Origin of the sequence: Desulforhopalus sp., from assembly GCA_030247675.1 — a bacterium.
In the GTDB taxonomy this organism is placed as follows: Bacteria; Desulfobacterota; Desulfobulbia; order Desulfobulbales; family Desulfocapsaceae; genus Desulforhopalus_A.
Genome location: JAOTRX010000008.1, coordinates 230,687 through 284,485, shown reverse-complemented (window position 1 = coordinate 284,485; position 53,799 = coordinate 230,687). Strand labels below are relative to the sequence as shown.

Below are 53,799 nucleotides of genomic sequence, written 5' to 3'. Positions count from 1 at the left end.
ATTCGTTCGTTACCATGTAGCATGAGGGTTACCTCCATTTGTTTTGATGTTTGGTTCGCACCTTTATCAAAACTGGTAACCCTCATCTTTTCAAGTGAGGTGTCAGATCAAGTCGAAACTATTTCAGGTCATTGCCTGCTGGCGTTGCCGGAACAGCGAGGAAATTTACCTCATAAGGTCCCCCCCGCTCTCCACTTTGTCGGGCCAATAGCGCCGGCTACCATTCTCAGCTTCGTCCGCAAAATAAAAAAACAATTTCCGCCAAAAAGCCTGCAAGTCTCTCGATTCATCCGACGGACCAAGGGAAGATGTTAGAAAGATAGGTTGGGGAAGGTTGGCAGGTGGGAATTGTCCTTCACCCAAAAAGCTTTCTTGCCGAGTTAAATCAAAGCAGGCCGTTTTTGCTACTTCCATCTTCTGGTGCTTACAACAGAAATGGTGGTCAGTGTAATTTGGATAGAAAAAAATGTAATACATTCTTTTCGCGACCGGTGGCAGGGTATATAAATTCTAGCTATTTTCTCTCGTTTTGGTTGCCAGGTGGAGCGTAATCAATTGATGGAGGTTGCCGGGCCAGGTCTTGGTAATGAGGATGTGTATCCCAATAATATTAGGGGCTCCGAATAAATGAATAACGAATGTGCAAAGGAGCTATTATTGTCTTGAGAAATGTATTCTTATGGGATAAACAAAATTGATATACGGTCTATCCAGTTTCCAAATAGAACCTGTAATTACAAGAATGCACGTTAAGTGTAGTAAGAAGACTTACGCCGTCCGTTCAATCAAATTAACAAAGGAGGTGCCGCAGGAAGAAAGTGAACAATGAATGGCAATACTTGATGATCCTTTGAGTTACCCACTGCAAAATAATTTCTTGTAAAGTTCGTCCTATGGGCAGGTGTAAGGGTGGGTGACTAACGTCATTATCATTATTCAAAAAAGGAGAAGCAGATGGCTCAACCGAATCAAACAGTTCCGGCTCAGGCTTGGGTTACAGTCTTTGCTGGTACAGCTATTAATCTCTGTCTCGGTATTCTGTATGCCTGGAGTATTTGGAAGACTGCTCTGGTCAATGTAGACAAAGCCGGGCAGGTGATGACCGGAATCAACGCCGGATGGGTGTATTTGAACAATGCCCAGGCGGCGACTCCATTTTCTCTTTGTGTAATAATATTTGCATTCCTGATGATCCCTGGGGGACGTATCCAGGATAAAATTAGCCCACGTTTTGGTGCTACTCTTGGAGGTTTGACCTTGGCTGCGGGCTGTCTCCTTGCCGGTTACATGAAGAGTTATACTGGAATCATGATTGGTTTTGGTATCCTTGGTGGTATCGGCATGGGTATCGGCTACGCTGCACCGACTCCGGCAGCTCTGAAATGGTTTGGCCCTCATAAGCGTGGTTTGATCGCCGGTATTGTTGTCGGTGGTTATGGCGGCGCCGCTTTGTATATTGGTTTTCTTGGTCAATATCTCATTGATAAGTTTGGGATAACTGGAAGCTTTTATGGGCTAGGAACCATTTTTGCGGTAGTTGTAATTGTCGCAGGGCAATTGCTGAAAACGCCACCTGCCGGATACAAACCGCCAATGCTCTCAGGTGGCAATGTTGCAACTGCCAATTCAACGATCACCAACTGGGAGCCGGGCGATGTTGTAAAGACCTGGCAATTTTATGCCCTCGTCTTTATGTTTATTATTACTACCCAATCCGGTCTTTTAATCATTGCCAATGCTAATGGTTTGATGATGAAAGCAGCCAAGGACATGCCGTTCTTTGCGGCAAATGCTTGGTTGTTGGTTTCCTACGGTGGTTTTGTCAATGCTGCTGGACGTGTCGGTACTGGTTTCTATTCAGATAAAATCGGCCGGTTGAATGCCTACTGTTTGAACTGCGCTGTCTCTGCTTTGTGCCTTTTTTCTTTGCCCTACGTCATGTCGAGTGGCAGCATTCTCCTGCTCTTCCTGGCTGTCGGTGTAGCTTATTGGCAGTACGGTGGCGGCCTTTCCTTGATGCCTTCTTTTGCGGCAGATTTTTATGGGCCTAAAAATCTAGGAATGAACTACGGATTGATTTTCTTCGGTTGGGGTCTCGGTTTCTTCATGGCCAGACTCGGTGGAACTATTGAAGATCTTACCGGTAGTTTGAACTATGCCTTTTACATCTCCGGAGCTCTGTTGGTGATCGGTGTCATTGTTGCTAAAATGACAACTCGGCCAATGCATTCGGATGAAACTCAAGGCAGTAAGGTTACTGCCTAATCCCAGAATACCGGGCAAGACTTTTCTGAGGAATTCTCTGCATTGTTCTGTAGAGAATTTCTCGGAAAGGCTGCACGTGCCATAATTCTCCTCAGTCAGGTGGGCAAAGGTTCAGTAGGTATATTTGGGTCTTTGTTGAGTGATAATCAATAAGCCATTTACAAGGAGTGAAATTCATGAGTGAGAAACAAAATATTGTCGAAACTTCGGAAGCTGAGATTGCCGTTCATTGGCAGGAAGAAAAATATTATCATCCAAACCCAGGTTTCGTCGGTCAGGCGAACCTTACCGATGCATCCATTTTCGATCGTATGAAATTGGAAAATTTCCCCGATTATTATACTGAGTTTGCTGAGCTGTTGACGTGGTATAAATATTGGGATGAGGTTCTCGACACGAGTGATGCACCCTGCTGGAAATGGTTTAGAGGCGGCAAGATCAATGCCAGTTATAATTGTATAGACAGGCATTTAGCAAAGAATAAAAATAAAACCGCCATTCATTTTGTCTCGGAATTGGAAGAAGAGGCGGTTGTTCATGTTACCTATCAGGAGCTTTACGTACGTGTCAATGAGTTTGCTGCTTTACTGAGAGATACTGCGGGACTGAAGAGAGGCGATAGGGTAACGATTCACATGCCGATGTCAGCAGAGTTGCCCATTGCAATGTTGGCGTGTGCTCGCTTGGGGGTTATTCATTCCGTGGTCTTCGGCGGCTTTTCCTCAAGTGCCTGTGCCGACAGGATTGTCGATTCAAACAGCCGGGTACTCATCACGATGGATGCGTACTACCGAGCAGGGAAGCTATTGAATCATAAGGCGGTTGATGATGAGGCCTGCCAGCTGGCAGCAAAAGACGGACAAACTGTCGATAAATTACTGGTTTGGCAACGTTATCCCGGAAAAATGTCTTCCGATTCTCCACTTGTTCCTGGGCGGGATATTGTCGTAAATACCGAGTTGAAGGAATATTACGGCGCGAGAGTCGAACCTGAGCAAATGCTGTCTGAAGATCCACTCTTCTTGATGTATACCAGTGGTACAACTGGCAAACCGAAAGGAGCCCAACACGGAACCGGCGGCTATCTTGCATACGTGACGGCGATGTCCAAGTACATTCAAGATATTCATCCAGAGGATGTTTACTGGTGTATGGCTGATATCGGCTGGATTACCGGTCATTCATTTATTGTCTACGGTCCATTGGCACTGTGTGCATCTTCAGTAATTTATGAAGGTGTGCCGACCTATCCGGACGCCGGACGTTCCTGGCGGATAGCGCAGGATCTTGGTGTTAATATCTTCCATACCGCACCAACCACAATTCGGGCCTTGCGAAAGATCGGACCGGATGAGCCCGCTAAGTACAATTATAATTTCAAGCATATGACCACCGTTGGTGAGCCGATTGAGCCGGCAGTTTGGAAGTGGTATGAAGAGAAGGTTGGCAAAGGAAAAGCAGTTATTGTTGATACCTACTGGCAGACTGAGACCGGTGGTTTCCTCTGCTCAACCGTGCCTGGTCTCCAACCTATGAAACCGGGTAGCGCCGGTCCCGGAGTTCCTGGTATTCATCCTATTATCTTTGATGTGGATGGCAAGGAAATACCAGCTGGTGCTGGAAAGGCTGGCAATATCTGTATACAGAATCCGTGGCCGGGGTGCTTCCAGACGATTTGGGGAAATCGGCAGCGATTTGTTGATACGTACTTCGGAATGTACAACAAGGATCCAAATAGCAAAGATTGGCGTGATTGGCCATATCTGACCGGTGACGCCGCGCTGATGGCCGAAGATGGATACATTCGTATCCTTGGCCGTATTGATGACGTTATCAACGTTTCCGGTCATCGTCTTGGAACTAAGGAAATTGAGTCGGCTTGTTTGAATGTCGCGGAGGTCGCAGAAGCCGCTGTTGTTCCGGTAAATCATGAGATCAAAGGCAAGGAACCCGAGGTGTATATCGCCCTCAAGCCTGGAATCGCACCATCACCGGAAATTGTCCAGAAGGTTGCAGATGCTATAACCTTCTCAATCGGCAAGATAGCCAAGTGTAGAAACATCTGGATAGTGCCTGATATGCCGAAAACGCGTTCCGGAAAGATCATGCGCAGGGTACTTGGTGCCATCTCCAATAGGGGTGATGTCGGGAACGTTATGACCCTTGCTAATCCGGAGATCGTTGAGCAGATTCAGAAAATGGTTAACGATAAGCTGAAATAACAACAGTTAATACGGGTGAAAAATGGTGAGATTCCGGACGGGATCTCACCATTTTTTTTGGCATAAGTTGCTGTTTTCAGGTAAAGCTAAGGCAACAATTCTAAAATACATTTCAAGGGGGCTGTTGCTTTGGATTTCTATTTTCCGTATCTCATCGATTATTCTCACCTTGCGGTGGAAACTGTTGCAGTTTTCTGCGTAGCGGCTCTTGCTGGAATTATGGTGAGTGCCGAGGGACAGGCTTTTGTCGCAACGCTGTTAGGCGATTCGCGGGTTGGTGCAAAAGACCGTTTTCACTATAACGTCTTCCTGCACATGAGTGTTCTTGGCAGTTTGAATTTTCTGGTTGCGGGATTTGGTTGGGCAAAGGAGATGGATATAGATGTAAGCAAATTCAAAAAACATCCTCGGCTATTTCTGATAATTGCGCGATTAGCCGGTCCCATGGCAAACCTGCTCTTGGCTAACATTGCTGCAAGCTTGAACTGGCTCATTGGTAGCTTTGGTTTGGTAGATAACGTATTTTCAATGGTTGCGGCTGTTAACGTTACCATGGCAGTTTACGGCCTGATTATGATACCACCACTCCCAGGTTCGGTTTTGCTCCTGGCTTTTTTCCCAGACACCCCTCTTTTTAACAGGGCAAAAAAGAATTTGAATATTATCGGCCCAATTACTTTGATCAGCATCTTTGCTGCAGTGCGATTGAGCGATTGGGATGGGATCAGTTCTGTGTTTACCCCTGTTGTATCTGTGATCACCAGAACCATTCTTGGATTATAGATGTAGGGGAGAGGGACTTTAGTCCCTCTCCTGTGCTCAGGTTATGATTCCATCTCGTTAAAGCGGCAACTGAGAATGAGGTCGCCATCTTCGTACTGCGTTTTCACCTTGTATGGTAATGTTTTGAAAAGATTGATCATTGCCTTGTTGCTCGGGAAGGTGTAGGCCATCAGTCCGCCAATACCGTTTTCCCTTGCTACAGCTGCCAGTTTTTTAATAAAAAACGTCCCGAGCCCTTTTCCTTGATATTCTTCACTGACCGAAAATGCCACCTCGGCCATGTTTTTATCTGGTAGTTTCATGCTTTCCGCAACGGCTACGACACGGCCAAAGCCAAATTCTCCGACAACTGCCACAAACGTCAGGTCATTGACATAATCGACGTGTGAACGGCTTTCCATTTCGGCCCGGGCGAAAATGGTTTTTTGGCAGAAAAATCTTGAAAGAATGTCTTCTTTCGGGAGGCTGTAGTAGTGCTCCTGGATGCGCCGCTCATCGACCGGTTTAGCCGGACGGACGGTGATGTTGACGCCGTTGATGGTGAGCGTCTCTTCCAATTGAACAGGGTATACTGCACGTGCTGCCTCACCCAAGGTTCTTTCGGCACCAATGAATCCACGTTTTTTAGCTGCCTCAAAGAGTTCTTCTCTGAATTGCGGGTGGGCAATGCTGATCATTGCAATAACCCGCTCCTGGATGCTTTTACCGAAGAGATTGACGGAACCATATTCTGAGACCACATAGTGTACATCCCCCCGTGGCACGACGACAACATTGTCTCGAATATAAGGAACAATGTTTGATTCCAGACCATTTTCCGTTTCAGTGGTGGAAAAGATCATGAGAATAGATTTGCCTGCTGGTGAACGTCGTGCTCCGCGAACAAAATCCGGAATGCCAGACACTCCGGCAAATCGTGTAGTGGCAGATGCTTCGGCTGAGACCTGGCCGGTAAGATCGATAGTCTTTGCAACGTTCATGGAGACCATTCGATTATGTTGTGAAATTACGAAGGGATCGTTCACATAGTCGGACGGATGAAACTCAATGGCGGGATTGTCATTAAGGAATTCATAGAGATTGCTCGTGCCGACGGCCATCGAGGCGACCATTTTGCCTTCGTTTATGCCCTTCTTTTTGTTGTTGATGTTGCCGGTTGCATATAGGTGCATGATGTCGTCGGTTAGAAACTGTGAATGCACTCCCAGATCATTTTTCTTGGAGAGTCCTTGCACCGTTGCTTGAGATGCTGAATCAAGACCAATCTGGAGCGTTGAGCCGTCTTCTATCAGGTTAGCGATGTGCCTGCCTATACTTATAGCTGCTTCGGAGGTGATTCTGGAATCTGGGATAGACAGAAGTTCTTCTTCGTATTCGACGAGGAGGTCCACGTCGTTGACATGAATAAAGCTATGACCCATGATTCGGGGCATTCTCGGATTAACCTGGGCGATGACGAAATCGGCGGATCGTGCTGCCGCCATGGTTACATCGACGGAAATACCTAGGCTCATCCAGCCGAAATCGTCAATGGGGGAAACCTGGATCAAGGCGACATTCAAGGGGAGCTTGCGTTTGGTAAACAGAGCGGGAACGTCCGACATGTTCATCGGGGTGATGAATCGCCTTTGTTTGGCGATAGCCTGGGGGTTGGTTGACCCAAGGTAAATTGACCGAATATTCAGATTGGTATCTTTCGTTTTGTCGGCGACTTCAGCCAAAGAAACCGTTTCCCTGCCAAGGAGCCGAACAATTTCTAGTCCACTGAATTTATTTGAATTTTCTACAAGCTTTTTTACCAGGATCTGGGGTTCGCCACAGCCGGATCCAATAAACACGCGTTGGCCTGATTTGATGTGACTGATGGCTATTTCCGGCGTAACTGCTTTAGCTAAGTATCCGTCTGCCCAATATTGTGAATTTGGCATAGTTTTCTCCACTCGAAGGTTCGAATTTGGGTGTCATGCTGGTTTTTCGGGCCATTGCAAAAAAAAACCAGCCCGAAAAATTTCTGGAGCATCTTCCAAATATGATTTTTGCGTTTGTTATTGAACGTGGTAGCCGTCTACAGGGTTTTACGACCTATTGGAATCTTATATGAGAAGTTGGCCAATAACAATACATTTTCGGCCAGGATTACAGGGTGGCCGTCCAGGGCTGTCATGGTTCCATATGAGGAAATCAAATGTAATGATTCCTGCCCATTTAGTCTTCGACTTGGTGTCATTATAACCTTTTCCACCTTGTTTGTGGAATTAAAGCCTATCGCGATACCCTCCGTCTAGTTTGGAGTTTTGAAGAATGTGCTTCGAGGGTGATTGATAATTAAAGAACATTATTGCGCAACTGTCATTTCCCCTTGCTCGTGCAGGTAATCAATTGAGTTGCCTGCAGTGTACTGAGATAAGCCCGGTGTATCGAGGTAATATGCGATAATATCAAATAAACAGGAAGTTATTTGGAGGGTTACGAAAGTTGCGAGGGAATGATGGGGTTGTCGTGGGGATCATGAATTTGCAATTTGCAGTGCAATAAGAACTAAAAAATAATTAGTGAGTAACATTGTTCCGTTTCTCTGTTGGTGTGTCGCTAGAGTTATATAAAATATATATATAACAGTTATATAGAAGATATGCTGCGAAATCAATGTGCTCTGATATAGGAGAATTATAAGAGGCCGAAGCCTGGCAATGAAAGTGCGGTAAATTCATGTAACATTCAGTAAATATAAGATAAATAATTATTTTATTATTGGTAAGGATAAAGTTTGCGGGTAACAATGTTAAATTTGTCCTTGAAGTATGGGGTCGATTGCTGTATACATCGCAGTGGAAACTGATGGATGGACTAAAATTCATACCAAAAGGAGTAAGTATGGCTAATTATGATGCAGTGTTTCAACACAGTTTGAAGAATCCTGAGGAGTTTTGGGGGGAAGCAGCGAAAAGCATCACTTGGTTCAAAAAGTACGATAAAGTCTTAGACTCCTCCAATGCGCCGTTTTATAAGTGGTTTCCCGGCGGAAAAATGAATACCTGTTATAACGCCATCGATCGGCATGTTGAGGGTGGTCGGGCTGATCAGGTTGCAATCATCTATGACAGTCCAGTAACCAATACCCTTAAGAAAATTACCTATAAAGAGTTGTTGGAAAAGGTTTCGACCTTTGCCGGGGCCTTGGCTAGTCAAGGTGTAGGTAAAGGTGATACCGTCGTAATTTATATGCCGATGATTCCAGAGGCGGCGATAGCAATGCTGGCTTGCGCCAGATTAGGGGCAATCCACTCGGTTGTTTTTGGAGGCTTCGCTCCCCACGAGCTGGCAATCCGCATTGATCATGCGCAGCCGAAATTGTTGATTACTGCTTCCGGTGCCATCGAAGGCAAAAAGGTTCTTTCCTATAAACCTCTTGTCGATAGCGCCATTGAGCAATCTACCCATGAAGTAAAGAAAGTCATTCTCTTCCAGCGCGATATCGTTAAATCAGAAATGATTCCGGGTCGTGACCTTGACTGGGCCGACCTGGCCAGCAAAAGTAAGCCGGTTGGTTGCACGGAAGTTGATGCAACTGATCCGCTCTACATCCTCTATACCTCTGGTACCACCGGAATGCCTAAAGGCGTTCTCAGGGACAACGGCGGACATGCTGTTGCTCTGTATTGGACGATGAAAAATCTCTACAACATCAATCCGGGCGAGGTGTGGTGGTCTGCTTCTGATGTTGGCTGGGTTGTTGGCCATTCATACATTGTCTATGCCCCTCTCCTGCAGGGTTCAACTTCCGTTTTTTATGAAGGAAAACCGGTTGGTACACCAGATGCCGGGGCTTTCTGGCGAGTTATTTCACAACATAAAGTGAAATCGCTGTTTACGGCACCCACTGCTTTCCGAGCTATTAAAAAGGAAGATCCGCAGGGCGTTCATTTTGCCAAATACGACACTTCCTGTTTTGAATGTTTGTATCTCGCAGGTGAGCGTACTGACCCCGATACCCTCCATTGGGCAGAAAAATTGATCGGCGTACCGATCATTGATCATTGGTGGCAAACTGAGACAGGTTGGGCCATTGTCGGTAATTGTCGTGGGATTGAGCAACTGCCGGTTAAAGAAGGTTCGCCGACCAAGGCCATGCCCGGTTACGATGTGCGAGTGGTAAACGATGAAGGAGAAGTAGTGCCCAAGGGAACCGAGGGCAACATCGTCATCAAACTGCCTTTGCCGCCAGGAACCCTGACAACCCTTTGGCGAAATGATGAGCGTTTTGTCAAATCCTACATGAGTAAGTTTCCGGGATATTACGAAACAAGTGACGGCGGATATATTGATGAAGACGGCTATGTGTATGTAATGGGCCGTATGGACGATGTAATCAATATCGCCGGTCACAGGTTGTCGACGGGTGCCATGGAGGAGATTATTTCCAACCATCCTGATATCGCTGAATGTGCCGTCTTCGGTGCCGATGATCAGATGAAGGGCCAGTTGCCTGTCGGCCTCTTCGTGGTCAAGGCTGGAGTCACCCGCGATGGAGAGGAAATCAAGAAGGAATTGGTGAAGATGGTTCGTGAGACTATCGGCCCAATTGCCTGTTTCAAAGATGCTTGCCAGGTGGTCAGGTTACCGAAAACCAGGTCTGGCAAGATTCTTCGTGGAACCATGCGTTCTATTGCCAACAATAAAGAGTACAGAACCCCGTCAACTATCGATGATCCGGCAATTTTGACCGAGATTACCGAGGCGTTGACGAAAATGGGATATGTAAAGAAATAGGTTGTATTCGACCGGGGCAGCTGCACTCTTGGCAGCTGCCCTTTTCCCACTTCCAAAAGGGGCGAGAGAGATCTCGAGCTCCGATTTTTTAGGGCGGCTTTTTATATGAAGATTCACGAATACCAGGCGAAAGAGCTTTTTCGCAAATACAAAGTGCCGACCCCCGAAGGCGGTGTGAGTACCACCATTGAAGGGGTTGAGAATATTGCCGCGGAACTTGGCCTGCCGGTTGCCGTCAAGGCCCAGATTCATGCAGGCGGAAGAGGTAAGGGGGGCGGGGTAAAGGTAGCCCGAAGCAGTGATGAGGTGACCAAGGCCGCCAAGGCAATTCTCGGGATGACCCTTGTTACCAAGCAGACCGGTCCGGAAGGGCGTTTAGTTAAGACAATTTTAGTGGAAAAGGGCGTGGCGATTAAAAAGGAGATGTATCTCTCCATCGTTCCTGATCGCAGCACGGCGACGGTGACGATTATCGCCAGCCAGGATGGCGGTATGGACATTGAAGAAGTTGCCGCAAAAACGCCGGAAAGAATTATTAAGGTACAGGTCAATCCACTGATCGGTATTCGGGGCTACCATGTCGCCCGGATGATGTTCGGATTGGAGCTTCCCAAAGAGGTCATGAAGGAGTTTTCGGCAATTCTCCGGAACCTATACAACCTCTTTGTCGATTATGACTGCTCGCTGGTCGAGATCAATCCATTGATCATTACCGAGGAAAACACCATTATTGCCCTTGATGCAAAAATGGATGTTGATTCCAACGCGCTATACCGGCATCCCGATGTATTGGCGATGCACGACCCAAATGAGGATGATCCGACCGAGGCCGAGGCGGCAAAATTTAACCTCAACTATATCAATCTCGGTGGTAACGTTGGCAATATGGTCAACGGCGCCGGATTGGCCATGGCTACCATGGATATTATTAAGCAGGCCGGAGCGGAACCGGCGAATTTTCTCGATGTCGGCGGTGGCGCCAATGCCGAGATGGTCGAAAACGGGTTTCGCATTATCCTCAGCGATTCCAAGGTAAAAGGAATTCTTATCAATATTTTCGGCGGCATCCTCCGCTGCGATATATTGGCACAGGGCGTTGTCCAGGCAGCCAAAAAGATTCAGCTGTCGGTGCCGGTTGTTGTCAGGATGGAGGGAACCAATGTTGAGGAAGGGCGGCGGATTCTCAGTGAATCCGGATTGAAATTAATCAACGCTACCGATCTGGCCGATGCAGCAAAGAAGGTTGCCGAAATCGTCGCCTAATCGCCATACCGTATTCTTTTGTCGCAAGGGCATGAGTATCGTTTGAGCAGGCGAGCTGCCTAATTCAGCTTTAGCTATTTAAATATATTCTTGATCTGCCAGAAAAACAGGCTGCAACTTTGCTGGCAAATACGAGCAACTATATCTTGAAAGGGAAAAAATGAGCATTTTCGTAGATTCAAAAACGCGTGTTCTCGTGCAGGGGATTACCGGCAAGGAGGGGCAATTCCACACCCAACAGTGCATTGCCTACGGCACCAATGTGGTAGCCGGGGTAACACCGGGTAAAGGTGGCCAGAAGATGGATGCGGTGCCGGTTTTTAACACCGTTCAGGAGGCCCGAGAAAAAACCGGAGCCAATGCGGCGATGATCCTCGTTCCACCCCCCTTTGCCGCCGATGCCATTCTTGAGTCGGTGGATGCCGGGATAGAATTGATTGTCTGCATTACCGAGGGCGTGCCGGTAATGGACATGCTGCGGGTGAAAAACTACCTGGCAATCAAACAGGTGCGACTCATCGGTCCTAACTGCCCAGGTATCATTACTCCCGGTGAATGCAAGATAGGGATAATGCCTGCTGCCATTCATACCCCCGGTGGACCAGTTGGTGTCGTATCCCGTTCCGGGACCTTGACCTATGAGGTCGTTCACCAGCTGACCCAAGTCGGCCTCGGCCAGACAACTTGTGTTGGAATTGGTGGTGACCCGGTCAATGGCACGGGTTTTATTGATTGTCTTAAGGCATTTAACGATGATCCGGCAACCGAGGCAGTCGTTATGGTTGGCGAAATCGGTGGAAACGCGGAGGAGCAGGCCTCAGCATGGATTAAGGCCAATATGAAGAAGCCGGTGGTGGGTTTCATTGCCGGACTTACCGCACCGCCAGGAAGGCGGATGGGGCATGCCGGGGCCATCGTCAGTGGCGGGCAAGGTACGGCCACCGCTAAAATCGAGGCTATGCAAGCCTGCGGCATCTCTGTATGCAAAGATCTTGGCTCTCTGGGGCGCCTCTGTAAAGAAGTCTTTATTTGACCTTAATATTCGAAAAACCAAGGCAGAGTGCAGCTGCTTTTTTCGGCGCGTTGGCAAAGAAACTAGCCAAGAGATATCTCTCTGCCATTGATGGTGATAATTCGAGGACACGCTGATTTTTCCTCCAAGGAGAGACTATGAAGACTGATGACCAACTTGAGCATTTGAAAAAACTCAGAGACGAAGCCTGTTTGGGTGGAGGTCAGGCGAGAATCGATAAACAGCACGAAAAAGGTTTGATGACCGCCAGAGAGCGCATCGACCTGCTCTTAGACAAGGGTTCGTTTGAAGAATTCGATATGTTTAAGACCCATCGTTGCCGGGATTTCGGCATGGATAAGCAGGTTTTTCTAGGTGACGGTGTAGTTACTGGACACGGCACCGTCGACGGGCGGACGGTTTATGTCTTTGCCCAGGATTTTACAGTGCTTGGTGGCTCGCTATCGGAAACATTTGCCGAAAAAATCTGTAAGATAATGGATCTCGCCATGAAGAACGGCGCACCAGTTGTCGGATTGAATGATTCCGGCGGGGCACGCATTCAGGAGGGCATCGAGAGCCTTGCCGGTTATTCGGAGATTTTTCAGCGCAATGTCATGGCCTCTGGGGTGATTCCGCAGATTTCTGCGATATTTGGCCCCTGTGCCGGTGGTGCGGTATATTCGCCGGCCCTTACCGACTTTGTCGTCATGGTGCAGAAACAGTCGTATATGTTTCTTACCGGGCCAAAGGTCGTCAAGTCGGTGACCCATGAAGATGTCAACGAGGAAACACTAGGCGGGGCGGCAATGCATGCGAGCCGTAGCGGGGTGGTTGACTATCCGGCAGGATCTGGTGCCGATGCCATTGCCTATGTTCGCCGCTTGCTCTCCTTTTTGCCGCAGAACAACATGGAAAATCCTCCGATCGTTCCCTGCGCCGATCCGGCTAATCGGGAAATTTCCCCTCTCAATCATATTATCCCTGAAAATCCTAATGCTGCTTATGACATGAAGGATGTCATACTGCAAACGGTTGACAATCAGGACTTCTTTGAGGTCAAGGCAAACTTCGCGCCAAATCTCTTGGTAGGGTTTGCCCGGTACAACGGTATGAGTGTTGGGATAGTTGCCAATCAACCCGCCCATCTTTCCGGCGTTCTCGATATCGATTCCTCGGTGAAAGGGGCTCGCTTTGTCCGGTTCTGCGATTGTTTTAACATTCCGGTTGTTACCTTTGTCGATGTTCCGGGGTTTTTGCCGGGTACTGCCCAGGAATATGGTGGAGTCATCCGCAACGGCGCAAAAATTCTCTACGCCTTTGCCGAGGCAACCATTCCCAAAGTGACTGTAATTACCAGGAAGGCCTACGGGGGGGCATACTGCGTCATGTCCTCGAAGCATCTGCGTGGCGATATCAATTATGCCTGGCCAACTGCCGAGATAGCGGTCATGGGCGCGCGTGGTGCCGTCGGTGTGCTGTATGGCAAGGATGCGCGAAAATCTCCCGATCCCAGCGCATTTCTTGCCGAAAAGGAGAAGGAGTACCAGGATACGGTAGCCAATCCCTACGTAGCTGCTCAGCGCGGTTACATAGACGATATTATCGAGCCGTCGAAAACTCGGGCAAGGATCATCAAAGCGTTGGCTATACTCCAGAATAAGCGTGATACCAATCCGATGAAGAAGCATGGCAATATACCATTATAACCTGTTGCAACCACGTTTGATTACCAAGAGGAGATCGGCATGACTGTGAAGATTTTTATTAAACGCAAGGTGCATGACAATAATGTAGTGGAGTTGACGCTCCTCCTTAAAAAACTGCGGGCGCTCACTTTGGAACAACCTGGTTATCTTTCAGGGGAAACCTTCAATAGAATAGACAAAAAAGATGAGTGTATGGTCGTCAGTACATGGCGCTCGGTTGAAGATTGGAACGGCTGGGTGAATAATCCTAAGCGCATAGAGGTGCAGGCGGAAATTGATAAACTGCTTGGCGAGGAAACCGAATACGCCATGTACAGCGTCTAGGAAGCTGGCGTGGCGTACCATAACAAGAGGTGATTTCATGGCAGGTGAAAGGAAAAAAATGGTTGCCGCATTGGCCGCCGTCAATCTCTACCTGCAACAGGAGGAGGAACAGATGTCCGCCGCGTTGCATGTACCGCCGCAGAACCCCCCAGGCACTGAGTTTAGTCAGTGGGGGCAGAGTGGCAGGCAGGAGATGATGGCTATGCGGCGATTAATCCAACTGAGAACGTTTACCCGCTTTTAAGTCGTTGTCTGAGAATTAAATTGGCCAGTGGAATTTTGCGGGGAACTGCTTCCGCAAACGACCTGTCCGCAGGACAGAAAGCATCACAACGAAACCCAATATGGCAGGGGAATACTTTTAAAATAGCGACTATTAATAGCATCAATTGCTAATGAAGAGAGAAGAGGAGAAACAGAACATGAGCGATCAAGTGAAGATGACCCCGTTGAACTATTCCGCCGATAGGCCCAAGGCAAAGAATCCTGTGAAGATTATGGATCTGTCGTTGCGGGATGGCCATCAGTCCCTTTTCGCGACCCGTGGGCGAACGGAGGATATGATCCCGGTTGCCGAACTGATGGATGAAGTCGGCTTTTGGGCGATTGAGACCTGGGGTGGAGCGACCTTTGACACCATGCACCGCTTTCTCAATGAAGACCCCTGGCAGCGCTTGCGAACCTTGAAGCGCTATATCAAAAAGACTCCCTTCTCCATGCTGCTGAGAGCGCAAAACCTGGTTGGTTATCGCAATTATGCCGATGATTTGGCCCTGGCCTTTGTTGACCGTGCGGCGGAAAACGGTATGGATGTTTTCCGGACCTTCGATGCCTTGAATGATTACCGCAATTTTGAGACGGTAGTTAAACAAATTAAAAAGAGCGGTAAGCATTTCCAAGGTTGCATCTGCTACACCCTGACCGAACCACGTCTCGGTGGGGAGGTCTATAATCTCGAATATTATACCGATAGAGCCAAGGCCCTGGAGTCGATGGGGGCTGATTCGGTATGTATCAAGGATATGGCTGGGCTCCTTGCTCCCTACGATGCGTATCCGCTTATCAAAGCCCTGAAAAAAGCGGTCAAGGTTCCAATTCACCTGCACAGCCACTTTACCTCAGGGATGTCGCCGATGACCCACCTCAAGGCCATCGAGGCCGGTGTTGATATTATCGATACCTGCATGACTCCCTACGCCTATCGCACATCCCATGCCGCGGTTGAGCCACTGGTCATGGCCCTTTTAGGCACCAACCGTGACACTGGGTTTGATATTAAAAAGCTTGCTGAAATTAATGACATCTTTGAGAAACAGGTGATGCCGAAATATAAGCATCTGCTTGATGATTCAAAGGTATCAATAATTGACATCAATGTATTATTGCATCAGACCCCAGGTGGCATGCTGTCGAACCTGGTCAATCAGTTGCGAGAGATGGATGCTCTGGATAAAATTGATGAGGTGTATAAAGAATTGCCGCGGGTGCGCAAGGATCTCGGCCAGATTCCTCTTGTCACCCCAACCAGCCAGATCGTCGGCGTCCAGACAGTCAATAATGTTTTGCACGATACCCCCGGTGAGCGCTACAAAATGATCACCGGCCAGGTGAAGGATCTCTGCTATGGTCTCTATGGCAAGACGGCCGTGCCCATCAATGCCGAGTTGCAGGCAAAGGCCCTGAAGGGATATCCGCGCGGCGAGAAGCCAATCACCTGCCGTCCAGCAGAGGTTTTGGAGCCGGAACTGGCCAAAGCCAAGGCTGAGATTGGTGATTTAGCCAAGGATGCCGATGATCTCATCCTCTATGCCCAATTCCCCGTTACCGGCAAAAAATTTCTCGAATGGAAGTATGGTAAAGCCGAGGTTCCGGCGAGCGTCAAGCCGATCTCCATTGAAGACGTCAAGAAAAGGGAAGAATTGGTGAAAAAGGCCCTGGCGGGCAAGCTTGTCGAGAAGAAGGTGGTTGAGATTCCGCCAAAATCACAGGCAGCAAGAACCTTCAATGTCTTCATCGATGACGAGTTTTTTGCCGTTGAGGTTGATCCCGTGGGTAACGCCCATTTGGTACAGCCTCAGCAGCCAGTTGCTGCAGCACCCGTTCATACCCCTGCACCTTTGGTTGCGGCTGCTCCCGCCAAGGCTCCGACTCCAGCCCCGGAGGCTGCTCCTCAGGGCGATGGCACGGTTCTTCTTGCACCAATGCCCGGAATGATTGTTAAATACCTGGTAAAGGCTGGAGACTCTGTGAAAAAAGGTGACACGCTTGTTATTCTTGAAGCGATGAAGATGGAAAATGCCCTCACCGCCCCCTGTGATGGAGTAGTGCAGGGTGTCAAGTTTGCCAGCGGAGACACAGTGGCAAAAGGCGCCGTTTTGTGTATTATTGGTTAAGCCGTTGACATATAGCGTGGCCGATGTGATAACACCTGGAACGGCATAAAGAGTCGTAACGGAGTGTTTGAGGCGGCCAGGAGATTTTCTGACGGCTCTTAAGCCTGAGGTTGGAACGGGATTTCGCTGTGGGCGAAATCCCGTTCCTGCCGTTGGAGTCGAAGGGTTCTGAGGCCGTGGAAGAGCGGTGGCGACTCCTTTTCTTTAGCCGAGTCCAAAGCATATGATCATACGAGAGTTAAACGGCCATACCCCGAAGTTTGGTGCGAATTGTTTCCTGGCGGAGAACGCGGTAGTCGTCGGTGATGTGGTGATGGGTGACCAATGCAGCGTCTGGTACAACGCGGTTATTCGCGGCGATGTACACTACATCAGGATGGGCAATAAGGTGAACATCCAGGATGGAGCAGTCGTTCACTGTACCTATCAGAAGTCACCGACCAACATCGGCAACAATGTCTCAGTCGGCCATAATGCTATCGTCCATGGTTGTACAATCCACGATAACGTTCTCGTCGGGATGGGTGCTATCGTCATGGATGATTGTGTGGTCGAGAGCAATTCGATCATAGCTGCCGGCGCTGTGGTTACCCAGGGCACACAGGTTGAAGCTGGGACCATCTATGCCGGAGTGCCGGCCAGGAAGGTCAAGGATATCAGTCGCGAGCTGATATCGGGGGAAATCGAAAGGATAGCAAATAATTATATCAAATACGCCGGCTGGTATAAAGCTGAGTAGAGCAGCTCGCCTGCTCTAACGAAACTTATGCCCTTACGGTATGCGTTGCTGTTCTTATCAAACGAATTGTTATTGCTCCTTTCCAAGACCTTGCAAAAAAGCGAGAAGGGTGTCGGCTGCTGCGGAAGCTGAGGTCTCGCTTTTCTCGACGCTTTTTCGCAGGGCAGGCAGGACTTCACGAACATAGGGAGTAGCGTAGAACCACTGACGAAGCCCTTCGTCGAGGAGAAAGGCCATCCATTCGAGGGCTTGGGTTTTACGCTTTTCGGCCATTTCGCCGCTGGCAGAGAGCTTCTCGCGGTGTTCCTTGATGGTTTCCCAGATGCTATTAATGCCCGTTTTTTCCAGAGAACTGCAGGTGAGAACCGGAGGCGTCCAGTTCGGGCTGTTTGGCATGAGCATGTGCAGTGCCGCCTGATACTCCTTTTGAGCCAGTTCCGCCCGCAATAAATTATCACCGTCGGCCTTATTGATGACAATGGCGTCGGCAACCTCCAACACTCCCTTCTTGATTCCTTGCAGTTCGTCGCCCGCTCCGGCAATCATCAACACCAAGAAGAAATCGACCATTGAGGCCACTGTGGTCTCTGATTGGCCGACACCAACCGTCTCAACAATCACCACATCAAAGCCAGCCGCCTCGCAGACAAGCATGGTTTCTCGAGTTTTTCTACCGACGCCGCCGAGGGTGCCGCTGGACGGCGAGGGCCGGATAAAGGCGTTCTTATTTACCGCCAGTTTTTCCATGCGGGTTTTGTCACCGAGAATACTGCCGCCGCTTCGACTGCTGCTGGGGTCGATGGCAAGCACTGCCACCCGGTGACCGAGCTCAGTGAGCATCGTGCCAAAACTCTCGATACAGGTACTTTTTCCCGCACCGGGAACACCAGTTATGCCGACGCGGATGCCATGGCCGGTATACGGCAACAACATATCAATAATGGTTCTAGCCAGTTTTTGATGGACTGGAAGAGTACTTTCGATCAGTGTGATGGTCTTGGCCAGAGCCAGGCGGTCACGGTTGATCACGCCAGTCACATAATATTGGGGATCTATTAACATTCTGCTCGGACGAAGAATGGTTTGTCTGGTCGTGGAAAAAAGCTTGGAGGGTCTAAGTTCTTGGCTAAAAGTTACAATACGGCAGACATGCAACGTGAGAACCTCAAAGGGTTAATACCCCCTCCAGCCGCATTCAGACTGGAGGAGGCATATTGCCTGCCAAAGCTACCAATGCCGACTATTTAAGATATTTCTCCTCAAGTAAGGCGAGGGTCTTGTCGGCTGACTCCGGGATCGGTGTGCCCGGTCCAAAAATTGCCTTCACCCCGGCATTATAAAGGTAATCGTAATCGCCAGGAGGAATGACACCGCCTGCGACAACAATAATCTCACCTCCGCCAATCTTCTGCAACTCGTCAATCAGTGCGGGGATAAGCGACTTGTGACCAGCTGCAAGACTTGAGGCACCAATAACGTGGACATCGTTTTCGATGGCCATTTTCGCAGCTTCTTCAGGTGTTTGAAACATTGGGCTGATATCGACATCAAAGCCGAGGTCGGCATAGGCACTGGCAACGACCTTGAAGCCGCGATCGTGGCCATCCTGGCCCATCTTGGTTACCAGGAGGCGAGGGCGGCGGCCTTGTTTTTCGAGGAAGTTGGAGGTTCGTTGTTTTATCGAAGTGATAACATTGTTGTCGCCTTGGTACTCGGAGGAATAAGCGCCGGAGATGCAGCGGGTGGTAGCAACAAAACGGCCGAAGACCGACTCCATGGCGTCTGAGATCTCGCCCACTGTGGCCCTGGCTCGTACCGCCGGGAGGGCTGCTTCAAGGAGATTACCGCCGTTTTTCGCAGCATTGGTAAGGTCGGTCAGGGCTCTTTCGACTGCGGCCTTATCACGGCTTGCTTTAATTTCATTAATGCGGGCAATCTGTTCGTCACGTACCGAAGCCGGTACCTCACGAACCTCGAAGTCGATTTTTTCATTGGCCAGCTTGTATTTGTTGACGCCGACGATGACGTCAAGACCTTGGTCGATCCGGGCCTGTTTGCGGGCTGCGGATTCCTCTATGCGCATCTTCGGCATGCCACTTTCAATCGCCTTGGCCATCCCTCCTAATTTTTCAATTTCGTTAATTATCTTCAGCGATTCATTAACGATACTGCTGGTGAGGGACTCCACATAATAGGAACCGCCCAGGGGGTCAACAACGTGACAGATTTGTGATTCTTCCTGGATGATTATCTGGGTGTTGCGGGCAATACGGGCGGAAAAATCGGTGGGCAGGCCTATGGCTTCATCAAAGGAGTTGGTATGCAGGGATTGGGTGCCGCCGAGTGCCGCGGACATCGCCTCAAGGGTGGTACGAATGATGTTGTTGTATGGATCTTGCTCGGTCAGGCTCCATCCCGAAGTCTGACAATGGGTGCGCAGCATCGACGATTTGGGGTTTTTCGGGTTGAATTGACTCATCAGCCGATACCAGAGAAAGCGGGCGGCTCGCAGCATGGCGATATCCATGAAGAAATTCATACCAATGCCGAAAAAGAAGGAAAGCCGTGGGGCAAAGGTATCAACATCCATGCCGCTCTTCAAGGCGGCCTTTACGTACTCGACGCCATCTGCCAAAGTAAAGGCGGTTTGCAGGACGCTGTTGGCACCCGCCTCCATCATGTGGTAGCCGCTGATGCTGATTGTATTGTATTTTGGCATTTCCTTTGAACAAAAGGCCATGATGTCGGAGATGATCCGCATCGAGGGCGTGGGCGGATAGATGTAGGTGTTGCGGGTAAGGTATTCTTTGAGGATATCGTTTTGGATGGTACCTTCAAGCTTATCGTGAGCAACACCCTGTTCCTCAGCGGCAACAATATATCCCGCGAGAATGGGGATAACCGCGCCGTTCATGGTCATCGACACCGACATCTGATCGAGAGGGATACCGTTGAAGAGAATTTTCATGTCCTCAACAGAATCAATGGCAACACCGGCTTTACCAATGTCTCCGGCAACTCGTGGATGGTCGGAATCATAACCCCTGTGGGTTGCGAGGTCGAAGGCAACCGACAGGCCTTTTTGTCCGGCTGCCAGCGCCTTATGGTAAAAGGCGTTGGATTCCTTGGCAGTTGAGAAGCCGGCATACTGACGGATGGTCCACGGTCGCCCGGTGTACATGGTAGCCATGGGGCCCCGGACATAGGGGGCCATGCCGGGAAGGGTGTTGACTGATTCCATTCCCTCAAGATCTTCGGCGGTATAAAGCGGCTTGACTTTAATTCCTTCGGGAGTCATCCATGAAAGGGTTTCGATGGATTTGCCCTTCATCTGTTTTTCTGCAATTTCAGTCCATTTGGGAAGTTTTGGATGCTGTGCCATCTTTTAGCTCCTTGTCTAACGGTATTTTCGCCCGAAAAGGGCGCTAGGGGTGCTGGGTTATTGGTCGCGTTGACAAAGTTCAACAAGAACACCACCAGTAGCCTTGGGGTGGAGGAAAGCAATCTTCGCTCCACCGGCACCGAGGCGCGGCTGCTGGTCGATCAGCTGGATGCCTTTTGCCTTCAACTCAGCTAAGGCATCTTCAATATTGGCTACCCGGAAGGCAATGTGTTGTAGGCCTGCTCCTTTTTTTTCGATGAATTTTGCTACGGGACCATCGGGTGAGGTTGATTCCAGAAGCTCAACCTCGCTTTCGCCAACCGGGAAAAAGGCCGTGGTAACTTTCTGGGCCTCGACTGTTTCGGCGCCCTCGAACTTGAGACCTAGGACCTCGGACCAAAAATTCTTTCCATCTTCGATGCTGTTGACAGCTATGCCCAGGTGGTCAATCTTCAGAATTTCCATGGTGGTGCCTCCGTTGAGTCAAAGTTGTTGCCCGCTGGTGTTATAAGATGGCCGGCAGGCTCGATTGTGTTAAATGTTACATGTTAGCGCTTTGTAGGAGTTTTTGTGGATTGGCCATGCCTTGCCAGACCATTTCAAACATGACGTTGGCCTGTTCGGAAAGGCTGCCTTTCTTGCCGCGGAGAATCCACATGAAAAAGCTTCGTTGCACGAACCCCATAAGAAAATCAAGAAGGGTCGAGGCTCGGACCTGGGGGTTGAGAATACCTTCCTCCTGGCCCTGTTTAAGGACATCGATCATCAGCGACATCATTCGTGGCTGGTCAAAAGTCTCATCGGCCATCCAAGTCTTCATCGGCAGGGTCATGAACACTATTCTGCCCAGACCTTCATGGCGTTCGTAATAATCGAGCTGCAACCAGAAAACCTTTCGCAGTTTTTCCTTAAGATTTTCGATTCCCTGTAGATGATCAACAATGCGGTCAGTTAGCTTACCCATCCAAATATCAACAAAGGCGAACACCAATCTTTCTTTGCTGCCATAGTGCTTATAAATGGTGGTAAAACTGACCCCGGCCCTTGCGGCAATATCGCGGATAGAAGCCTTGTGAAAGTCGGATTCTGAAAAAATCTCCAGAACCGCTTTTTCAAGTCTTGCGTGGATGTCTCCACTCAATTGAGTTAACATTGTTACTTTCCTACGCTTGTGTGTTTTTTAAATTGCGGATGATGCGGCTACACTCTCCTGCCTTCAGTAAAGGCTTGGGAGTTGTGTGTCATGCGTATTATTGTTTTTTGTTGGTCAGTGTTGTAAGGTATTAAAACAAAAGAAAATAAAAAAAATATCGAGTAAAGTCCAGTAAACATCAGTAACAACGTTACTCATATTTCTTTTAATGTATTGATAAAGACATTTCAAGGGAAAAAACCGCTATGAACGTATCCTCCAGTGTTACCCTACTGAAAAGTTGCGAGAATGGTACAACATGGAGGTCATTGAGAGGTTCGTCGAATGTATGCAGCTTGTTCTCCAATTTCTGCCAATGTCTGATCATGGAGCGACGTTTCTATTTGGATTGTGATTCCGCTTATTCTTCTTCCGATGCGGCTCCCGGCGGGGTGATGTAATAGATGATCTGGGGATTAACCATGCCTTGCCAAACCATCTCGAACAACGAGTTGGCCTCTTCAGCCAGACATTCCTGTTTCCCTCGAATTATCCACATAAAGAAAATACGTTGGATAAATCCAAGCATAAAATCCAGCAATTTTCCTGCTCTGACGTGGGGGTTGATAATGCCCTGTCGCTGGCCTTCTTTGAAAACATTGATGATCAGGCCTACCCGTCTCTTTTGGTCGAAAGAGCTGTCGGCCATCCAGGTTTGCATAGGCAGTGTCATGAAAAGGATGCGCCCGAGCCCTTCGTTACGTTCATAATAATCAAGGTGAAGCCAGAAAACCTTTCTGAGTTTTTCTTTGACGTCGATAATTCCTTTGAGATGGTCCTCGATGCGATCGGTCAGTTTGCCCATCCAGATGTTGACATAGGCAAAAAGGAGGCCCTCTTTACTGCCAAAATGTTTGTAAATAGTAGAAAAACTGACTCCGGCAATGTTGGCGATGTCGCGAATACTTGCCTTGTGAAAATCGGCTGTAGAAAATACGGCCAGAACCGCTGCGCCCAGCCTTTTTTGCACTTCCGGGTTGAGTTCGTCGAGCAGCGCCGTTGTGTTGTCTGTTGTCATGGGCCCCTAAGATGAATGGTGGTGAAAAAAACACCTTTGGATTATGATGGAAGATACTAAGGCACTGTTTTGGTTTTGATAATTCAGCAGTATTGTAGCGAGAAGTTTGTAAAATTGTTTTTTTAATTTCTTGGATTTTAATAAGCGAAAATAAAAAACTATTCCATTTTTAATGGTATCCACGCATGTAACAATGTTACATATAACCTATTGAGTTTGTCAATAAGAAATCAATATACTCCAGAAAAGAGATGGGGGAAGATAGCCCTGTGGAATACTTTGCCGGTGAGGCAAAGGGTTTGCTGGCGGAGAGATAACAGGAAAATAGATTGGAAGAATGGCAGGAAGATGCTAGGCTAAAGGCATCTTCTTTCAATAGTTGATGTCAAATCACGTGGAAGATTTTTTGACGGAAGGGGGCAAAATGAGCGATATTGAGCCATTGACCATTGGTGCCGCGGAGATCTTCTGGCTGAATGGCGGCAGTTTTCGTCTTGATGGCGGGACGATGTTCAGGCTGGTGCCAAAGGCATTGATCAGCGATAAATGAAAAAAGTTGATGCAGGTCTGTGTTGAGCGTAAAAAGGGCAGTAGGTGCAATTGTATGACGAGAAGTCAGTTGACGGTGGTAATGCAAGTCGATCTCTGAAAGGTCGTAATCGAAAAACAGGAAAATCTTATGAAAAAAACTGGTTTTGTTTATGATGAAAGGTTTCTACTGCACAACACAGGGGGCTATCATCCCGAATCGGCAGAACGGTTGACGGTAATTTATAACCGGTTAAAGGACTCTGGTCTGCTGGATAAGTTAACGAGAATCGAGGTCGTCAAGGCCAATCAGCGCTGGATTGAGGCCATTCACAACATCCATTATATCATGAGATTTGATGAGGCCTGTATTTCCGGTCTGAATGAATTCGAGCATCCGGATAATGCTATATGCCGAGAAAGCTATGATACGGCATTTCTAGCGGTGGGTGGGGTGCTCAAGGCAATTGATGCGGTTATGAGGGGGGAAGTGGATAACGCCTTTTGTGCTGTGCGCCCTCCTGGCCATCATGCTGAGATGGACAAGCCCATGGGGTTTTGCTATTTCAACAATGTGGCCATTGGGGCTCGGTATTTGCAAAAAGAATACGGCATTAGTCGTGTCGGGATAATAGATTTTGATGTCCATCACGGCAATGGTACGCAGCATGCTTTTGATCGTGACCCAACGGTCTTTTATTATTCAATTCATGAACATCCTTCGTTCGCGTATCCGGGTACGGGAAGAGAATTCGAGGTGGGAATAGGCGAGGGGGATGGATATACCGCCAATTCTCCGGTTTTGCCCGGAAGAGGGGATGATGAATATAAACGTTTGATGATGCAGGATTTGGTTCCCGCTTTTAAGAAATTCGACCCTGAATTTATATTGCTCTCGGCAGGTTTTGATGCCCATGAGAGCGATATGATGTCCGGTACCAATCTCTCCACCGGAGGCTATGATTTTATTTCCGAGGTGATCATCAATCTGGTCAACCGATGCGCAGGGGGGCGGGTGGTTTCCGTTCTTGAGGGAGGATACAATCTTGATATCTTGCCGCTCCTTGTGGAAAATCACATCAAGTTTCTTGCGGATCTTAAATAACACTTTCTGTAACCGCCAGATATCTTGTACGACTTGAAAAATATTAAAGAAAATTTGGAGGCTCTATGTTTGTAAGCGAGAGAATGTCGAAAGACCTGATTACGGTTGGTCCGGACGTTACGATATTCGAGGCCAAAAAGCTCATGGTAGAGAAAGAAATACGTCATTTGCCGGTTACCGATGTTGCGGGGAAGCTCCTCGGCATTGTTTCCGACCGGGATATTCGTGCTGCCATGCCCTCAACACTTTTGAAAAAGTCGGATTATGATAGTACCTTGGCGAAAATCATGAATTATCCGGTGCGAGACATCATGACTTCTAATCCGCTGACAATTTATGCCTATTATACTATCCAGGATAGCTTGTTGGTAATGCAGAAAAAGAAAGTTGGCGCCTTGCCGGTTATAGACCAGGATGGTTATTTAAAGGGGCTTCTTTCTGTTCGCGATTTGCTGAGAGCCTTTGTTAATGTCTTGAATATCGATGAACCAGGCTGTCTCCTCTGTATTATCGTCAAAGAGAAGCAGGGCCAAATGAAGAGGATTGTTGATATCATTACAGAAGAGAAGATTTCTCTAGGGAGCGTACTGGTCGCCAGGGTGTGGGACAAGGAGAAGCGTGCGGTATTTCCCTATCTTCTTACCAATAACGTTGCCAACGTGAAAAAGAGGCTGATCGAGAATGGCTTTGAACTGCTGGACCCTATGAAATGGTATTTGGAGCAGTTGCCAAGCAAAGCTGAATAGTAGATCCGGGCCTTTCTTGATGGTCCTGCCTAGGAATTTTGCCGGTATTAGTTGCTCAAGGTAACTGGCCATGATGCCAATCCAGGAAAAGACCGGAAGAATTTTTTAGGATTGTCGCTAATTCTTTCAACGTCTCATGAAGGGGGTGTCCTTTTTCCTGTGCGGTGGAGGGGGATATTTCTATCGGCGTTGTCTGAGGAAATCTTCCAGGAAGCTTTTGCGCCAACCCTCGGTTTGACGGAGCTGTTGTGACACTTCTGGTTTTTTGGCATTGAGTGTTGTTACCAGGAGTTTCAATTCGGAGGAGTTACCTACCAGTCCCGGTGCAATTCCCAATAACCCAGCCTTGAGAGTAATCAAATTGTTCAGTTTTTCGAGGGCCTCTCGATCGGCTTGATTGAGTCTGCTTGGTCTCTCTGGAATGGGGAATGTGTCCACGGGTTGGCTGAGTGCAGATTCAATAACGGCGGCGATGATTTTCCCATATTTTCCGACGGCTTTATCGGAGAGACCGCAGTGCAGCTTTTGCTCTTCAAGGGTGGTGGGTTTTTGTTTGGCGAGTTCAATAAGGATGGCATCTTTGATTACATGACCTCGAGGACGGTCGATTTTTTTTGCCATACCGTCTCGCCAGGTTGAAAGATTCTTTAGGATGGCAAGTCCCGGCCGGTCAAGGCCGCTGGTTCCCCGGATTTTCAGATACCTCTCGTCTGCGGGAGGTCCACTGTAGGTGGCTGGATTGTTGAGTAAATTCAGTTCTTCTTGTAGCCATGACTTAATTTTCGGCCCGATGATTCTGGAAAGGAGCAGTATCCTGACTGCGCGCAGGTAGCGCACGTCATCGAGGGCATAGCGAACTTGTTCGTCAGTGAGGGGACGTTGGCACCAATTGGTTCGGGTTTCGTCCTTGGCGAGATCAATGTCGAGGAGTTCCCGTACCAGATTGCCGAGGGAAAGCGTTGCCGGGAGATTACAAAAGCCAGCGGCGAGCCGGGTGTCGAAGATATTTTGCGGTGTTGCACCCGTGGCCCGGTGGAGGATGGCCAGATCTTGGGGGGCATCATGAAGGATTTTTACCACGCTTCGATCAGAGAGCAGTTGGCCGAGGGCTGACAAATTATTAATGGCGATGGGGTCGATCAAATAACAATCTTCATCGGATAAGGCTATTTGGATGAGGCCCAGTTGCGGATAATATGTACGCTCCCAAACAAATTCGGTGTCCAGTGCGATGGCATCTGTTTTCTTTGCTCTAGCAACCAGAGTCTCTAGCTCGGCTTCGTTCTGAATAAGGGTATTAAGTTTTTCCATGGCTTTGAATGAGTGATGTTGAGGAGCGTTAAAAGCAAAAACGCCTGTTCGCTATGTCCCTCTGGTTGCGTTTTGTTGCTGATTGTATAGCATGAACGCCTCGGAGAGTCCTTCAATAAAAAGACACAAAGGACAATAAAAAACAAGAAATATTCTTCTTTTAGAGTGTTTATTTGATCAATTATTTATATCATTACTAAAATGCTGGCGGTAGCGATTTATAGATGGAGGCAACATGCTGTTCTATATTGTGAAGCGGATTTTATTAATGATTCCAACACTCTTTGGCGTGATGGTGATCACCTTTACGATAACCCAGTTTGTGCCCGGTGGCCCGGTTGAAAAGATGATTGCCCAGATAGAGGGCTTTAATAAGGGCGGCGGAGAAGTGAGAGCCGAATCGTCGGGAATGTATCGAGGGGACTCGGGCCTTGATGCCGAAAAGATCGCCCAATTGGAAAAGCTATACGGATTTGATCGGCCACCGATTAGACGATTCATCACCATGATGAAGAACTACTTGGTTTTTGACTTTGGCACCTCGTATTACTACCACCGCAGTGTTTTTGACCTTGTCGTTTCTCGTATGCCAGTCTCCATGTCTCTAGGATTATGGAGTTTTTTTATTGTTTATGGTGTCTGCATTCCGCTAGGAATTAAAAAGGCTATCCGGGATGGTTCGCGGTTTGATCTCATCAGTTCGACGTTTATTCTAGTTGGCTATGCCATTCCGGGTTTTGTCCTCGGGGTTTTGTTGGTGGTACTCTTTGGTGGAGGTAGCTTTTGGGCCGTTTTCCCCCTACGTGGCCTTGTCTCTGATAACTGGAGTGAACTTGCTCCAACTATGCAGGTATTTGACTATCTCTGGCATATGGTCCTGCCGGTTACTGCGGGTGCGGTTGGAAGCCTTGCGGTTATGACCATGCTTACCAAGAACTCCTTTCTTGAGGAGATTCGTAAACATTATGTTCTCACCGCTCGGGCAAAGGGTCTTTCGGAGCAGCAGGTGCTGTACAAACATGTCTTTCGAAATGGTATTATCCCTATAATTACGGGATTCCCCGGATACTTTATTGCGTCTTTCTTTACCGGCAGCCTTCTTATCGAGACAATTTTTTCCCTTCAGGGTATGGGCCTGCTTGCCTATGAATCGGTCTTGAATCGGGATTATCCCGTAGTTCTCGGCACACTCTACTTTTTTACTATCATCGGCCTGGTGTGTAGATTGCTGTCGGATTTGAGCTACGTGCTTGTCGATCCCCGTATCAGCTTTGAGAGTGTCGATGCATAACGCGCGTTCCGGAAAGAGCTGCAGCGGCGCTGCAGCCAAGCGCTGCGAAAAAAGCTGGCAGCGTTTCAGGAGAAACAAACGCGGCTATTACAGCCTTTTGATCTTCATCAGCCTTTTTGCTCTCAGCATGGTGGCTGAAGTTCTCAGTAATGACGTGCCTTTGGCGATCGGTTACCAGGGAAGGGTGTATTTCCCGATCCTTATCTCCTATCCGGAAACTACCTTCGGTGGCGATTTCGAGACAGCCACCGATTACAAAGATCCATTTATAATGGAGAGGCTGATAAAACCGGGAAACTGGATTCTTTTTCCTTTAAATCGACATAGCTATAACACCATCAACCAAGAGATAGCCGGCCCGGTACCCTCGCCACCGACCAGAGAAAATTTTCTTGGAACCGATGACCGTGGTCGAGATGTCCTGGCACGAATCATTTATGGCTTTCGCCTGAGCATCCTTTTTGGGCTCGCCCTTACCATGGTTGGTACCACGGTGGGCATTATTGCCGGAGCGATCCAGGGCTATTTTGGTGGTCGCACGGACCTTTTGGCGCAACGTTTCATTGAAATTTGGGGAGCTATGCCCGAGTTGTATCTTTTGATAATTTTTGCCTCAATTTTTAAGCCGAGTTTTTTGCTATTGCTGGTGCTGCTGTCGCTATTCAGCTGGATGGGTTTGTCGGATTATGTGCGGGCTGAATTTCTCCGGGGGAGAAATCTTGACTATGTGAAAGCGGCCAAGGCCCTTGGTGTTGGGAATATAACTATCATGTGGCGACATCTCCTGCCAAACGGCATGACTCCGGTATTAACCTTTCTTCCTTTCCGCATTTCCGCTGCGATCCTTGCCCTTACCAGTCTTGATTTCCTTGGTTTGGGAGTGCCGCCCTCAACACCAAGTCTTGGGGAATTGCTGGCCCAGGGGAAGGCCAATCTTGAGGCTTGGTGGCTTTCCCTTGCAACTTTCTTGGTACTTGTCGGGACACTGGTTTTGCTTATTTTCATTGGCGAGGCGCTGCGTGAAACCTTGGACCCACGAAAAGATTAGCCCTCTCGGCCATCGATGGGGATTGCCTATAAGGTTTTTTCACCGCGGGTTCCTTTTTTTTGTTTCGCTATCTGTTAGTAATTTCCGGGCATTGACTTCTGCAAAAGCAAAGAATATGGTAAGGCGTATCTTTCTGGGGCACTTTTCACCCTGGTTCATCCTTCCTTTAAGTGGGTGTTGCGGGATGTCATCACTATGAACGGCAATCCTCTAAAAAACCTTGGTAATACAGGGCTGTATATCGTAACTGATATCGGGAAAATGACGGTTTTTCTGATGAAGGCCCTGCGCGGGGTGTTTAGGCAGCCTTTTCGCTTTCGCGAACTTGTTCGCCAGGTACATTTCATTGGTTTCGGGTCCTTGGCAGTGATATTCTTTACTGCGGCGTCCACGGGTATGGTCCTTGGTTTGCAGGGATACTATTCTCTGAACAAATTCGGGGCTGCGGGAATGCTTGGCTCAGCTGTATCCTTGACCCTTATCATGGAGCTTGGACCAGTGCTCACCGCTTTAATGGTGGCCGGTCGAGCTGGGTCGGCTATGTGCGCCGAATTAGGCATTATGCGAATTTCCGAGCAGATCGATGCCTTGGATTGCATGGCTATTGACCCCTTCCGTTATTTTATCACACCGAAGTTTCTCGCGATGTTTATATCTATTCCCTTGCTCACGGCGGTGTTTGATGTGGTAGGCATTGCCGGCGGATACGTGGCAGGAGTGGGACTCATGGATGTCAGTCCCGGCAGTTATATTCAGGGAATGCAGAGCAGTGTCACCAACCATGACATTCGCTTGGGAGTCATCAAATCCTTTGTCTTTGCCTTGCTCGTTGTCTGGATTTGCGCTGGACGCGGCTATTTTGTCCGGGAGATACGCGGCGCCGGTTTTGGTGCGGAAAGCGTCAGCCGGGTGACAACTCAGGCGGTCGTTCTTTCATCTATTTCCGTCTTAGTGTTTGATTATCTCCTGACAGCGGTGCTTCTCTAATGCCTGCGGCTATCGAATTTATAAATGTCGTGAAGACATTTGCCAAACGCAACGGTGGGGTACAAACGGTTCTCGATGGGGTAAGTTTTTCTATTCCGGCCGGGAAAACCACGGTTATTGCCGGGGGCAGCGGTCAGGGGAAAAGTGTCACTCTCAAACTGGTATTGGGCTTGATGCGTGCCGATTCCGGGCAGGTGTTTGTTCATGGCCAAGATATTACCGGGGCCCATGGCAGGGCTTTGGAGAGTTTGCGCACCCAGTTCGGTGTGCTTTTCCAGGGATCTGCCCTCTTTGATTCCCTCACGGTTTTTGAAAACGTTGCCTTGCCCCTGAGAGAGCGAACCCAAAAAAACGAAGGGGAAATTCGGCAAATTGTTGAAGCCTCCCTTGCCCAATTTGAACTGGCCGGGCACGAGGAAAAGTATCCTGCTCAGTTGAGCGGCGGTATGCAGAAAAGAGTTGGTTTGGCACGTGCTATGCAGCTTAAGCCGAGCATAATGCTCTTTGATGAGCCGACCACTGGTTTGGATCCGGTGATGACTCGGGAGATATATCACCTGTTTGCCAGAACTCAGGCCGAATTCGGATTTACCTCAGTCATTGTCAGCCACGATATCCCCAAGATTTTTAACTTAGCAGACCAAGTCGTTATACTTAACAACGGGGCAATGGATGTCTTCGACAGTCCTGACGCGATTCAGTGGTCGGAGAAACCACATATTCAGGAGTTTGTGAAAATGACGATGGGAGACATCTATCAAAGTCACCTGGTGGAAAAATGAAACAAAATACATTAGAGTTGGCAGTCGGATCGTTTATGCTTATAGGTTTCGGGGCCTTTGTCTATCTGGCCCTGCAATTGGGTGAAGTGCCCTTTCTCCGCCAGGGCAGTACCTATGTGTTGAGGGCGGAATTTGATAATGTTTCGGGAATTAAAAAGGGTGCGGTGGTTCAGGTCGCCGGGGTGACGGTGGGTGAGATTGACACGATTGCCTTGAGTGATTCGGAAACGGCTCTGCTTTCACTTCGGTTGGAGAATACCCTGAAAGTACCCGTCGACACCATCGCCTCAGTGAAATCCCAGGGAATCATTGGTGACAAATATATCCAGCTGAACCTTGGCGGCGACGAGAAACTCTTTAAACCGGGAGACATCATCAGGGAGACGGAATCTTCCGTCGACCTTGAATCGCTCATCAGTAAATTTGCCTTTGGCAGTGCCAAATAGAGAGATGTTTCTCTGTTAGTGAAAAATATAACTGTCTAACATTCTATAAATATTATGAAAAAAATAATTCTATTGTTATCGATGTTCCTGGCTTTTTCCACTCCTTCCGCAGTCTCGGCGGATAATGGGCCCACTGCTGATTTGCGTCCCATTCTCACGGATCTGACCGCCATGTTGGGCGATGCAAGTCTCAAAGGTGATGAAAATCGCACTGTGAGACGGGATAAAATAATGACTCTCATTAAAAATGGCTTCGATTTTCGGGAGATGTCAAAAAGGGTGCTTGGCAAGACGTGGAATGATATCGACGATAAGGAACGCGATAATTTCACCAGGCTGATGACCAAGCTCCTGGAAAATGTCTACATTGGCAAGCTCGAAAGTTATTCAGGCCAGACCATTGAGTATTCAGGAGAGACAATCAAAGAGGAAAGAGGACAGGTGTCGGTTCTTCTCGACAATGCCGGGACAAAAATCCCCATCCACTATATCATGAGAAAGACCGATGCGCGGTGGATGGTTTACGATATTAACATCGAGGGCGTCAGCTTGGTCAGGAATTATCAGGAACAGTTCAAAGCCATCCTCCGTAAAGATAATTATGAAGGACTTGTTAAGGTTATGGAAGAAAAGGTCAGTTCGTTTTCTACGGAGTTGAACTAGGCGGGGTATGGTTGAATATAGCTCCGAACTCCATCAGGGGTGTTTTCCCTTTCTTGATAAGGCCGATGTTGAAGCCTTGTTGCGGGTTATGGAGATCACTTCAGTCGCGGCGGGAGATGCTCTTTATTCAATAAACGACTCGGCGGATTGTTTGTATGTGCTGGTTGCCGGCAGGGTTGCCGTGCAGAAATTTACCGGATTTGCTGATCGAATGCAGGTAGTTGCCCTGCTCGATCCTGGCGCACCCATCGGCGAGGGTGGCTTGCTGGAAGCTCAGACGCGAGGATCAATGCTTTCCGCGGTTGTCGATTGCCGCTTGTTATCCTTATCTCGTCAGTCATTTGCCGAGTTGACTGAAGTCCACCCTTCTCTTGCTGTAAAGGTACTTAAATGGGCGCTTGGCAGGCTTTCCTTGAGGCTGAAGAAAAGCTCTGAGCGTTTGGCCCATGTGATGTAAAAGTGGTGCGGAAGTGGGGTATTTACTTTTTTCTCCTCAGTTTTTTGCCATATAAAAGGTTGTTGTCGGGTTAACCCTCCAGGCAGTTTTTCTCCTCAAGTCTTTTTTTTCTAGCCAATATTTGAGAAATTGTTTATTTTTCCTTTCTTTTTATTTTTAAACTGTCGTTCATTTCGATTTATTTTTTGGTTATGAGATTGCTTTTTGACGAAATTACTGCAAAAACCCGTCGCTATGCCATTGTCGACAGTCAATGGTTTCCGAGCACAGAGACAAGCTCGATTGTTGCTGCAACCGCCACTATCGCAGTGTCCCGACAAGATAAAGAGACGGTAGTTCTAAAGGGAGAGATGGATGGCAGATATAACCTCGTTTGCGATAGATGTGGTGAGGTATTCGAAAAACGATTGCTGAGCGAGTTTTCGTATTTGGTTACTACGCGTCAGGAAGACGATTTCGAGTCTGTTGAACAAGAGTGCAGTGATGAAGATGCTCTGACGCTGTATCTGGCAGAGCCGGTTATTGAAGTTGAAGAAATCTTGCGGGAGCAAGCGTTGCTCGCTGTTCCTGTAAAGAATGTATGTAGTGAGGAGTGCAGAGGAATTTGTGCTGGTTGTGGAGTCGTCTTGAGCAGGGAGACCTGCCGATGTAATCCAAGTGATGGCGCTTCACCCTTTGCCGTTCTTAAAAAGCTCAAAAATCAATAAAAAATTCAATGGTATGATTCATACCAGTTTTGGAGGTTACAATGGCCTTACCTAAAAGACGTCATTCTCATTCCCGTACCAGGCTTCGACGTTCCCATGACGCACTGACTGCCCCTGGCTTGTCTGTATGCAGTGATTGTGGCGAGCCTAAAGAACCGCATCGTGTTTGCGGGAGCTGTGGGAAATACAAAAGCAGGACTGTTTTTGTTCTCGACACTGAAATCGCTTAGGAGAGAGTTGTGCAAATAGCCCTGGATGCCATGGGGGGAGACCATGGTCACGAGGAATTGATTGCCGGGGCACTGCTGGCTGTAGAACAGGCGGGTCTCTGTGTGACTTTGGTCGGAGATGAAGGTCTGTTGCAAAAGCATCTCGATTCCCTTTCCCCTGACAAGAAAGCTTCGGAGCGGATCAAGATTGTTCATTCATCACAAGTAATTGAGATGAATGAGCACCCTGTTGATGCTGTGAAGAAAAAGAAGGACGCGTCGGTAATGGTCGCGTTTGATCTGGTGCGCAGAGGAGAAGCCGATGCCGCCGTAAGTGCAGGTAATTCAGGGGCGACGATGGCAGCGGCCATCCGTAAGCTTGGCCGCCTTGGCACGATATCTCGTCCTGGGATCGCATCAATTTTTCCTACCTTGAAAAAGCCGGTTGTATTAATGGATATCGGCGCCAATGTCGATTGCCGCCCGCAGCACCTCTTCCAGTTTGCCATTATGGCCTCTGCATTTTCCCGAATCATTGATATCAATAACCCGCGAGTCGGCTTATTGACTATTGGTGAGGAAACCGGCAAGGGCAACAGTCTTATAAAGGAAACATATCCTCTGCTGGAAAAGAGTTCTTTGAACTTCATCGGCAATGTTGAGGGGCGCGATGTGTTTCAGGGCAATGTCGACGTTATTGTTTGCGATGGCTTTGTTGGTAATATTTGCCTGAAGGTAAGTGAAGGGTTAGCTGAAGCGGCGATGTTGATGCTTCGCGATGAGATCCTTAAGTCTTTTTCGGCAAAAATTGGCTATTTTTTGGCGAGGCACGCCTTTCGGTCTTTTCGCAAGCGCGTCGATTACGCCGAATATGGTGGGGCTCCGCTTCTCGGTGTTGATGGAGTTGGAATTATCTGCCACGGAAAATCAAGTTCGCAGGCCATCAAGAATGCCATTCTTGAAGCGGAAAAGATGGTCAAACGCAATATTAACCAGGATATACTCGAAAACCTGGCCGCAAGTAAGAACGTCGCGCAACTGGAGAACTGATGGGGACTGTTGTTTTAGGCACCGGATCTTGTCTGCCTGAGAGGATCCTCACCAATGCAGAAATTGAGACCATTGTCGACACGAGTGCTGAGTGGATTAAGACCAGAACAGGCATTGAAAGCAGGCACATTGGCGGGAAAGGCGAACAAACGTACCAGTTGGCGGCAAATGCCGCGCGAAAGGCCTTGGCTTCGGCTGGGGTAGCTGCGGAAGATGTGGGGCTTATCATCGTTGGCACGATCAGCTCACACATGCTGATGCCGTCCAGTGCCTGTTTTGTTCAGAAAGAAATCGGTGCGGTAAATGCATTTGCCTTTGATCTGAATGCGGCATGCTCTGGATTTTTGTATGGTCTCGATATTGCTGATAAATATATTCGTTCCGACCATTCCATGAAGGTTTTGGTGATCGGTGCCGAGACCCTTTCGGGCCGATTGAATTGGCAGGATCGGAACACCTGTATTCTTTTTGGTGATGGGGCAGGGGCAGCGGTGTTCGGCTATTCTGACTCCTCGCGTGGAGTCATAGGGTCTAATCTGCTCTCTGATGGAAGCCTCTGGGATCTGTTGTACATGCACGCTCCCGAAAGTTCCAATCCTGATCTTCTTGTCCCCGGCAATAGCGGGGCATATATTCAGATGGAAGGTCGTGAGGTGTTTAAACATGCGGTCAGGGCCATGGAGGATTCAATCCGCGGGCTCCTGCAAAAGCATGGTGTAGCTCTGGGTTCGGTCAACTTTGTCATACCGCATCAGGCGAATATGCGGATTCTGAGCAACCTCATTGAACGCCTGGACATCCCCCGGAGTAAGGTATTTATAAACGTTTCCAAGTATGGTAATACATCCGCTGCATCGATTCCCATCGCCCTTGATGAGGCCAATCGGGGCGGTTTGCTGGTGGAGGGGGAAACGGTGTTATTTTGTTCCTTCGGCGGTGGCTTCACTTGGGGCGCAACTCTGATTAAGTGGTAAACTGGAGAATTGAGAATGGATTATTTCTTGTCAGAAGAACAACAGATGATCGTTGATACAGCAAGACAGATCACTGATGAACGAATTATTCCTCATCGTGCCGAGCTTGATGAGCGGCACGAATTCCCGCGACAGATCCTCAATGAAATGGCGCAAGCCGACCTTTTCGGTGTTCCGATTCCCGAGGAGTATGGTGGATTTGGTGGCGGCTGTTTCGATATAGTACTCACGGTCGAGCAGCTGGGTCGAGGTTGTATCGGGGTCGGGACAGCCTTTTCCGCTAATTTTCTTGGGGTATATCCTATCATTATCGCCGGTTCCCCGGAAATGAAGCAGAAGTACCTGCCTGATGTCGCATCCGGCAAAAAGTTCGGAGCCTTTGGTTTGACAGAGGCAAACGCCGGTTCAGATGCCTCCGGCATCCAGACAACGGCAGTTGAAGATGGCGACTACTGGGTGTTAAATGGCACAAAACAATGGATAACCAACGGTGGTGAGGCGCAAATATATACAGTGGTGGCGATAACCGACCGGAGCCGAGGTCCGCGTGGAGCATCTTTGTTTGTAGTTGAAGAGGGCGACCCCGGTTTTAGTTGTGGGCCCAAGGAAAAGAAGATGGGTATCAGGGCCTCTTCCACTACTGAGTTGATTTTTAAAGACTGCCGTATCCCCAAAGACCGGATGGTTGGCCGTCCCGGCACCGGATTTATTACGGTTATGAAAACCCTCGACCTGTCACGTCCGGGAATCGCTGCACTTGGCGTGGGCCTCGCCCAGGGCGCCCTCGACATGGCAGTAAAGTACGCTAAACAGAGAAATCAGTTTGGAAAACCAATCATTGCCTTCCAGGCGGTGCAGCACATACTCGCCGATATGGCAATTGGTATTGAGTCGGCGCGGGCCCTGGTTTATGCTGCCGCAAAGCATATTCAAGCACATCCCAAGGATATGTCAAAGGCATCGTCGATCTGTAAGGTATATGCCACGGACGTGGCAATGAAGGTCACAACCGATGCCGTTCAGGTTTTGGGAGGGTATGGCTATATGTGTGAATATCCTGCCGAGAAAATGATGAGAGATGCAAAAATCCTCCAGATTTATGAGGGTACCAACCAGATTCAGCGTAATGTCATCGGACAAGAACTGAACAAAGAGTATTCGTCATAAGACGGTTGTGTTGAAATTCTTATGATTAGTGGGCTGGACGTTTTATAGACAGTAATTATGCGTAGGTTATTGAATGAAGATTATTGTATGCGTTAAGCAGGTGCCGGACGCTAAAGATGTACGACTCGACCCGGTTACCAACACACTAGCGCGAGAGGGTGTGCAGTCGATCATGAATCCTTACGATCAGCACGCCTTGGAAGAGGCGGTGCGCTTAAAGGAAAAATGTGGCGGTGAGGTAGTTGTTATCACCATGGGGCCACCCCAAGCGGAAGAGGTTTTGCGCCAGGCAATTAGCTGTGGGGCCGATGATGCAGTGCTTATTTCTGATCGTTCCTTTGCCGGTGCCGATACTTGGGCAACTGCTTACACTCTTGAGCATGCAATCAAGAAAATTGGTGATTTTGATTTAATTTTATGCGGTAAACAGGCAATTGATGGCGATACCGCTCAAGTCGGCCCCGGCCTTGCTACCCGGCTTGGTATTCCCTATATGACGTGTGTGCAGAAGATTCGGGAGGCAAACGAGGGTGGACTGGTTGCTGAGCGAATGATGGATGATGGCTACGATGTCGTTGCCGTCGACTATCCCGTGCTTCTCTCGGTGGTGAAGAACATTAATGAGCCTCGGGTTCCCTCAATAAAAGGGAAAATGAAGGCAAAGAAGGTGGAAATTGCTAAATTCAGCGCCCAAACCATCGGAGCTGATCCAGCCTGTATAGGTCTACCCGGTTCTCCCACTAAGGTTGTCAATGTTTTCCCGCCGTTGGCCAGGGGAGAACGAACGGTATTGACTGGTACGCTTGATGAGCAGATAGATCAGCTTGTAGAAAAACTGTTGCCGTATCTGTAACAAAACAGGGAATATCTTTATGTTGAATATTAACAAAGAGCTATGCATTGGTTGCGGGATCTGCGCCGATAATTGCCCTTTCGGGGCAATTACCATTGAAGATGACTGCGCGGTGGTTGGTGAGTCCTGCACCTTGTGTGGCGCATGCGTTGAAAGCTGTACCGTCGATGCCCTGAGTATTGATGTCAGTGGCAGAGCAGTACAGGATGATTTGAGTAGATGGTCAGGTGTTGCGGTCTTTTGCGAATACCGAAAAGGAGCGCTTGCGCCTGTTTCTCTCGAACTTTTAGGCATTGGACGAAAGCTTGCCGATACACGGGGAGTGAAACTGAGTGCCATTCTTCTTGGTTTTGAAATCCAAGAATCCGCCTCACTGCTCATCGGGCATGGTGCTGATATTGTCTATGTTGCTGATCATGAAGCTTTGCAGGAATTTCGAGACGATTGTTATGCCGCAGTATTCACGCACATTGTCAAAGAATATCGTCCGGAGATTGTTTTGGCCGGAGCCACGGCAATTGGCAGGTCATTTATCCCTTCCGTGGCAACTGCTCTCAACACCGGTTTGACCGCCGACTGCACCAAACTTGAGATTCGTGAAGAGGATGGCGTTCTGCTGCAGACACGACCGGCATTTGGCGGTAATATCATGGCGACGATTGTCTGTGAAACCACAAGACCGCAAATGGCAACCGTCAGATCGAAGGTAATGAAGGCCTTGGACTACAATGCCGAGAGAACAGGTGAGATTATCACCATTCATCCCCCGATGGATCTTCTGGCAAGTAAAGTGAGGATTCTTGAGTCTGTGGTTGGAGAGGCATCGACAGTGAATATTCAAGAGGCAGATATTCTTGTCTCCGGAGGGCGAGGTCTGGAAACGGCCAAGGGTTTTGAGCTCATAAGAAAGCTTGCCGACACTTTGGGTGCTAAGGTTTCTGCATCCAGGGCTGTTGTTGATGCGGGGTGGATTCCTTATCCCCACCAGGTAGGTCAAACAGGAAAGACGGTTGCTCCCAAGCTGTATATTGCCTGTGGAATTTCCGGTGCTGTGCAGCATGTGGCTGGAATGCAATCGGCTGAAACTATTGTCGCCATCAATCGGGACGAGAACGCCAGCATCTTTAATGTTGCCGATTACGGCTTAGTTGGCGACTTGTATGTGATCATTCCTAAACTCATTGCTAAGCTTGAGGAGCGTCGCTCGCTATGAATCTCGTAGGGAAGGTTGCTGTCGTCACCGGCGGGAGCCGGGGCATAGGCCGGGCGATTTGTCTTCGACTCGCTGCAATGGGCGCCTTGGTATACGTTAATTACGTCAGTCGGTCGGCAGCGGCAGAAGAGACCGCAGCGTTGATACGACAGGCTGGCGGCCGGGCCGAGATCATTGCTTTTGATGTGGCGGATGGTGCGGCTGTGCAGGATGCTTTTAAAAAGGTGATCAGCGAGGCCGGTTCTATCGATATCCTCATCAACAATGCAGGGATTACCCGAGATGGTCTCATGGCAAGGATGAAGGAAGCGGATTGGGATGCGGTACTTGACACCAATCTTAAAGGGGCTTTTTCGTGTGCCAAGGCTGCGTCACGGGAAATGATGAAAAAGAAGTGGGGTCGCATTGTTAATATTTCATCGGTTTCCGGGTTTGCTGGCAACCCTGGGCAGGTGAACTACTCAGCGGCCAAGGCCGGACTCATTGGATTGACCAAGGCAATGGCCAGAGAGTACGCGTCCCGCAATATTACCGTGAATAGTGTAGCACCCGGGTACATTGCAACAGAAATGACCGAGCAGCTTTCGGCCGACATTCAGGAGCAGATAAAAAAGGAAATACCTTTGGCATCGTTAGGTAGCCCCGAAGATGTGGCTGGAGCCGTGGCGTACCTGGTTTCCGAAGATGGAAGGTATGTCACTGGCCAGACGTTGCACGTAAATGGTGGAATGTACATGTAGCAAAGCATTTTGTTTATTCTTATTAACAATAAAATTATTATTGCACACAGTTAACCGTAGCTGTGTCTACTTTCAAGCAAGGGAGAATGAAAATGGCAATCGAACAAGAAATGATTGATATCATTGTTGAGCAATTGAGCGTTGAGAAGGAAAAAGTTGTGCCAAATGCCTCATTCGTCGATGATCTTGGCGCGGACTCACTTGACCTCGTTGAGCTGATTATGGCAATGGAGGAGGGCTTTGATATAGAAATTCCTGATGAGGATGCCGAAAGTATTACCACAGTTCAGGATGCTATTGACTACGTAAAAAAGAAAAAATAACATTGTGTCGCAGCATTAAGCTGAGTTGAGCAGCTCGTCTGCTCAAACGAAACTTATGTACTTGTGGTATAAGCAGCAATCATTGTTAGCCCCCCGTTTGCGCTGTGTGACTGAAAAAAGAAACGAAAAGGAGCCGCTATCGTGAAGCGAAGGGTAGTAGTTACAGGCTTGGGATTGGTGACCCCACTCGGCACCGGAGTTGAGAAGACCTGGCGAAATATCTGCTCGGGAGTAAGTGGTATCGACCTCATTACTCGTTTTGATACCAGCGAATACGGGGTGAAAATTGCTGCTGAAGTGAAGGATTTTAACGCCGAAGACTTTTTTGACAAAAAGGTCATAAAGCATCTTGATCTCTTTGTCCAATACGGTCTTGCTGCGGCTCAGATGGCTGTGAAAGACAGCGGATTGATCATTACCTCACAGAACTGTGAGAGAGTTGGTGTGATCACCGGATGCGGTATGGGAGGATTGCCAACCATCGAGAAATACCATCAGGTCAGTATAGAAAAGGGTCCTAGAAAAATTACCCCATTTTTTATTCCGATGGTTATTCCCAACATGCCGTCTGGACAGATATCCATGGCCTTGAATGCAAAAGGCCCGAACCTGTGTTTGACAACCGCCTGTGCTGCAGGAACGCATGCTATCGGTGAGGCCTATCGGCATATTCGATACGGAATGTGTGATGTTGTTGTCAGCGGTGGTACGGAGGCAGTAATTTGTGGCCTTGGTGTTGCTGGTTTCTCGGCGATGAAGGCTCTTTCCACGCGCAATGAGTCACCACAAGCGGCATCTCGACCGTTTGATAAAGAGCGTGACGGCTTTGTTATGTCGGAGGGTTCGGGTATCGTTGTCCTTGAGGAATATAACCACGCCGTTGCCAGAGGAGCTAAGATTTACGCTGAAGTCTGTGGCTACGGCTTGACGAGTGATGCGTTTCACATTGCCGCCCCGCCGGAAAACGGTGAGGGCGGAATGCGAGCGATGCGCATGGCTGTTGAAGATTCCGGTCTGGCATTGGAAAACTTTGACTATATCAATGCCCATGGCACATCGACGCCCCTTAATGACAAATGTGAGACACAGGCGATTAAATCTGTATTTCAGAGTCATGCAACACAACTTGCGGTCAGTTCAACAAAATCAATGACCGGGCACATGCTCGGTGCCGCGGGAGGGATTGAGGCGGTTTTTACTGCTTTAAGCATATTTGAACAAATTGCGCCGCCGACCATCAACCTTGAACAACCAGACCCTGATTGTGATCTTGATTATGTTCCTAATGTAGCGAGAAAGATGACCATCCGGGCGGCGCTTTCCAATTCATTTGGATTTGGTGGAACGAATGCAGTTCTTGCCATGAAAAAGGTAACTGATTAATCAGATTTTGGAGAGACTGGTGAAGATAGCAATTGCAGCCGATCATGGTGGTTTTGAATTAAAGGAGTTGATAGCCAGGTCGCTCATCGACGCCGGACAAGATGTTGTCGATATCGGTTGTTTTTCCAATGAATCAGTCGACTACCCTGATTTTGCCGAGAAGGCAGTCGAGCGTATCATCAGTGGTGAATGTCAGATGGGGATTTTGATTTGTGGCACGGGCATTGGAATGTCAATTGCGGCCAATAGGAATAGGGCCATAAGAGCCGCAAATTGCTCGAATGTTTATACCGCTAAAATGAGTAGAGAGCATAATAATGCTAACATTCTTTGCCTTGGCGCCAGAGTGCTCGAAGTGGAAGTTGCCATTGAAATGGTACATGTCTGGTTGGCGACACCTTTTGCCGGAGGAAGACACCAAAGAAGAATTGCTAAATTTAGTGATTGATGATTGCAAGAAGTATATACTGTACCGAGAGCCGATTTTGCCCCGCAAAATCGGCTCTCGTCGTTTCGATGGTATGCTGATCTGAGGGTAAAATGGTCAGGTTTTTTCGTGATTTGTCCAAAATTGTTGGTAAAACCGAGGGCGACCGGCACTGGTAATACCAAAAAAGACCGGCTGTTACCAGGTACCGTTCAGTTGATTATTATATCATGTATTCTTTTTCGTGGAGTAACTTATGAAATGCCCATATTGTGGACATCTTGATAACAGAGTTATTGATTCGCGACTTAATAAGGATGCGACTATTACCAGAAGAAGGAGGGAATGTGTTGCTTGTGATCAAAGGTTCACCACCTATGAACGGCTTGAAGTAATGTTGCCGGTGCTTGTAAAAAAAGATGGCCGCAGAGAACCGTGGGATAGGCATAAACTTGTCGCCGGTTTGGAAAAGGCTTGTGAAAAAAGAACGGTAAGCAGAGATAAAATTGATGAGTTTGCCGATGAGATCGAGCACAAACTGCAGGACTATGGCGCTAAGGAAATTCATTCGCAGGTTGTTGGCCAGTGGGTAATGGAAGGGCTTCCACGTCTTGATGAAGTTGCATATGTACGTTTTGCCTCGGTGTATCGCCAATTCAAAGATGTGAATGAATTTATGGCGGAGCTGAAAACACTGCTTGATTCAAGGGGAGAAAAATGAATAGGTCGGCGGATGAAAAGTATATGCGCCTGGCCATCATTGAAGCAAAAAAAGGATTAGGACGTACCTCGCCCAATCCATGTGTCGGCGCGGTCATAGTGAAAGAGGACCGGATTATCGCCAAGGGATATCACAAGAAAGCCGGCACCCCACATGCTGAGATACATGCATTGCAACAGGCCACTGAAGCTGTTGCTGGGGCCACCATCTACGTAACACTCGAACCATGTAATCATACCGGTAAAACTCCTCCCTGCACTCTCGCCATTATTAAGAGTGGAATTTCCCGGGTTGTTGTAGGGATGAAAGATCCCAATCCACTCGTTAACGGCAGCGGCATCGCCACCCTGCAAGCCCGTGGAATTTCCGTTACCAGCGGTATTCTGACAAAAGAATGTGAGGCTTTAAACGTTGCTTTCATCAAGCATATTACAACAGGACTGCCTTATGTAATCATGAAGGCGGGTGTCAGTCTTGATGGTCGATTAAACTATCTGGAAGGGAATAGCGGTTGGATTACTGGTCGAGAATCGGTACTTGAGGCACACAGACTCCGAGATAGGGTGGATGCAATATTGGTTGGCAGCGGCACGGTAAAAATTGACAACCCGTCACTGACCACCCGGATTCCAGGGAAACGTACAAGAGATCCTCTTAGGATTATTTTGGATAGCCAGTTGTCGACTTCACTGAATTCTAATGTCTACGCTGGTGATTCGAAGGTGCCGGCATGGGTGTTTCATGCAGAGGATGTATCGCAAAGAAGAATCGGCGATTTTCAATCCAAGGGAATTCGGTTGTTTCCTCTTGAGCGAAAAAATGGTGGATTGCATCTGCTGCAACTACTCACAATTCTTGGACGAGAAGGGGTCTGTTCGGTTATGGTAGAGGGCGGGGCGAAGCTTCATGGGGCCTTTCTGGACGAAAAGCTCTTTGATTATGCTACGCTGTTCTATGCCCCGCTCTTCGCGGGAGACAGAGGGCTTCCTCTGGCTACGGGACTTCATGTGCAGGGCCGAAAAGATGCGCCTAGATTGATTTCTGTGCGCTACAAAAGGCACGGTGATGATATGATGATTTCTGGCGAAATAGCATATAGTCCGAAATCGTAAGAATCCTGCCTTCAGGTACCAGTTCATTTAAGAATTGACCTACAGAATGTTGGAAAATTACCTATCTTGTGAAAAGTGGTTGATTTTCGAAACCAAGTCGGCACAGTCGCTCAAGCTCTTACAGACTATCGAGAGTGTAACTGTATCTCTTTCAAATGATGGGCTATGAGTAATTGTGAAATGCGAGGGCAACTGCAGGTCGCGAACTTGTTTTGTGAATTTGTCTTCGGCTTGCGAGTGTAAAGGATTGAGTTGTTGTTGCAGCAGATCCTTAAGGTGCTGAATTTTTTGGGGGATATTGAGCTCTGGATGTTTGAGAATTTGATCAATCTCCTGAGTCCTGAGATATGCCGAGATAGTACATCCCAAGCGGAAAGAGATGTCCCGAATGAGGGTGAAAAACCTCTTTTGCTTTCCCTCACCCAAAGCAAGACCCTTAAAAAGTCGCACCAAGGCTAGACGGTCCGGTATCCCCTGTAACCTCAAAAGCTCGCCGACCATTTTTTCTTGAAGCATATCACTGTGAATTTCTGCAATTATGAACGGATCAAATTGCAAAATATTTTTAAGGTCATTTATAACTGAAAGCTTTTTCCTCAACTGCAGCCTTTCAAAGTAATTATCAATAATATCTTGATCGGCCAGAAAGCGGGAGGATATCTCTACAAATTGCGCTTTCTCCACCAGCGACAAAGGGCGTGCCGAGCATTGGTCGGTCAGCAGAATATCGAGGAGTAGTGTCGGTTGGGTCTTTTGAGGCAGAATCAGGCAATCGATATTGCGCATTTGTGCTTTGGTCAGGGTAAATAACAACCTTTTATACCCGCATAGAATGTCAAAAGTGCCGTTTTCTTTTGTCAGGAGGATTGGTTTGTGGATAATGCCTATCCTGTTAAATGATTGGAGGAGGTTGTCGGAAATTGTCTGTGATTCCCAGGGGTGAAGGCTCCAGTCATTTGTGAATGTGATATTTTGAAGTGAAACGGCGCTGCAAGGAAGGTTTGTAGCGAACATGATCAATCCTGGGGAAGGTAATCTGCATTATGAATTAAGAAAGACACCCCTGGTAGCTGAAAATCAAAGCCTAAACGAAAGCGACCGCTGACCTGATATAGATTCTTTCAGGTCTTGCGGTCGCAAGAAATCCCTGGAACATACAAGGGAAATTTTCCGGGAAGCCCAGAGATGGTACCACAACGCCACACACCACAAGCGCTCGAAGAGCAACCAACGATTCGCCTAAGAGAGAAACCCGAAAAACGTAGCAAACTCAAAAAACATTAAGATGCGTTTATCTTTTCCCTTAAAATCCCAGATGGCTTGAAGGTGACAACACGCCGAGCATCAAGGGTGAGCTCATCTCCGGTTTGTGGGTTTCTGCCCCGACGTGCATTTTTCCGTTTCACATTAAATTTGCCGAAACCACTTAATAAGAGATCGGAACCATTTATCAGTGAATCTTTCGAGATACGAAGAAATGCTTCTACTGAATCGGTAGCCTGGGCTTTTGTTAACCCCTCGTGGTTTTTGTACACTTGCTGGACCAAATCAGCTTTTGTAAGGGTCATAATTCCTCCTGATTGTACTGTATTGGTTAAGAAACTTTTTACAATGATATACTTTCAGAGCAGAAAGTCAAATATTCAGCAACAAATAACAAAATCAATTGATTGAGATTTTCTTAGACGACGGCAGCAATCTTGAAAATTGGTAAATACATTGCGACAACCAGACCGCCAATCATGCCCCCAAGAAAGACCATCATGAAAGGCTCAATCATAGCAGTCAGGTTTTCTACCGCCTGATCAACTTCTTCGTCATAGAAATCAGCGATTTTTTCAAGCATGGTGTCTAATGCACCGACAGATTCGCCGACGTTGATCATCTGTATTACCATGTTGGGAAATACTCCACTTTCCTCTAATGGGTCGGCCAATGGCCTCCCTTCCGCAATCGAATCGCCAACTCGAAATACCGCATTCTCAATTATTTTGTTTCCCGCTGTTTTTGCAACTACCTGCAATGCCTCAAGAATTGGAACACCGCTTTGCAGCATGGTGCTTAGTGTCCTTGTGAATTTTGCGACAGCCACCTTGCGCAACAAAATCCCAACGACAGGAGCATGTAATAGGCCCTTGTCAATAACCAACTTGCCCTTTTCTGTGCCGTAGAATTTCTTCACAAGCATTATCGCAATAAAAATGCCGATGGCAATATAGAGAATATTGCTTTTAAAGAATTCGCTCATATTTACAACAATTTGAGTTGGGAGCGGCAATGTCGAGCCGAAGTCGGCAAACATTTTTGAGAATACCGGTATAACAAAGATGAGAATAATCGCCAAGATAACTATGGAAATTCCAAGGCAAATTGCCGGGTAGGTCATTGCCCCTTTTATTTTCTTTTTGAGAGCCATGGATTTCTCCATAAAGACGGCGAGCCTCGAAAGAATAGTATCTAAAATACCCCCAGTTTCCCCAGCCTCGATCATGTTGGTAAATAGATTGTCGAACACCTTCGGCTTTTTCCGCATTGAATCGGCAAGAGTAGATCCTGCTTCGACATCGGCGCGGATCTCTCCCAACGCTTTTCTGAATGTCGGATTTGCCTGTTGTTTCTCAAGTATTTCGAGACCTTGAACCAGAGGAAGGCCAGCGTTAATCATAGTCGATAACTGACGGGTAAAGATAACGATATCTTTTCCCGTCACTTTCGGTTTGAAAAAAGCAACATTTGCAAGAAGGTCTTTGGGCTTTTCCTTTATGACTAAGTCGATGATCCGCAGCCGTTTTAGTTGTGCGAGTGCACCAGCCTGGTCGGGAGCTTCAATTTCTCCCTTTCTTTTCTCGCCAGCAGAATTTTTCCCCTTCCAAACATAAACCGGCATCTTTGCCTCCAATTTTAGAGAGCATATCAAGAGGAGTCAGGAAAACACCTCCATTCGTTCCAAACAGAAAGTAAAATCGATTATATAACAAGATGCTTCATATTACAAGTCCTGGAGTTTTATTGCATTGTCTTGGCAAATTATTTCTAGAACGTTGTAAGGACAGGTTGTCATCTTGTGGGGGTGGGGCATATTTTAATGGAAAAGAGCTCATCCGTATCTGCTGAAACGATGATGGCAAATTAGAATTCTTCTCATGCATATATTTTGGGGTCGCGGGAGAAGGCCACTTGCCAATTTGCTGATGTGGAGGGGAGAAGGTTTCATCACTTCATTACTTCAATATCCCGCTGTTCAAGTGGCAGGTAAGGAAGAACTGTTATGATGAGCGGTTCGGCTTTAAAAAGCTTGTTTCTTTGTCCCAGGTTTGCTATATAGAGAGGTTCTATATTTGCTACTTGTGTCAGTCCGTGGTTCACCACGGCTGTTTCCCCTGGTGTGACGATGGGAGCGCCAGCAAGAGTTTGACGTATCGGAGGACGAATACATGGAGAATCAGGCGACGGTAAATTATGCTGATGGTCGTTTTCAGCCTATCATTGATAAGTGCGAAGGATGTGGCCGTATCGTAGAAAGTGAGAATGCTCAGTACTGCAGGAGTTATGTGAATCCTTCGGCTAAATGGAAATTGGGTTTTTGCAATTTTGCAACGCATGCAAAGCCGGAAATTAGTGTTGTGAAAATCAGGGTTAACCCATTGAAGGCTGCAAAGCGCGCTTCGAAGAGAAAATAACTCGCTGGGCCAAATTTTATGATTTGCAAGGGATCTGCTGTAAAGCAGATCCCTTTTTTTGTTTGTCCAACATTAACTGAGGGCGCAAGTCTGTTGAGGCAGCTTTATACGGAATTACTCTGGATAGCCTGGTACAGGCGTTCTACCAGTGCCTGATTGTACCCATGAGATGTCATATTAGCGGTAATTCGTCCTTTAATGGCAAAACCGAGGAGATAGAGATCGCCTATCAGGTCGAGTATCTTGTGTCGTACAAATTCATCAGGATATCGCAGCTCGGTATTGATAACCTTACCCTCGTACATGATGATATGGGAGTTAAGATATCCGCCACCGACCTTTCCAAGCCTTTGTGCCATTTCGATATTTTCAAAGGTATTGAATGATCGAGCTGGGGCTATTTCCTTTGCAAATGATTTTTTTTCAGGATTGAAGGTGAAAATCTGTTCGCCTATGGGAGAAGGATAATCAACCCTCATCACAATCTCGAACCCATCAAAGGGTTCAGCATGGAGATGCTTTTCATCCCTTTCATCATTGCCAACTCCGACCCTCTGACGGATGACGGCAACCTTGGTGGTTGCTGGTTGCGCCTCTATTCCTGCCTGTTCAATAAGGGCACAGAAATCCTTGGCTGAACCATCTACATTCGGCACCTCATCGTCGACCTTTATAAGCACGTTTGTTATGCCATACATGGAAAAGATTGCCATCAAGTGTTCGACAGTTCTCACCTGTTGCCGGCCATTATCGAGGGTGGTGGAGTTGGCTGAAAAGGTTTTTGACGAGACAGTTTTGGAAAAATTGGCTAAGGAGGTGATATGACCACGGATGGTTTGGCCGTCGAGAGTTTGAAAGACGATCCCTTCATCTATCCCCAGAGGGCTGAGGATAATGCCCGTTTTTCGGCCACTCAGAAGGCCTACGCCATTCAGGACAACATTCTCCTTAAGGGTTCGTTGCGGTTCGGTAGAATCTATAACCTCCACCATGCCGGGGGGCATTAAAAGGTCGGCGCTGGCGATCTCGAGTTCCGTATCGGAAGGAAGGATCGATGTGATCCTTGCAGGGCGATGCTTAATAGCAGATTTTACCTTGTCGAGTAATACTTCAAGATGTAAGGGTTTTTCCATGAAATCGTAGGCGCCGGCCTTTATCGCGGTAACCGCCGTCTCAATACCGGCATGCCCACTCATCATTATGATGGGCAGCGATGGGAATCGGCCTTGTAACCGTTTCAGAAGCTCCAGACCGTCCAGCCCTGGAAGCCAGATATCTAGCATAACAAGGGAGGGCTCGAGTGTGTCGAGCTTTTGTAAGAAACTCTCTGCATCAGGAAATACCAGGGCTTGATAACCCTCGTCCATCAGAACGTTGGAAATTGTGCTACCAATGGAAGGCTGATCATCTATGATACAAATGGGATTCATGTCTCTCGTGTCCATAAAATGTTTTTCTCTTTAACCATACAAAGAAACCATGATACGCTATTCTATAAAAGTGAGCCATGATGAAGTTGATCATTGCCAATATCTTTGTGCGTGACAACAGAATCGAAGAGGCGATGAGACGGCGCGAGTTTCATTACTCTGCGCACCAAAAAAGAAATGAATGTAACGCTAACCAAAATCAAATGAAAATCTAACAGAATCCTAATCTGAGCTTTGTATTACGGGTCGCACCGAGAAGCCCTTTTCATACCCGAAAGAAATGGCGGGAGAGATACAGACTACTGGGGTACTTGGCGAAGTTTTGGCAGGGCACTTGTTCTTGATTAGCAAAGGAAGGCCCTTGGATGATGAAGCGTTTGAATAATCAGGCAGGACTCTTGTTATGGCATTTACCCTTTTTCCCAAATCCATTCGTTTTTTTGACCTGCTGATTCAGCAAAATGAACTCTTCAAGGATGTTGCCACGGAGCTTAGCCAACTTTTCGATAACTACAGTCTTGTCGATGAGGCACTCAAACGAATTTCCATAAAGGAAGAGCGGGGTGACGAGCTTTGTCGCGAAATTGCCCGCCAGCTTTCCAGTTCGTTTATCACCCCAATCGATCGTGAAGATATTTATCGGATCAGTCTTGCCCAAGAAGATTCGATTAATGTCCTGAAAAGCATTGCCACCCGCACCCACATCTCCGGTTTTGGCCGCATTCGCTTTCCTGCCCAAAAAATGATGGAAAATATACAGATGATGGCCGTCTCGACAGGAAAACTGATTGGTGCTCTTCAAGGTGGGGAGGAAGTCGGACCGATAGTCAGGGAAAGTAAGGATCTCAAGCTGGATTGTGAGATGTTGCTCAGTACCGGCCTGGCGGAGTTACAGGATGGGCCCGTCAGCGAAATAAGCGGCGTCGTCGATATTATCAAATGGATACAAGTGTATGATCGCATTGAGCAGGTAATCGAGAGGATAGACGATCTGGTGGATGCTATTGAAGAGGTGGTGCTAAAAAATGCTTGATGTCCCCTTGCTGCTCATTGTCATAGTAGTTATTGCCCTGATTTTTGATTTCACCAACGGGGCGCATGATTGTGCCAATGCCATCGCCACAGTGGTCAGCACCAATGTTTTGACCCCGCGAACGGCGGTACTCATGGCGGCGGTACTGAATCTGATCGGTGCGCTTTTAGGCAGTGAGGTGGCGCATACCTTGGGCAAGGGGATCGTCAACACCGATATCGTTATGGGCAGTCAAATTCTGGTCCTGGCTGCTCTTATTGGCGCCATTGCCTGGAACCTCATCACCTGGTACTTTGGTATTCCATCCTCATCCTCCCACGCCCTGATCGGCGGACTGATCGGCGCGGCGATTACCCATTCAGGCTTTGCCAGCCTAAACGGCATGAGTATTCTGAAAAAAATCATCCTGCCAATGGTACTATCTCCTCTTGCCGGGTTTCTTGTGAGTTATCTGGTGATGCTTGGCTTGCTGTTTGTTTTTGCCAATGCCAACCGCAAGAATGTCGCGCAGAAATTCAAAAAGCTGCAGATACTCTCGGCCGCCTTTATGGCCACCAGTCACGGCCTCAATGATGCGCAAAAAACCATGGGTGTAATCACTCTGGCCCTTCTGCTTTTTCACCAGATCGATTCTGTAATTGTTCCTTTTTGGGTTACAATCTCCTGCGCCTTGGCAATGGGGCTCGGTACCGCGCTTGGCGGATGGAAAATTATCAAAACGATGGGCCAACGTATCTCAAAACTGGAGCCAATTACCGGTTTTGCGGCTGAAACCTCGGCTGCTATGGTCATTACCGGTGCTTCGTTGGTTGGCGCACCGATTTCCACTACCCACACCATCACAGCATGTATCTTCGGAGTCGGTTCCACAAAGCGTTTATCCGCTGTTCGCTGGGAAGTTGCCGCCAACCTGGCCCTTGCCTGGGTGGTCACCATTCCGGCTTCGGCTGCTGTTGCCGGCTTTTTTTATCTTCTCCTGCAAGTCTGTGGCGTCGGCCAGTAATCCCTCACCACTGATAGGCTATATTTTTCCCTCATTCCTGCTGTATTCCTCAATGAAAAAGAGGATTCTGTCTGCAGTCGCAACCCTGCTTTCTCTCGTACCGGTTGGTATTCCTTCATGCTTTGCAATGTTTTTCCGCTCGCAGAGAGCCTTCCTGGGGATTGGTGGGCGTACCCTCGCCGCCTATTTCCTGCAGGACGTCAAACAGCAGCAGAGCATTTGGTGGCAGTTTCGATGATTGAAACTGAAACCACACGATCAATCCGAGTATTACTAAAATGATTATGCCCGTGAGAAATTCTATCATGATCATATACCCTTGATTGGTTGAGGTTACCGCAACAACACTTACCGTAGATTAAAGGGTAGGGTGCATACATTACGATAGGGTTACGATTTGATTAAATATTGCTTCCGGAGAAGGGGTGGTATTGATTTTGTATATTGATAATCAATAGTTATATCCATTCTTTGTGGGGTGTTGAGAAGATTGGTACAATTTCCCCTCGGCTGGTTATCTCGCAGAAAATGCCGGGCAATTAAAACCTAACGAGAATCTAATTCCTGTATAATCAATCTTTTTTACAAAAGAGAAGGAGGGCAGATACGGTAATCACAAACTTCTTTGCATTTTTCACTGAACGGTGAGGGTAAGATGAAAACAACAGGTGTTAGGGTTGAAGGTTTTTTGGGTGTTCTGCAGGTAGTGAGAAAACGAACCCTCTCTGCCCTGGTTGTGATCCTGCCCTTGTGTGTCATAGTTGTCCTTTTGCAGGCTGTGCATTTTACTGACAGAGTAATGGTCCCAGCCTTTGCCCTTGCCTCTCCAGAATCTCCGGAGCGTTTTTATGCTGCCGATCGATCAGCAGAAAAGCTAGGAGCGGCCGGCCAATCGAGTTCCTTCGGGGCTCTTGTTAATGCCGATGGTACTGCAATTCTACCGGAAAAAACCATTCTTCGTCTGCACGGTTCGAATACCATCGGCGCAAAGCTTGCTCCTGCTCTGGTCAGTGGCTATCTGAGCACCATACTTGGGGCTGAAAAGGTCGAGCAGTTTGCTGGGAATATGGCCAATGAGGTAGTTATAAAAGCAAAATTCAAGGATTCGATCAAGGTAGTGGAAATTCACGCTCATGGATCGGCTACTGGTTTTAAGGATCTTGCGACGGAACAATGCGAAATCGGCATGGCCTCCCGGAGAATACAAGAAAAGGAGTTTATCGAACTCATCAAACTCGGTGAAATGACCTCGCCAGCCAATGAACATGTCATTGCCCTCGACGGTATTGCGGTTGTTGTTAATAAAAGTAACAAAATCAATACACTCAGCATCAAACAGCTTGCCGATATCTTCTCCGGAAAAACGACCAACTGGCGGCAGGTGGGAGGTGAACCGGGCAAGATAGCGGTTTATGCAAGAGATGAAAACTCCGGAACCTATGACACTTTCAAGGCGATTGTTCTCGGCCAAATGAAGTTGAAGCAAGGTGTCAGACGGTTCGAATCGAATCCGGAACTATCAGCGCAGGTTGCTCAGGATCCCCTCGGGATAGGTTTTACCAGTCTGCCGAGTATCAACGAAGCGAAAGCGATAGCCGTTGCTGAGACCGGCGCCAATCCTATATCGCCGAGCTTTCTTACTGTTGCCACGGAGGATTATCCGATAGTCAGACGCTTGTATCTGTATACGGAAACTCACCCCAAAAATTCGTATGTCCGAGATTTTATTGAATTTGTCCAATCTCAAAAGGGACAGGAAATCACCAATAATATTGATTTTATTGGTATGAATATCAAAACTCTGTATAGCGAAAAGATCGATCAGACCCAGATAAAAAGCACGGTAATGGTTCAGGAGTATCTTAAAGCAACCGCTGACGCCGAGCGTCTTTCCCTCAATTTCCGTTTTCAAACAGGCAAGGTTGCTCTCGACACGCGGGCCGAACGAGATCTCAGCCGGGTAGCTGATTTTCTGCAAGACCGCCGTGACCGGCAAATCATTCTTGCCGGTTTTGCCGACAAGGCCGGTGACTACGAGATGAACTTGCGACTGGCAAGAATTAGAGCGGAAATAGTGGCCGAGCAGCTACGGTCAAGAGGTGTTGCCGTTGATCATGTTGCCAGCGGTGGTGCAGAGCTTCCCGTTGCATCAAATCTTTCCCTTTCCGGCAAGGAAAAAAATCGCCGGGTAGAGGTCTGGCTCAGATGAGGCAATGGCAATCATCACATTAATTTTTAAAGTATTTACTTATATTCATGGCCCACATCGCCAGTCGCCGCACCAGGGGGTAGGCAGGGACGGGTTGGTCTCTTGACTGCCGGTCGCCGAGTGGGAGAAACTGGCAATACAGGCGTATCCACCAAAACACCTGGCGGGGATGGGTGATCAGGATCACGACCAGTAACCTGCTCCATGTCATAACCCCATAAAAGACCCGAAACCACCACAGAGATGGCATAAAGGTGTGGAAAAGCACCCTGCCGTAGCCAAGACCTTCGGCCCGCATTTCTCGCAGCTTGCGGTTTGGCCAGCCGGTAAAAGGACGCGGAGCGAGCCGGCGGCGATGATCCCTCTGGGGAACAAAGTCCCGGGGAACCTTGGTGAAATCCCAGGGTACGACATGGTGCATAAGGGGAATGGCGTTGTAAACAAGGGGGTATTTCTGGCGGATCCTAGGCCAGTCGAGATTGCCAAGGTTTTTTTCGGTTAGGCTGACAAGGTCGGCAACGCTGATCAGCTTAAATGATTCGTAGGCAAGAGGTGGTCGAAAGGCGTGCTGGTATATGTAGTCCAGTGTCTCCATGTCACCGAGTGTCAGGGCTCCGGTCGTGCCAATGGTGAGTTTTCGGGAGGTTGCCAAGAGTTTGTCAAAATTCACCTCGGGATAATACGGAGGACAGTTGGGATACATGCCATGATGAATCTCGATACATATCACTATTCCCTGCACGGTTTTCAGGAGGGCCGGCAGATGATGGTGGTCGGCAGGAATGGCTGCAGTCGATGGAACAAAGGCAAGGGATTGTAAGAGCCTTTGGGCACGCACCGCTTCGTTCGGAGCAAAGAGGATATCCATGTCCCGCATGGGTCGGAGCGCCGGATCGGCATAGGCGGTATGGCAAAGAGCCGCTCCCTTAATCAGCAGAGGAGTGAGTTGCTCCTCCGCCCAAATCTCCAGCACCTCTTGCAGCACCTGCAGGCGGACTGCCGTGTGATGTTTGTATCGCTTATCGAGAAAATCGAGGAGGATGCGGATATGCTCCGGGTAGGATGCCTGTGACTCGGCGAGATGTTTGCTGAGCAGGGGAGTCATCCCCTCCTTCTCGGCGCGCAGGAC

Annotated in this window: 51 protein-coding genes (1 of these 51 running past the window's edge); 38 read left to right on the top strand and 13 right to left on the bottom strand. The window is 48.1% G+C overall.

Annotated elements, in window-relative coordinates:
• The first annotated feature begins 954 nt into the window (after positions 1 to 954).
• The 3 genes from OEL83_17420 to OEL83_17410 all read left to right on the top strand — a co-directional run bounded on the left by OEL83_17420 (position 955) and on the right by OEL83_17410 (position 5,270).
• Positions 955 to 2,265, top strand: coding sequence for an OFA family MFS transporter (locus tag OEL83_17420; protein ID MDK9708825.1), 1,311 nt, complete (start codon positions 955 to 957; stop codon positions 2,263 to 2,265).
• 176 nt (positions 2,266 to 2,441) lie between these two features.
• Entirely contained in the window at positions 2,442 to 4,487 is a 2,046-nt protein-coding gene (acs, locus tag OEL83_17415) for an acetate--CoA ligase (GenBank protein ID MDK9708824.1), read from the top strand.
• 129 nt (positions 4,488 to 4,616) lie between these two features.
• Positions 4,617 to 5,270, top strand: a complete 654-nt coding sequence (locus tag OEL83_17410) for a hypothetical protein (protein ID MDK9708823.1) — start codon at positions 4,617 to 4,619, stop codon at positions 5,268 to 5,270.
• 41 nt (positions 5,271 to 5,311) lie between these two features.
• Here OEL83_17410 and OEL83_17405 read toward each other — a convergent pair whose 3' ends face one another.
• The gene (locus tag OEL83_17405; protein ID MDK9708822.1) at positions 5,312 to 7,210 is read right to left on the bottom strand and encodes a GNAT family N-acetyltransferase; all 1,899 of its coding nucleotides are present in this window, start codon (positions 7,208 to 7,210) and stop codon (positions 5,312 to 5,314) included.
• A 934-nt stretch (positions 7,211 to 8,144) separates the two neighbouring features.
• On the opposite strand from OEL83_17405, the gene OEL83_17400 reads away from it, so the two are divergent.
• The 8 genes from OEL83_17400 to OEL83_17365 all read left to right on the top strand — a co-directional run bounded on the left by OEL83_17400 (position 8,145) and on the right by OEL83_17365 (position 17,480).
• Entirely contained in the window at positions 8,145 to 10,040 is a 1,896-nt protein-coding gene (locus tag OEL83_17400; protein MDK9708821.1) for a propionyl-CoA synthetase, read from the top strand.
• Between the two features lie 105 nt (positions 10,041 to 10,145).
• Entirely contained in the window at positions 10,146 to 11,303 is a 1,158-nt protein-coding gene (sucC, locus tag OEL83_17395; GenBank protein ID MDK9708820.1) for an ADP-forming succinate--CoA ligase subunit beta, read from the top strand.
• Positions 11,304 to 11,463: 160 nt separating this feature from the next.
• On the top strand, positions 11,464 to 12,336 hold the full coding sequence (sucD, locus tag OEL83_17390; GenBank protein ID MDK9708819.1) for a succinate--CoA ligase subunit alpha: 873 nt from the start codon (positions 11,464 to 11,466) through the stop codon (positions 12,334 to 12,336).
• Positions 12,337 to 12,473: 137 nt separating this feature from the next.
• The gene (locus tag OEL83_17385; protein MDK9708818.1) at positions 12,474 to 14,024 is read left to right on the top strand and encodes an acyl-CoA carboxylase subunit beta; all 1,551 of its coding nucleotides are present in this window, start codon (positions 12,474 to 12,476) and stop codon (positions 14,022 to 14,024) included.
• 39 nt (positions 14,025 to 14,063) lie between these two features.
• Positions 14,064 to 14,348 carry an antibiotic biosynthesis monooxygenase gene (locus tag OEL83_17380; GenBank protein ID MDK9708817.1) on the top strand — a complete coding sequence of 95 codons (285 nt, stop codon included), beginning with the start codon at positions 14,064 to 14,066 and terminating at the stop codon, positions 14,346 to 14,348.
• A gap of 37 nt (positions 14,349 to 14,385) precedes the next feature.
• Positions 14,386 to 14,592 (top strand): hypothetical protein, encoded by a 207-nt coding sequence (locus OEL83_17375; GenBank protein MDK9708816.1) that lies wholly within the window; start codon positions 14,386 to 14,388, stop codon positions 14,590 to 14,592.
• Between the two features lie 178 nt (positions 14,593 to 14,770).
• The gene (locus tag OEL83_17370; protein MDK9708815.1) at positions 14,771 to 16,741 is read left to right on the top strand and encodes a pyruvate carboxylase subunit B; all 1,971 of its coding nucleotides are present in this window, start codon (positions 14,771 to 14,773) and stop codon (positions 16,739 to 16,741) included.
• Positions 16,742 to 16,964: 223 nt separating this feature from the next.
• Positions 16,965 to 17,480, top strand: a complete 516-nt coding sequence (locus OEL83_17365; protein MDK9708814.1) for a gamma carbonic anhydrase family protein — start codon at positions 16,965 to 16,967, stop codon at positions 17,478 to 17,480.
• Between the two features lie 69 nt (positions 17,481 to 17,549).
• On the opposite strand, the gene meaB is transcribed toward OEL83_17365, so the two are convergent.
• From meaB to OEL83_17340, 5 genes are all read right to left on the bottom strand, one after another.
• Positions 17,550 to 18,542 carry a methylmalonyl Co-A mutase-associated GTPase MeaB gene (gene meaB, locus OEL83_17360; GenBank protein ID MDK9708813.1) on the bottom strand — a complete coding sequence of 331 codons (993 nt, stop codon included), beginning with the start codon at positions 18,540 to 18,542 and terminating at the stop codon, positions 17,550 to 17,552.
• Positions 18,543 to 18,720: 178 nt separating this feature from the next.
• Positions 18,721 to 20,862: a methylmalonyl-CoA mutase gene (scpA, locus tag OEL83_17355; protein MDK9708812.1), complete on the bottom strand. Its 2,142-nt coding sequence runs from the start codon at positions 20,860 to 20,862 to the stop codon at positions 18,721 to 18,723.
• Positions 20,863 to 20,919: 57 nt separating this feature from the next.
• Entirely contained in the window at positions 20,920 to 21,327 is a 408-nt protein-coding gene (gene mce / locus OEL83_17350) for a methylmalonyl-CoA epimerase (protein MDK9708811.1), read from the bottom strand.
• A 76-nt stretch (positions 21,328 to 21,403) separates the two neighbouring features.
• Positions 21,404 to 22,015: a TetR/AcrR family transcriptional regulator gene (locus OEL83_17345; protein ID MDK9708810.1), complete on the bottom strand. Its 612-nt coding sequence runs from the start codon at positions 22,013 to 22,015 to the stop codon at positions 21,404 to 21,406.
• A 400-nt stretch (positions 22,016 to 22,415) separates the two neighbouring features.
• The gene (locus OEL83_17340) at positions 22,416 to 23,072 is read right to left on the bottom strand and encodes a TetR/AcrR family transcriptional regulator (GenBank protein MDK9708809.1); all 657 of its coding nucleotides are present in this window, start codon (positions 23,070 to 23,072) and stop codon (positions 22,416 to 22,418) included.
• A 424-nt stretch (positions 23,073 to 23,496) separates the two neighbouring features.
• Here OEL83_17340 and OEL83_17335 point away from each other — a divergent pair, with 424 nt between their 5' ends.
• From OEL83_17335 to OEL83_17325, 3 genes are all read left to right on the top strand, one after another.
• Positions 23,497 to 23,622 (top strand): hypothetical protein, encoded by a 126-nt coding sequence (locus OEL83_17335; GenBank protein ID MDK9708808.1) that lies wholly within the window; start codon positions 23,497 to 23,499, stop codon positions 23,620 to 23,622.
• Positions 23,623 to 23,751: 129 nt separating this feature from the next.
• Positions 23,752 to 24,705, top strand: coding sequence for a histone deacetylase (locus OEL83_17330; GenBank protein ID MDK9708807.1), 954 nt, complete (start codon positions 23,752 to 23,754; stop codon positions 24,703 to 24,705).
• 65 nt (positions 24,706 to 24,770) lie between these two features.
• The gene (locus OEL83_17325; protein ID MDK9708806.1) at positions 24,771 to 25,451 is read left to right on the top strand and encodes a CBS domain-containing protein; all 681 of its coding nucleotides are present in this window, start codon (positions 24,771 to 24,773) and stop codon (positions 25,449 to 25,451) included.
• A gap of 180 nt (positions 25,452 to 25,631) precedes the next feature.
• Here OEL83_17325 and rnd read toward each other — a convergent pair whose 3' ends face one another.
• Positions 25,632 to 26,762, bottom strand: a complete 1,131-nt coding sequence (gene rnd, locus OEL83_17320; GenBank protein ID MDK9708805.1) for a ribonuclease D — start codon at positions 26,760 to 26,762, stop codon at positions 25,632 to 25,634.
• 235 nt (positions 26,763 to 26,997) lie between these two features.
• Between rnd and OEL83_17315 the strand changes: the two genes are divergently transcribed.
• The 20 genes from OEL83_17315 to ribD all read left to right on the top strand — a co-directional run bounded on the left by OEL83_17315 (position 26,998) and on the right by ribD (position 43,315).
• A complete protein-coding gene (locus OEL83_17315; GenBank protein MDK9708804.1) occupies positions 26,998 to 28,053 on the top strand; it encodes an ABC transporter permease subunit in 1,056 nt (351 codons plus the stop codon).
• Positions 28,046 to 29,101, top strand: coding sequence for an ABC transporter permease (locus tag OEL83_17310; GenBank protein ID MDK9708803.1), 1,056 nt, complete (start codon positions 28,046 to 28,048; stop codon positions 29,099 to 29,101). The genes OEL83_17315 and OEL83_17310 overlap by 8 nt, the downstream gene beginning before the upstream one ends.
• A gap of 195 nt (positions 29,102 to 29,296) precedes the next feature.
• The gene (locus OEL83_17305) at positions 29,297 to 30,088 is read left to right on the top strand and encodes an MlaE family lipid ABC transporter permease subunit (GenBank protein MDK9708802.1); all 792 of its coding nucleotides are present in this window, start codon (positions 29,297 to 29,299) and stop codon (positions 30,086 to 30,088) included.
• Positions 30,088 to 30,870 carry an ATP-binding cassette domain-containing protein gene (locus OEL83_17300; GenBank protein ID MDK9708801.1) on the top strand — a complete coding sequence of 261 codons (783 nt, stop codon included), beginning with the start codon at positions 30,088 to 30,090 and terminating at the stop codon, positions 30,868 to 30,870. The genes OEL83_17305 and OEL83_17300 overlap by 1 nt, the downstream gene beginning before the upstream one ends.
• On the top strand, positions 30,867 to 31,316 hold the full coding sequence (gene mlaD, locus OEL83_17295; protein ID MDK9708800.1) for an outer membrane lipid asymmetry maintenance protein MlaD: 450 nt from the start codon (positions 30,867 to 30,869) through the stop codon (positions 31,314 to 31,316). The genes OEL83_17300 and mlaD overlap by 4 nt, the downstream gene beginning before the upstream one ends.
• A gap of 171 nt (positions 31,317 to 31,487) precedes the next feature.
• Positions 31,488 to 31,979 (top strand): ABC transporter substrate-binding protein, encoded by a 492-nt coding sequence (locus tag OEL83_17290; protein MDK9708799.1) that lies wholly within the window; start codon positions 31,488 to 31,490, stop codon positions 31,977 to 31,979.
• 7 nt (positions 31,980 to 31,986) lie between these two features.
• On the top strand, positions 31,987 to 32,436 hold the full coding sequence (locus OEL83_17285) for a cyclic nucleotide-binding domain-containing protein (GenBank protein ID MDK9708798.1): 450 nt from the start codon (positions 31,987 to 31,989) through the stop codon (positions 32,434 to 32,436).
• 197 nt (positions 32,437 to 32,633) lie between these two features.
• Positions 32,634 to 33,143 (top strand): DUF177 domain-containing protein, encoded by a 510-nt coding sequence (locus OEL83_17280; protein ID MDK9708797.1) that lies wholly within the window; start codon positions 32,634 to 32,636, stop codon positions 33,141 to 33,143.
• Positions 33,144 to 33,184: 41 nt separating this feature from the next.
• The gene (rpmF, locus tag OEL83_17275) at positions 33,185 to 33,373 is read left to right on the top strand and encodes a 50S ribosomal protein L32 (protein MDK9708796.1); all 189 of its coding nucleotides are present in this window, start codon (positions 33,185 to 33,187) and stop codon (positions 33,371 to 33,373) included.
• 9 nt (positions 33,374 to 33,382) lie between these two features.
• Complete coding sequence (gene plsX, locus OEL83_17270; protein MDK9708795.1) at positions 33,383 to 34,402, top strand: phosphate acyltransferase PlsX; 1,020 nt, start codon at positions 33,383 to 33,385, stop codon at positions 34,400 to 34,402.
• Positions 34,402 to 35,376, top strand: coding sequence for a ketoacyl-ACP synthase III (locus OEL83_17265; protein MDK9708794.1), 975 nt, complete (start codon positions 34,402 to 34,404; stop codon positions 35,374 to 35,376). The genes plsX and OEL83_17265 overlap by 1 nt, the downstream gene beginning before the upstream one ends.
• Before the next feature lie 15 nt (positions 35,377 to 35,391).
• Positions 35,392 to 36,543, top strand: a complete 1,152-nt coding sequence (locus OEL83_17260) for an acyl-CoA dehydrogenase family protein (GenBank protein ID MDK9708793.1) — start codon at positions 35,392 to 35,394, stop codon at positions 36,541 to 36,543.
• Positions 36,544 to 36,616: 73 nt separating this feature from the next.
• Entirely contained in the window at positions 36,617 to 37,396 is a 780-nt protein-coding gene (locus OEL83_17255; protein MDK9708792.1) for an electron transfer flavoprotein subunit beta/FixA family protein, read from the top strand.
• A gap of 19 nt (positions 37,397 to 37,415) precedes the next feature.
• Positions 37,416 to 38,609: an electron transfer flavoprotein subunit alpha gene (locus OEL83_17250; protein MDK9708791.1), complete on the top strand. Its 1,194-nt coding sequence runs from the start codon at positions 37,416 to 37,418 to the stop codon at positions 38,607 to 38,609.
• A complete protein-coding gene (gene fabG / locus OEL83_17245) occupies positions 38,606 to 39,349 on the top strand; it encodes a 3-oxoacyl-[acyl-carrier-protein] reductase (GenBank protein ID MDK9708790.1) in 744 nt (247 codons plus the stop codon). The genes OEL83_17250 and fabG overlap by 4 nt, the downstream gene beginning before the upstream one ends.
• 92 nt (positions 39,350 to 39,441) lie before the next feature.
• Positions 39,442 to 39,672 (top strand): acyl carrier protein, encoded by a 231-nt coding sequence (acpP, locus tag OEL83_17240; protein ID MDK9708789.1) that lies wholly within the window; start codon positions 39,442 to 39,444, stop codon positions 39,670 to 39,672.
• 141 nt (positions 39,673 to 39,813) lie between these two features.
• Positions 39,814 to 41,055, top strand: coding sequence for a beta-ketoacyl-ACP synthase II (fabF, locus tag OEL83_17235; GenBank protein MDK9708788.1), 1,242 nt, complete (start codon positions 39,814 to 39,816; stop codon positions 41,053 to 41,055).
• A gap of 16 nt (positions 41,056 to 41,071) precedes the next feature.
• Positions 41,072 to 41,503 carry a ribose 5-phosphate isomerase B gene (gene rpiB / locus OEL83_17230; protein ID MDK9708787.1) on the top strand — a complete coding sequence of 144 codons (432 nt, stop codon included), beginning with the start codon at positions 41,072 to 41,074 and terminating at the stop codon, positions 41,501 to 41,503.
• A 235-nt stretch (positions 41,504 to 41,738) separates the two neighbouring features.
• Positions 41,739 to 42,203, top strand: a complete 465-nt coding sequence (gene nrdR / locus OEL83_17225; protein ID MDK9708786.1) for a transcriptional regulator NrdR — start codon at positions 41,739 to 41,741, stop codon at positions 42,201 to 42,203.
• Positions 42,200 to 43,315, top strand: coding sequence for a bifunctional diaminohydroxyphosphoribosylaminopyrimidine deaminase/5-amino-6-(5-phosphoribosylamino)uracil reductase RibD (ribD, locus tag OEL83_17220; GenBank protein ID MDK9708785.1), 1,116 nt, complete (start codon positions 42,200 to 42,202; stop codon positions 43,313 to 43,315). The genes nrdR and ribD overlap by 4 nt, the downstream gene beginning before the upstream one ends.
• 57 nt (positions 43,316 to 43,372) lie before the next feature.
• Here the strand turns inward: ribD and OEL83_17215 are convergent, their stop codons facing one another.
• The 3 genes from OEL83_17215 to OEL83_17205 all read right to left on the bottom strand — a co-directional run bounded on the left by OEL83_17215 (position 43,373) and on the right by OEL83_17205 (position 46,202).
• Complete coding sequence (locus tag OEL83_17215; GenBank protein ID MDK9708784.1) at positions 43,373 to 44,329, bottom strand: hypothetical protein; 957 nt, start codon at positions 44,327 to 44,329, stop codon at positions 43,373 to 43,375.
• A gap of 266 nt (positions 44,330 to 44,595) precedes the next feature.
• The gene (locus OEL83_17210) at positions 44,596 to 44,883 is read right to left on the bottom strand and encodes an integration host factor subunit alpha (GenBank protein MDK9708783.1); all 288 of its coding nucleotides are present in this window, start codon (positions 44,881 to 44,883) and stop codon (positions 44,596 to 44,598) included.
• Between the two features lie 113 nt (positions 44,884 to 44,996).
• Positions 44,997 to 46,202, bottom strand: a complete 1,206-nt coding sequence (locus OEL83_17205; GenBank protein ID MDK9708782.1) for a type II secretion system F family protein — start codon at positions 46,200 to 46,202, stop codon at positions 44,997 to 44,999.
• 547 nt (positions 46,203 to 46,749) lie between these two features.
• Between OEL83_17205 and OEL83_17200 the strand changes: the two genes are divergently transcribed.
• Positions 46,750 to 46,995, top strand: coding sequence for a PxxKW family cysteine-rich protein (locus OEL83_17200; GenBank protein ID MDK9708781.1), 246 nt, complete (start codon positions 46,750 to 46,752; stop codon positions 46,993 to 46,995).
• A gap of 104 nt (positions 46,996 to 47,099) precedes the next feature.
• Here the strand turns inward: OEL83_17200 and lpxC are convergent, their stop codons facing one another.
• A complete protein-coding gene (gene lpxC, locus OEL83_17195) occupies positions 47,100 to 48,425 on the bottom strand; it encodes a UDP-3-O-acyl-N-acetylglucosamine deacetylase (GenBank protein MDK9708780.1) in 1,326 nt (441 codons plus the stop codon).
• A 403-nt stretch (positions 48,426 to 48,828) separates the two neighbouring features.
• On the opposite strand from lpxC, the gene OEL83_17190 reads away from it, so the two are divergent.
• Positions 48,829 to 49,458, top strand: coding sequence for a DUF47 family protein (locus tag OEL83_17190; protein MDK9708779.1), 630 nt, complete (start codon positions 48,829 to 48,831; stop codon positions 49,456 to 49,458).
• A complete protein-coding gene (locus OEL83_17185; GenBank protein MDK9708778.1) occupies positions 49,451 to 50,461 on the top strand; it encodes an inorganic phosphate transporter in 1,011 nt (336 codons plus the stop codon). Before OEL83_17190 ends, OEL83_17185 begins: the two co-directional genes overlap by 8 nt.
• A gap of 115 nt (positions 50,462 to 50,576) precedes the next feature.
• Here OEL83_17185 and OEL83_17180 read toward each other — a convergent pair whose 3' ends face one another.
• Entirely contained in the window at positions 50,577 to 50,768 is a 192-nt protein-coding gene (locus tag OEL83_17180) for a hypothetical protein (GenBank protein ID MDK9708777.1), read from the bottom strand.
• Positions 50,769 to 51,116: 348 nt separating this feature from the next.
• On the opposite strand from OEL83_17180, the gene OEL83_17175 reads away from it, so the two are divergent.
• Positions 51,117 to 52,670 (top strand): phosphate ABC transporter substrate-binding/OmpA family protein, encoded by a 1,554-nt coding sequence (locus OEL83_17175; protein MDK9708776.1) that lies wholly within the window; start codon positions 51,117 to 51,119, stop codon positions 52,668 to 52,670.
• Positions 52,671 to 52,689: 19 nt separating this feature from the next.
• Here OEL83_17175 and OEL83_17170 read toward each other — a convergent pair whose 3' ends face one another.
• A protein-coding gene (locus tag OEL83_17170) for a nucleotidyltransferase family protein (protein ID MDK9708775.1) crosses the window boundary here: on the bottom strand, positions 52,690 to 53,799 show its 3' portion. It continues 105 nt past the right edge of the window; the window shows 1,110 of its 1,215 coding nt (coding positions 106–1,215); its start codon lies off the right edge, out of view — the gene reads right to left on this strand; the stop codon is at positions 52,690 to 52,692.

What these genes read in the sequence shown, in the direction of transcription:
- OEL83_17420 (MDK9708825.1), top strand. Translation starts at nt 955, where the DNA reads ATGGCTCAACCGAATCAAACAGTTCCGGCTCAGGCTTGGGTTACAGTC.
- acs (MDK9708824.1), top strand. Translation starts at nt 2,442, where the DNA reads ATGAGTGAGAAACAAAATATTGTCGAAACTTCGGAAGCTGAGATTGCC.
- OEL83_17400 (MDK9708821.1), top strand. Translation starts at nt 8,145, where the DNA reads ATGGCTAATTATGATGCAGTGTTTCAACACAGTTTGAAGAATCCTGAG.
- sucC (MDK9708820.1), top strand. Translation starts at nt 10,146, where the DNA reads ATGAAGATTCACGAATACCAGGCGAAAGAGCTTTTTCGCAAATACAAA.
- sucD (MDK9708819.1), top strand. Translation starts at nt 11,464, where the DNA reads ATGAGCATTTTCGTAGATTCAAAAACGCGTGTTCTCGTGCAGGGGATT.
- OEL83_17385 (MDK9708818.1), top strand. Translation starts at nt 12,474, where the DNA reads ATGAAGACTGATGACCAACTTGAGCATTTGAAAAAACTCAGAGACGAA.
- OEL83_17380 (MDK9708817.1), top strand. Translation starts at nt 14,064, where the DNA reads ATGACTGTGAAGATTTTTATTAAACGCAAGGTGCATGACAATAATGTA.
- OEL83_17375 (MDK9708816.1), top strand. Translation starts at nt 14,386, where the DNA reads ATGGCAGGTGAAAGGAAAAAAATGGTTGCCGCATTGGCCGCCGTCAAT.
- OEL83_17370 (MDK9708815.1), top strand. Translation starts at nt 14,771, where the DNA reads ATGAGCGATCAAGTGAAGATGACCCCGTTGAACTATTCCGCCGATAGG.
- OEL83_17365 (MDK9708814.1), top strand. Translation starts at nt 16,965, where the DNA reads ATGATCATACGAGAGTTAAACGGCCATACCCCGAAGTTTGGTGCGAAT.
- meaB (MDK9708813.1), bottom strand. Translation starts at nt 18,542, where the DNA reads ATGTTAATAGATCCCCAATATTATGTGACTGGCGTGATCAACCGTGAC.
- scpA (MDK9708812.1), bottom strand. Translation starts at nt 20,862, where the DNA reads ATGGCACAGCATCCAAAACTTCCCAAATGGACTGAAATTGCAGAAAAA.
- mce (MDK9708811.1), bottom strand. Translation starts at nt 21,327, where the DNA reads ATGGAAATTCTGAAGATTGACCACCTGGGCATAGCTGTCAACAGCATC.
- OEL83_17345 (MDK9708810.1), bottom strand. Translation starts at nt 22,015, where the DNA reads ATGTTAACTCAATTGAGTGGAGACATCCACGCAAGACTTGAAAAAGCG.
- OEL83_17340 (MDK9708809.1), bottom strand. Translation starts at nt 23,072, where the DNA reads ATGACAACAGACAACACAACGGCGCTGCTCGACGAACTCAACCCGGAA.
- OEL83_17335 (MDK9708808.1), top strand. Translation starts at nt 23,497, where the DNA reads ATGAGCGATATTGAGCCATTGACCATTGGTGCCGCGGAGATCTTCTGG.
- OEL83_17330 (MDK9708807.1), top strand. Translation starts at nt 23,752, where the DNA reads ATGAAAAAAACTGGTTTTGTTTATGATGAAAGGTTTCTACTGCACAAC.
- OEL83_17325 (MDK9708806.1), top strand. Translation starts at nt 24,771, where the DNA reads ATGTTTGTAAGCGAGAGAATGTCGAAAGACCTGATTACGGTTGGTCCG.
- rnd (MDK9708805.1), bottom strand. Translation starts at nt 26,762, where the DNA reads ATGGAAAAACTTAATACCCTTATTCAGAACGAAGCCGAGCTAGAGACT.
- OEL83_17315 (MDK9708804.1), top strand. Translation starts at nt 26,998, where the DNA reads ATGCTGTTCTATATTGTGAAGCGGATTTTATTAATGATTCCAACACTC.
- OEL83_17310 (MDK9708803.1), top strand. Translation starts at nt 28,046, where the DNA reads ATGCATAACGCGCGTTCCGGAAAGAGCTGCAGCGGCGCTGCAGCCAAG.
- OEL83_17305 (MDK9708802.1), top strand. Translation starts at nt 29,297, where the DNA reads ATGAACGGCAATCCTCTAAAAAACCTTGGTAATACAGGGCTGTATATC.
- OEL83_17300 (MDK9708801.1), top strand. Translation starts at nt 30,088, where the DNA reads ATGCCTGCGGCTATCGAATTTATAAATGTCGTGAAGACATTTGCCAAA.
- mlaD (MDK9708800.1), top strand. Translation starts at nt 30,867, where the DNA reads ATGAAACAAAATACATTAGAGTTGGCAGTCGGATCGTTTATGCTTATA.
- OEL83_17290 (MDK9708799.1), top strand. Translation starts at nt 31,488, where the DNA reads ATGTTGGGCGATGCAAGTCTCAAAGGTGATGAAAATCGCACTGTGAGA.
- OEL83_17285 (MDK9708798.1), top strand. Translation starts at nt 31,987, where the DNA reads ATGGTTGAATATAGCTCCGAACTCCATCAGGGGTGTTTTCCCTTTCTT.
- rpmF (MDK9708796.1), top strand. Translation starts at nt 33,185, where the DNA reads ATGGCCTTACCTAAAAGACGTCATTCTCATTCCCGTACCAGGCTTCGA.
- OEL83_17265 (MDK9708794.1), top strand. Translation starts at nt 34,402, where the DNA reads ATGGGGACTGTTGTTTTAGGCACCGGATCTTGTCTGCCTGAGAGGATC.
- OEL83_17260 (MDK9708793.1), top strand. Translation starts at nt 35,392, where the DNA reads ATGGATTATTTCTTGTCAGAAGAACAACAGATGATCGTTGATACAGCA.
- OEL83_17255 (MDK9708792.1), top strand. Translation starts at nt 36,617, where the DNA reads ATGAAGATTATTGTATGCGTTAAGCAGGTGCCGGACGCTAAAGATGTA.
- OEL83_17250 (MDK9708791.1), top strand. Translation starts at nt 37,416, where the DNA reads ATGTTGAATATTAACAAAGAGCTATGCATTGGTTGCGGGATCTGCGCC.
- fabG (MDK9708790.1), top strand. Translation starts at nt 38,606, where the DNA reads ATGAATCTCGTAGGGAAGGTTGCTGTCGTCACCGGCGGGAGCCGGGGC.
- acpP (MDK9708789.1), top strand. Translation starts at nt 39,442, where the DNA reads ATGGCAATCGAACAAGAAATGATTGATATCATTGTTGAGCAATTGAGC.
- nrdR (MDK9708786.1), top strand. Translation starts at nt 41,739, where the DNA reads ATGAAATGCCCATATTGTGGACATCTTGATAACAGAGTTATTGATTCG.
- ribD (MDK9708785.1), top strand. Translation starts at nt 42,200, where the DNA reads ATGAATAGGTCGGCGGATGAAAAGTATATGCGCCTGGCCATCATTGAA.
- OEL83_17215 (MDK9708784.1), bottom strand. Translation starts at nt 44,329, where the DNA reads ATGTTCGCTACAAACCTTCCTTGCAGCGCCGTTTCACTTCAAAATATC.
- OEL83_17210 (MDK9708783.1), bottom strand. Translation starts at nt 44,883, where the DNA reads ATGACCCTTACAAAAGCTGATTTGGTCCAGCAAGTGTACAAAAACCAC.
- OEL83_17205 (MDK9708782.1), bottom strand. Translation starts at nt 46,202, where the DNA reads ATGCCGGTTTATGTTTGGAAGGGGAAAAATTCTGCTGGCGAGAAAAGA.
- OEL83_17200 (MDK9708781.1), top strand. Translation starts at nt 46,750, where the DNA reads ATGGAGAATCAGGCGACGGTAAATTATGCTGATGGTCGTTTTCAGCCT.
- lpxC (MDK9708780.1), bottom strand. Translation starts at nt 48,425, where the DNA reads ATGAATCCCATTTGTATCATAGATGATCAGCCTTCCATTGGTAGCACA.
- OEL83_17190 (MDK9708779.1), top strand. Translation starts at nt 48,829, where the DNA reads ATGGCATTTACCCTTTTTCCCAAATCCATTCGTTTTTTTGACCTGCTG.
- OEL83_17185 (MDK9708778.1), top strand. Translation starts at nt 49,451, where the DNA reads ATGCTTGATGTCCCCTTGCTGCTCATTGTCATAGTAGTTATTGCCCTG.
- OEL83_17180 (MDK9708777.1), bottom strand. Translation starts at nt 50,768, where the DNA reads ATGATAGAATTTCTCACGGGCATAATCATTTTAGTAATACTCGGATTG.
- OEL83_17175 (MDK9708776.1), top strand. Translation starts at nt 51,117, where the DNA reads ATGAAAACAACAGGTGTTAGGGTTGAAGGTTTTTTGGGTGTTCTGCAG.